The organism is Luteibacter sp. NPDC031894 (assembly GCF_050273135.1).
Classification (GTDB): Bacteria; Pseudomonadota; Gammaproteobacteria; order Xanthomonadales; family Rhodanobacteraceae; genus Luteibacter.
In genome coordinates this window covers 162,572-217,772 of the sequence record NZ_JBNNMV010000003.1, presented here as the reverse complement: position 1 = coordinate 217,772, position 55,201 = coordinate 162,572, and the positions used below count along the sequence as shown (strand labels likewise).

Here is a 55,201-nt window from a genome sequence, read left to right as displayed (position 1 = left end):
GCATCGTAGTGCTCCATGCCGATGCCCTGCCCCTGCGCAGCGGCGCCGCGCTGGTGGCGAAGGACCCGTACGTCGCGTACGCGAAGATCGCCGCCCTGTTCGAGAAACACGCGGCCGCGCCGCACGGCATCCACATGAGCGCCGTCGTCTCGCCCTCTGCCCGCGTGCACCCGACCGCCAGCGTCGGCCCGTGCTGCGTCGTCGAGGACGACGCCGTGATCGAGGAAGGCGCGATCCTCGGCCCGCATTGCACGATCGGCCCGGGCTGCGTCGTCGGCGCGGGCAGCCGGCTGGTCGCCCGCGTGACCCTGGTGATCCGCGTCACCCTGGGCAAGCGTGTCCTGGTCCATCCGGGCGCCGTGATCGGTGCCGACGGCTTCGGCATCGCGTTCGACCGGGACCACTGGGTGAAGCTGCCGCAGCTGGGTGGCGTGCGTGTCGGCGACGACTGCGAGATCGGCGCCAACACCACGATCGACCGTGGGGCGCTGGAAGACACGGTGCTGGAAGAGGACGTACGTCTCGACAACCAGATCCAGATCGCCCACAACGTGCACATCGGCGCGCACACCGCCATGGCGGGCTGCTCCGCCGTCGCCGGCAGCGCGAAGATCGGCCGGTATTGCCTCATCGGGGGCAACGCCGGGATCCTTGGCCACCTCGAATTGGCCGACCGGGTTACCATCACGGCGAAGAGCCTCGTGACCGCTTCGATCAAGGAACCCGGCGAGTATTCGTCCGGTTCTCCGCTGCAGGAAAACCGCCTGTGGCGGCGCAACGCGGCCCGCATGAAACATCTCGACGAGTACGCGCGCCGCCTGGCGGCGCTGGAAAAGGACAAAGGGCAATGACCGAAATGAAAGCTGCCGTGACGCTCCCGGTGGACGTGGAGCAGATCCAGCGGCTCCTGCCGCACCGCTACCCGTTCCTGCTGGTGGACAGGGTGATATCGATCGAGCCCGGCAAGACCATCACCGCCATCAAGAACGTCACCATCAACGAGCCGTTCTTCCAGGGCCACTTCCCGGGTCATCCGGTGATGCCGGGCGTGCTGATCGTCGAGGCCATGGCCCAGACCGCCGGCCTGCTCACCCAGATCACCAGCCAGGTGGACGGCCAGTCCGGCAGCCCGCTCTTCTATCTCGTGAAGGTGGACAACGCCCGCTTCTCGGCGGTAGTCGCACCCGGCGACCAGCTCGTGATGGAGGTGTCCCTCAAGCGCCTGATCCGCGGCATGGGCCTGTTCGAGGCGAAAGCCAGCGTGGACGGCAAGGTCGTGGCCTGCTGCGAACTGATGTGCGCCGCGAGGAGCGACAAATGATCCACGCCACCGCGCAGGTCGATCCGTCCGCGCGCGTCGCGGACAACGTCAGCATCGGTGCCTATAGCGTGATCGGTGCCGACGTGGTGATCGGCGAGGGGACGACCATCGGCCCGCACGTGGTGATCGATGGTCCGACCACCATCGGCCGCGACAATCGCATCTCGCAATTCGCCTCCATTGGCGGCCCGCCGCAGGACAAGAAGTGGCAGGGCGAGCGCACCGAGGTCGTCATCGGCGACCGCAACCTCATCCGCGAGTTCGTCACGATCAACCGCGGCACGGGCGACGGCGGCGGTGTCACCCGCATCGGCAACGACAACTGGCTGCTGGCCTACGTGCACATCGCGCATGACTGCCAGGTGGGCAACAACGTCGTGTTCTCGAATTACTCGGCGCTCGCCGGGCACGCGGAAATCGGCGACTGGACCATCCTGTCTGGTTATTCGGGCGTGCACCAGTTCTGCAAGGTGGGTGCCCACGCCTTTATCGGCATGGGCTGCCTCGTCGGTTCCGACGTGCCGCCCTTCGTCATGATGGCGAACGAGACGCGCGGCCGTCCGCGCGGCATCAACAGTGAAGGCCTGAAGCGCCGCGGCTTCGACACGGGGCGTATCGCCGCCATCAAGCGCGCGTACCGCACCCTGTACATGGCCGGCCTGCCGTTGGCCGAGGCACGCGAGCAGCTGGTATCGCAGGCCGAAACCAGCGAAGACGTGCGCCAGATGCTCGACTTCCTCGACCGCAGCGAGCGCTCGCTCGCGAGGTAACGATGCAGCAGACCCGGCCCTCCTCCGATGCGCCACTGATCGCCTTGATCGCGGGCGAGGACTCCGGCGACCAGCTCGGCGCCGACCTCATCGTGGCCCTGCGCCATCGCTTCCCCGCGGCCCGCTTCGTGGGTATCGGCGGCCGGCGCATGCTCGCGCAGGGCTTCGAGTCCTGGTACGACATCCGCGAACTGTCGGTCATGGGCTTCTCGGAAGTGGTCAAGCACCTGCCGCGCCTGCTCCGTTTGCGCCGCGGGCTGCTGGAGAAACTGGTCGCCAGCCGGCCCGCGCTGACCGTCGGCATCGATGCGCCGGACTTCAACCTCGCGGTGGAACGCAAGCTCAGGGAGGCCGGGCTCCGTACGGCGCACTACGTCAGCCCCTCGGTCTGGGCATGGCGCGAAAAACGCGCGGAGAAGATCGGCCGCTCCGCCGAACGCATCCTCTGCCTTTTCCCCATGGAGCCCCCGATCTACGCGAAACACGGCGTCGACGCGCGCTTCGTGGGCCACCCGCTGGCGGACCGTTTCCCCATGGTGTCCGGACGCGAGGGGCCGCGCGACGCGCTCGGCCTGCCGCATGACGCGCCCGTGTTGGCGGTGCTGCCCGGCAGCCGGCCCAGCGAGATCGAGCGGATCGGAGCGATCTTCATCGATGCCGCGAAGCGCGTCTCCGCCGCGATGCCCAGCCTGCGTATCGTCGTCCCTGCGGCGAACGAACGGGTGCACGCGCGGCTCACGGCCCTGCTCAAGGACTTCCCGGGCGCTCCACCCCTGTTGGTGGACGGCCACGCGCACGAAGCCATGCTCGCGGCCGACGCGGTCCTGCTCGCTTCCGGCACCGCCACACTGGAGGCCATGCTCGCGAAGCGCCCGATGGTGGTCGGTTATCGCGTCTCGCCCACGAGCTACCGGATCGCCAAAGCCCTGCGCATGCTGAAGACCGATGTCTACAGCCTGCCGAACATCCTCGCGCGCGCCTGCGGCCTCGGTCGGGAACGCCTGGTTCCGGAATTCATGCAGGACGAATGCACGCCCGACAACCTCGCCCGGGCGACGCTCGACCTGCTCGCCGACAGCGAGCGGCGCGGCGCCGTCGTGGCGGCGTTCGAATACCTGCACCAGGAACTGCGCGGCGGCCTCGAGGGCCGCGCGGCGGACCACGCGGCCGACGCGCTGGCCGATCTCATCCAACCGTTGCCCCGCTAGGGCCGCGACAGTACCCTCCCAGGCATGCCGCGTCGTCGTAACGTCACTTCCCAGCTCGCCCGCGACCTGATCATCGCCGGCGTGGACGAGGCCGGACGCGGGCCATTGGCCGGCCCCGTGGTGGTCGCGGCGGTGATCCTCGACCCATCCCGCCCTATCCGCGGACTGGACGACTCGAAACAGCTCGCCGAGGCGACGCGCGAGAAGCTGTACACGCGGATCGTCGAGCGGGCGCTCGCTCATTGCGTGATCTTCGTCGAGCGCGACGAGATCGACCGGATCAACATCTTCCAGGCGACGATGATCGGCATGACCCGGGCCCTCATGGGCTTGTCGCTTGCCCCGCACATCGCGCTGGTCGACGGCAACCGCCTGCCGCGCACCCTGCCCTGCGAAGGCCGCGCCGTGATTGGCGGCGACGGGTCGGAGCCCGCCATCAGCGCGGCCTCCATCCTCGCGAAGGTCAGCCGCGACCGGCACATGACGGCCCTCGACGCGCTCCACCCGGGCTATGGCTTCGCCCGGCACAAGGGCTATGCGGTGCCCGAGCACCTGGATGCCCTCGACCGCCTCGGGCCGTGCGAGGTCCACCGGCGCAGCTTCGCCCCGGTGCGTCGCTGGTTCGAGCCGGAGGCCGAGGTGGCGCCGATGGACGACCTGTTTGCGGGGGCCCTTGAGCCGGACCTGGGCGAACTGCCGGCCGAAGCCGCGGCCTGACCTGGCCATTCGGCCTAGCCTAAAGTCCGTCCGGAACCTGCCGATACGAAGGCTAACGCCCTCCTTCGCGGAAGGGTGTCGCCCTTTCCCTATCGCTCAGGTAACGCCCCATGAAGAAGCTCGCCATCGCCATCGCGCTGTTCGCCGCCGCCCCGCTGTCCGCACAGGCTGCCTGCGCCGCCAAGGACTTCACCATCGACGGCTTCGCCGTGAAGCTGCAGCAGGGTTCGGGCCAGCCCCGTTTCAGCATGAAGGGCAACCTGGTCAACAAGTGCGGGGAAGCCGCGGCCGCGCAGATCCGCATCGACGCGAAGGATGCCTCGGGCAAGGTCATCGCGAGCAAGCAGGGCTGGCCCGCGGGTACGTCGAACATCGAGCCGGGCAAGAGCGTCGACTTCGACCTCGGTCGCCTCTTCCGCTACTCCGCCGACATGCAGGACTACACCGTGGTCGTGTCCGACGTGAAGGCCTGGTAAGAGCATCACCTGTTCCGAAGCCGCGCGCCTGCCGATGCAGGCGCGCCCGGTTTACCGGGAGGACCTTCCATCCCGGCTCAGAGATAGAGCCAGTCGACCTTCTCGCCCGCGGCGAACGGCATGGCTCGACCGGGCAACCAGACCAGGGCATGCGCCGAAGCCAGGTTGCTGAGCATGTGCGACTCCTGGCGCGGCAGCAGCTCGAGTGTCGGGGTGCCTCCCGTCATGTCGAGGCGCATGCGCACCAACCTGTCGCGGTGCGGGTCGGCGTCCACCGGCGCGGCAAGCACGCCGCTACGCCACGCGGGTTGCTCGCTCGTCTCGCCCTCGAGTCGCGCAAGCACGGCCCGCGCATGGACCGCCAGGCAGACGAGTACCGCCCCGGGATTGCCGGGCAGCCCTAGGAGTACCTTGTCGTCGCGCATGCCGAACCACAGCGGCTTGCCCGGCTTCTGCGCCACTTTCCAGAAAATCTCGCGCACCCCGAGCCGATCGGCCACCACGGGCACGTAATCCCGATCGCCAACGGAGATGCCACCGCTCGTGACAACGAGGTCCGCGCTGTCTAGCGCGGCGCTCATTGCTTCTTCCAACGCCGTCTCATCGTCGCGCACGTAGGCGACGACGGGTTCGCCGTAGCCGTTCTCGACGAACCATGCCCGCAGCAGCGGCCCGTTCGCATCGTAGACCTGGCCCGGCGCCAACGGCTCGCCCACGCGCCGCACTTCGTCGCCGGTGACGAGGACGGCCACACGCGGTCGCCGATAGACCTCGACCGAATCGATACCGGCCATGGCGAAAGACGCGATGAGTCCGGAGGTGATGCGCTGTCCCGGTGCCGCGAGAGTGGTACCTTCCCGCAATTCCTCGCCTTCGCGGCGTATCGCCTCCCCTTCCCTGACGGCTTCGCGCAGGGCGATGCCGTCGCCCGTGCGCTCGACGATCTCCTGCCGCGCCACCGCGTCGGCGCCGGAAGGCACCATCCCGCCGGTGAGGATGCGCACGGCCTGGCCCGGCCCCACTGTCACCGACGCAGGCGTCCCTGCGGCAGCCGTGCCGATCAGTGTCCTGGCCGCCTGGCCATCCGCGGCCCGCACGGCGTAACCGTCCATGGCGCTTTGCGTGAAGCGCGGCAGTGAAATCCTTGCCTGGGGTGCTTCGGTCAGCACCGCGCCGAGTGCGAGTTCCAGCGGGACCCGGTGCGTAGGCAACGCGCGGACGTTGGAACGGTAGCGTTCGAGCGCGGCAACGATGGGTAGCAGCGCCATCAGGACGGCTCCCCGTAGCCGCCGGGATGCCTGCCGCCGCCGCGGCCCGTTTCGAGCAGATGGATCAGCCCCGGAAGCGTCGCGGCCAGCGATTCGCTGGCGCCACCGCGGCTACCGGGGAAGGTGAGCACGAGCGTGTCGCGGATGTAGCCCGCCACGCCCCGGGAAAGCATGGCGAACGGCATACGTTGTTGACCGAAGGCGCGCGCGGTTTCCATGATGCCGGGGATCTCGACCTCGAGCAGGGGACGAACGGTGTCGACCGTGATGTCGCGCGGGCCGAGACCCGTGCCGCCCACGGTGATGACGAGCGAAACGCCCCCCTCCACCAGCGACCGCAGCAGGTTGCCCAGCACAGTCGCGTCGTCCGCGATGACGGCGTATTCCACCGGGTCGAAGTTCGCTTCGATCAGGGCATCGCGTACATACGCGCCCGCGGTGTCCGTCTTGGCACCACTGGCCACCGTATCCGAGAGCACGACGACCGCCGCGCTGCGTGATTGTGCGAGTGCGCGCCGGTAGTGCGACTTGCCGCCCGTCTTCCGCTCGAGCCGGCAATCCTGGATATGCAGTTCATCGGGCTCCGCGTACGGCTTGAGCATGTCGTAAATCGTGAGCGCCGCCATGCTCGCCGCCGTCAGCGCCTCCATCTCCACGCCGGTGGGGCCGATGGTCTGCACTTCGGCGAGGATGCGCACGGACGTCTCGCCCAGCTCGTAACTCACCTCGGCACGGTGGATCGGCAGCGGATGGCACAGAGGGATCAATTCGTCCGTGCGCTTCGCCGCGAGGATGCCCGCGACCCGCGCGGTTTTCAGCGGATCGCCCTTCTCCGTCTCACCGCTGCGCAGGAGATCGATACAGGCGGCCGGTGCGTGGAGCGTGGCGGTGGCGCGGGCAGCGCGCAGGGAGTCCGGCTTCTGGCTGACGTCTTTCATCCGTGGCTCGTGTGCGAGTGGTGTCGATGCGTCGGCTGGACATCGCCTTCCAGATCGTCGCGGATGCAGCAACCTTCCACGAAGGCGCTGCTCCCGTCCGTGTAGAACTCTTCCTTCCAGATCGGCGCGCCATGTTTCACGGCATCGACGGCGTAGCGGCATGCATCGAAGGCCTCCGCGCGATGCGGTGCACGAACCACGCAGACGATGGCGATGTCGCCGATCGCGAGGTCGCCAAGACGATGCACGATACGTACATACGGTACGCCGTAACGCTCGCGCGTTGCGTGCTCCACCTCGCGAATCACCTTCGCCGCCAGCGGTTCGTGCGCCGTGTACGCCAGATGGCGAACCGACCGCCCCTCGTGGTGATCGCGTACGGTGCCGACGAACAGCGCGAGGCCGCCACATTCCGGATGGGCGTCGAGTTCCAGCAGCGGCTCGACCGCGACAGGGTCGTGGGAGAGGACGTCGTGCGCCATGTCAGCCTCCCGCCACCGGTGGGAGCAGACCGAGGCGCCCGTCCGGCGGCAGGCTGTCGGCGCGGCGGACGATGGTATCGCCCGACACGCAGGCGCAGCGTTCCAGCGAACTGGCCAGTTCCGGGCGATGGCGTGCCAGCAAGGCGAGCGCATCGCCGACGGTGGCGACATCGTCGCCGGCATCGACGCGACATTCCTTCGCGCCGGCCAGGCGCTCGAGATTGGCGAATAGTTCGAACACGATCGGTTTCATGGACATCCTGGCGAAGGGCGGCGACTCATCCGCCCATGGCGTGCATGGTCAACGGGCGATCCACCGGTCCGGGACGCGATGCGTATCCGGCGTCCTTCAGCCATACCGCCTTCGCGACCTGCGCGGCGAGCACCGCGTCGTCGACACCTTCCCGCATGCGCGCGCCCAAGGGAACACCTATCGGGGAGAACAGGCAGGTGAAGAGTTCCCCGGTGGCGGTGATGCGCAAACGGTCGCAGGTGGAACAGAAAGGATTGGACACGGTGGAAATGACGCCGAGGGAATAGTGGCCGTCGACGAGGTAAGGGGTGGCGGGGTCGTGGCCACGCGGCACGGAATCCACCGTGTGCGCCGCGCGGACGGCTGCGAGGATCTCGGCCTCGGAGACTACCGCGTCGCGCTTCCAGTGCCCCGGCGCGTCCAGCGGCATGTATTCGATGTAACGGAGGGGAATGCCTCGGGCCATGGCCCACTCGAGCAGCGGAACGATATCTTTTTCGTTGTCCCCGCGGATCACCACGGCATTGAGCTTCACCTTCGCCCCGGCGTCGACGAGGGCGTCGATGCCATCCAGCACCGGGGCGATCTCGCGCCGGGTCAGTCGCCGGAACGTGTCGGGATCGATCGCGTCCAGGCTGACATTGAAATCGTCGACGCCGGCGGCGACCAGCTCGTGCGCCTTCGGCGCGATGCGCGACGCGTTCGTGGTCATCGACAGGCGCGACAGGCCGCGCTCGCGAAGTGCGCCGATCTCGCGCACGCAGTCGACCAGGTCGCGGCGCAGCAGCGGCTCGCCGCCAGTAAGGCGGATCTGGTCGATGCCGTGGTCGACGAACAACCCGGCCAGGCGCACGATCTCGTCCCGCCCGAGCAGGCTCGCCCGAGGGAGCCAATAGGGATGCTCCGGCATGCAATAGGTACAGCGAAAGTTGCAGCGGTCGGTGAGCGATATCCGCAGCTTGCGCTTGGTACGTCCGTGGCGGTCGATGAGGGTTGGCATGGTCGCTTCAGCAAAGCACACGAGGCGTGAGACGGGTGTTGTGGACCCGCCACGCCCCTACTCCCGCAATCGTGCCAGACTTCGCCCATGAGTGCCTTGGATCCCTCCGTCGCTCCCGCGTGGCCGGCATGGCCGGACTACGCCCTGGTGGAAGACCTGCTGCCGTCCCTGCGGGCGTTTGCCCATGCGGGGCGGGTGGCGCTGGCGACGCTCGCGCGCGTCGATGGCCCGTCGCCCCGGCCCCTCGGCAGCGAGATGGCCATCGCGGCGGATGGACGTGTCGCGGGGTATGTGTCCGGCGGCTGCGTCGAAGCCGCCGTCGCCCATGAAGCGGCGGGCGTGCTGGCGGAAGGACGTCCACGGCTGCTCGATTACGGCGTGGGCAGCGACGTCGTCGACATCCAGCTCACCTGTGGCGGGCGGATCGGGATCTTCGTGCGGGAACTGCACGAACCCTCCGCATATGTCCAAGCGCTGGGCCTTGCCCGTCGCGAGCGGCGGACCGTCACCACCCTCTTCGATGCAGCGAGCGGTCGATGGCGCCTCGAGGATGGCGTGCAGGCGGCCACGGCCGCCGAGTATGCCGTCACGCACCGGCCCCCTGTGCGGCTCGTCGCGGTGGGCGGTGATCCTGTCACGCTGGCCGTTGCGCGACTGGCGCCGATGCTGGGTGTGGAAGTCATGCTGCTACGTCCGCATGGGCCGGCGCTGCCCCCGCCCGATGTGACTCTGGCCGGCTACGACCCCCGTGCGCTTCCGGTCGCGCTGGCCGACCTGGCGCTCGACGACCGTACGGCCGTCTATTCGTTAAGCCACGATGCGGAGGTGGACCACGCGGTCGCTTCGCGCGCACTGCGCTCCGAGGCTTTCGCCGTGGGCGTGCTGGGCAGCCGGAACAAGATCGATGCCCGGCTAGAGCGCCTGCGCGACGAGGGCATTGCCGACGCGTCCTTTACTCGCCTCCACCTGCCTGCGGGCCTGCCCATCGGCGCGCAGACGCCGCACGGCATCGCTTTGTCGATCCTCGCGCAGGTCTGCCAACGCGATCGCGCGCGCCAGGCATGACCATGCCGCACGACGCGGTAATCCTCGCCGCGGGCGGTAGCCGTCGCCTGGGCCGGCCCAAGCAACTGTTGACCCGCGGCGGCGAAACGCTCGTGGCGCGGGTCGCCCGGCTGGTGCTCTCGACCCGACCCGGGGAAGCGATCGTCGTCGTGGGCGCGCATGCCAATGAAGTAGCCACCGTGCTCGGCGCCATCGACGTGCAAGTGATCGTCAACGAGCTTTGGCAAACGGGCATGGCGTCCAGCCTGCGCCTGGCCGCCGACGCGCTCGCCGGACGGGGTCGTCCCACGCTCGTGACCGTCGTCGACCAGCCGGCGCTCGAAGCGCGGCACTTCGACGCGCTGATCGCGGCACACGATGACGGGCAGGATACGGTCACTGCTTATCACGAAGCCGCGGGAGTTCCGGCCATCCTCCGTGCGTCGACCCTGTCGCGGGCGATGGAACTGGAAGGCGACGTGGGATTCCGCCGCCTGTGGAGCGGCACGACACCGCGCAGCGTGCGTGCCGATGAACTTGCCGACGACCTGGACAACGAGTCCGACCTGCGCCGTGCCGTGGCGGCCGGGTGGCTGGATGATCCTGGCGAATAGCAACTCAGCGCTTCGCCTGCGGCTTGTGCGCATCGATGATCGGTGCGAGCGACACGAACCAGATATTGTCGGTGCCGTTGTCCCAGCTTTGCATGCGGGCCAGGTCTTCGCTGGCCCGCACCGCTGTCCGCGGATACGCGATGCGAACGGCGCGCGGACTGCTGAAATAAAGCGTGCGATGGTCCGAGCCGAGGTGGGACCCCCACGGGCTGCGTACATTGATCGTCGGGCCGAGATCCTCGGGCTTGCTCCATCCGTCGCCCTCGCGGAAGGCGATGTAGAGGCGATCGGGGTCGTCCTTGCCGCTGAAATTGGCGTCGAACACGATGAACGATTCATCCGGTGCGATCGCCGGGTCCAGCTTGTGCGCGCCGGCGTCGCCCAGTAGCACCGGCACGGGTGACTGGTACCGGCCGTCGCGGTACTGCGAACGGAACAGGCGGAAATCGTCGTCGTCACCGGGACGCTGGAAATAGACGCTACCGTCGGCAGCGACGCTGGGTGCAAACGTGCGCGTGCTGCGATTGACGCTTTCCGGCAGGAGCACGGGTGTTCCCCATCCGTCTCCCTTGCGGTCCACGCGCCACAGGTGCCCCCCGAAGCCCGGCATCACCTTGCCGTTGGCCATCACCGCGTCGATCGGCTTGCCGCCTTCGGTGTCCGGCCGGTTGGACGTGAAGACAAGGAAGGAACCGTCCGGCGACATCGCGGGATCGTGGTCCAGCCACTGTCCCGAGAAGGGAGCGATCGTCGGTTTCGTCCACTCGCCATGCACCTTGTGGGAAACCAGGATCGCCGCGTTGGGCCAGTTGATCCGGTCGAAGAAAACCGTCTTCCCATCGGGAGAGAACGCCGCGGAGTCTTCGTTCGCGGGGCCGGAAACCACGCCGGGCGCGAAGACTTGCGGCGCGGATGGCTCCGTCGTGGCAGCCATGGCGGGAATGGCGAAGCAGGAAACGAGTGCGGCGATCCAGCTCAGGCGCTTGGCGCGGGTCATCGGATGGATCCTTCTCGGTTGCCCGCGGGACGGTCCCGCGCGTCGCGCATTCTTGCGCCGGCATCGATATACCCGCCACGTGCCTGAAGTCACCGCCCGGCGAGGCGGCTGCAAGATAATCCGGTCCGGCACGGTCATACTCCATGTCAGCCGCCCGGGAGCCCGCATGGCCACCACCCGCCTCGTCTATCGCCACCGTTGGCCCGTGCGCCTGATGCACTGGATCAACGTCGTGTGCCTCTTCGTTCTGCTCGGCAGCGGCCTGCAGATCTTCAACGCGCATCCGGCGCTGTACTGGGGCAATCGATCCGATCCAGGCAAGGCGGTGCTTGCGCTGCAGGGCGGTGTCGACGCCAAGGGCAATCCTCGCGGCAGTACCCGCATCGGCAAGCACGTGTTCGACACCACCGGCGTGCTCGGCGCCTCCAAGGTGAACGGCGAGTGGCGGAACCGCGGCTTCCCCTCCTGGGCCACGATTCCCGGTCCGGGCTGGCTGGCGATGGGCCGGCGCTGGCACTTCTTCTTTGCGTGGCTGTTCGTCGCCAATGGGCTCGCCTACGTCGGCTGGTCGCTCTTCAGCCGGCACCTCGCGAGGGACCTCGTCCCCACCCGCCGCGACTGGCGCGGCATCGGGCGATCGATCGTCGATCACCTGCGTTTCCGACATCCGCGGGGCGCTGAGGCGGCACGCTACAACGTGCTGCAGCGGCTCGCCTACCTCGTCGCCATCTTCGTGTTCGGCGGCGGCATCGTCCTCATGGGGATCGCCATGTCGCCGCGCATGGACGCCGTCCTCCACGGGCTGGTCGACGTCGTCGGCGGCAGGCAGTCAGCACGGACGATCCACTTCATCATCGCCACCGCCTTCGTCGCGTTCGTGCTGGTCCACGTTTTCGAAGTGCTGGTGACCGGCCCCCTCAACCAATTGCGCGGCATGGTCACGGGCTGGTACCGGATACGCCACGAGGACAAGGAGACCGCTTCCCATGAGTGACCGCCGCGGTTTCCTGCGCAATTCGCTGCTCGCCCTGGGCGGTGCGGTGCTGACGGGGTGCGATCGCATTTCCGAGAGCGACACGGGTACGAAAGTGCTCGAATCGGCCGAAGCGGTGACTCGCCGCGTCCAGCGCTTCCTTTCGCCGTCGCGCGCCCTGGCGAAGGAATACACCGAAGCGGACATCTCGGCCGTGTTCAAGCCGAACGGCACCACGATGCCCGACACGCCGCTCTACCAAGCCCTGCTGCGCGGCGGCTTTGCCGATTACCGGCTGGAGGTGGACGGACTCGTCGAGCGGCCCGCGCGACTCTCCCTGGACGAGCTTAAAGCGCTGGGCGCGCGTACGCAGATCACCCGGCACGATTGCGTCGAAGGCTGGAGCGCCATCGGCAAGTGGACGGGAACACCGCTGGCTGCCCTGCTCGACCACGTCCGGCCGCGGAACGACGCCCGTTACGTCGTCTTCCACTGCTTCGACAACGACGAGGACGACACCGCGTACTACGAGAGCATCGACATCGACGAGGCGCGGCACCCGCAGACCCTCCTCGCCCATGCCCTCAACGACGCGCCGCTGCCGGTCGCCAACGGGGCGCCGCTACGGCTGCGTGTGGAGCGGCAGCTTGGTTACAAGCACGCCAAGTACCTCCGCCGCATCGAACTGGTAGCGAGCTTCGCCGACATCGGCGAGGGCAACGGCGGGTACTGGGAAGACAACGGTTATGAGTGGTATGCCGGTATCTGACCCCATTTTTCCGCAGCGCGTCACGCGGACCCTGAAAAAAAGGCTCCGAAAATGCGAAAAATCTTCGTGGACCCTATTTTCAGCGGACGAAAGCAACGCTAGAGTGAGTCGCCCGCTGGGCATCGGCCGGTAAGGCCGCCTCATTCGATCAAAGTGACAAGGATAACCATGGCCAAGACCACCAAATCGGCGGCGAAGAAGGCTGCCAAGGCTCCCGCCAAGGCTACGAAGGCGCCTGCCGCCCTCAAGCCCATCAAGGATCCGCTGTCGAAGTCCTCGCTCGTCTCGCACATCGTCGAGCAGAGCGGCGTGGACAGCAAGAGCGTGAAGGCCGTGCTGGCTTCGCTCGAAGGCGCGATCTCCGCGTCGGTTCACAAGAAGGGCGCCGGCACGTTCACGCTGCCCGGCCTGCTCAAGATCACCTCGGTCGCTGTTGCAGCGAAGCCGAAGCGCAAGGGCAAGGATCCGTTCACGGGTGAAGAGCGCTGGTTCGCTGCCAAGCCTGCGTCGGTCAAGGTCAAGGTCCGTCCGCTGAAGAAGCTGAAGGACGCCGCCGCCTGATCTTTCGCGGTGGACCATCCACCGCGATCCAGGAGGTAAGCGAAAACCCCCGCCCATCGGCGGGGGTTTTTTATGCCGGAAGTCATGCTTGACTACAGTTGTCGTCAGGCGCACTCTGCCTACAGTTGTAGTCAGGAGTGGCGGCATGAGCAAGAAGACGATCGGCGACCAGGAGCTCGCGCTCCTGCAGTACATCGAGGAAGCGCCGAAGAGTTCGGTTGCTGACGTTTGTGCGGGTTATGGCGAGCCACGAGGGCTGGCCCGGTCCACCGTGCTGACGATGATGGAACGCCTGCGCGCGAAGGGGTACCTCACCCGCCGCAAGATGGACAACAGCTTTCGTTACAGCGCCACCAACGGCGCGGCCGAGGTCATGACCGGTGCCGTGGCGCGCTTCGTCGAAAAGACCCTGCAAGGCTCGGTGTCGCCCTTCGTGGCCTGGATGTCGGAACGCGGCCAGGTCAGCGACGCGGAGCTGGCGGAGCTCGAGGCGCTGGTCGGAACGCTGCAATCGCGGCGCAAGGGGCGCTGACATGGACGCCTTCCTCGATACCCTCCTCTCCCGCCTCGCCTATGCATCCATCCAGGCGATCCTGCTGGCCGTCGTGGTGTATGTGGTGTGCCGCTTCGTTCCCGTGCTGTCGGCCTCCGCACGCAGCGCGTTGTGGTGGCTGCTGGGTGCGCAACTTGTGCTCGGTCTCGCCTGTCCGTCACCGGTCGCGCTTCCGCTGTTGCCTGCGCCGGCGGCTCCCGCGCCTGTTGTCACTGGAAGCTTCATTGTTGCCGCCACCGAGGCGCCCATTGCGGCGGAACCAGATGCCTCGATATCGTGGACCGCCGTCCTGCTCGCGCTGTGGGTGGCTGCGATCCTTGTCCAGGTGGGCATCGCCGTCGTACGCGGTTACCGCCTCGCTGGTGTCGTCCGTCGCGCCATGCACCACGACGACGTTCGCGTCGATACGCTCTGCGCCCGGCGTGCACGGGAGCTCGGCTTGAGTCGTTCGCCGCGGCTGGCCGTATCGGCGGAGGTGGATTCGCCGCAGGTCATCGGCCTCTGGCGGCCCACGATCCTGCTACCCCTCGAGGACCGTCTCGACGACGAGGAACTCGACATGGCACTCATGCACGAGTTGGCCCACGTGCGTCGCGGCGACCTCCTGCTGGGATGGGTGCCGGTAGTGGCGCGCACCCTCTTCTTCTTCCACCCCGTCGTCCACTTCGCGATGCGCGAGTATGCACTCTGTCGCGAAGCGGCCTGCGATGCCCTGGTGGTGTCGCGTGGCCGCCAGGCGCCGCGGACATATGGACGTCTGTTGCTACGCCTCGGCGTGGCGCCGCACCCGCACCATGCGTTGCCCGGCGCGTCGCCCACCTTCCGCACCCTGAAAAGGAGAATCGACATGCTCGGCCAAGCCACCGACGCGCCGCCGCGCGTGCTCACCCTCTGCCTCCTCGCCGTCGTCGCGGCCATCGGCGTCACCCCCTGGCGCGTGGTCGCCGCGAGCGACAGCCAGGACAAGCCGGTAGCGGCGGCACAAGCCACGGCGCCAGCGGCTTATACGGTGCCGGAACCGGCGCCCGCACCCGCGGCGGCGTCGGCGGCGAAGCCCGCGGCACCCGCCCGACCCGCGGTCCTGGCGGCGACTCCGCGCCTGTCGCCGGCACCCATGCCACCCACGCCGCGACTCTCGCCGCTACCCATGCCGGCCAAACCCCCGATGCCGCCGACACCGGCGACCCCACCGGCGTATTCCGTACCGGAACTCGGCGGCCTCGGCCGTGACCCCTCCGACCAGACCTTCATCTTCTTCAGCGACTCCATGACCCGCGTCGTCAACGGCAGCGATGACGACATCCGCCGGGCGCGCGGGGAGCGCACGGGCGCGGGCGACTACGCGTGGTACCGCGACGGCAAACGGGCCTGGGTGCTGAAGGACCCGTCGTACGTCAAGCGCATCCGCGAAGCTTACGCTCGCGGCTACGTGCCCGTGGAGAAGGTGCGGGAAAGTGATGAGAAGCAGGCCGAAATCGACCAACGCCAAGCCGTGCTGAACGACCAGATGGCGAGGCTATCGATGAAGCAGGCGCAACTGGTATCCCGGCAATCCAACCCGGACGGATCACGCGATCCCGCGGCATACGCCGCCGGGCATGAAGCGATCGGCAGGGAACAGGCGGAACTCGCAAAGCAAATCGCGGAGCTCGAAAAGCAACGCGCGGTCATCGGCCAGGCGCGTGCGGCCGAGGCGCGTCGGCAGGCGGAAGCCGCACGCAAGGAAAACGAGGAAGTGCAGGCGATCATGGCCGAAGCCGTTCGCAACCACGCGGTGGAAGCCGCGCACTGAACATCGAGCGGTAGGCGGTGCTTACACCCCGGCGGGAACCCCGGTATCTTGGAGGGCTTCGTACTCAAGCGCTTCAACCTACCGGGAGGCATCATGCGACTCGAATCAGGAACCGTGGTCGAAGCGAAGGCCCTGCTCTTCGACATGGACGGCACACTGGTGGATTCGCGGATCGTCGTGGAGAAGATCTGGAAGCGTTGGTGCGAGGAAAACGGCATTGACTGGCATGACGTGCTGCCGCGACTCCACGGCGTGCGCATGCTCGACTCGGTGAAGATGTTCGTGAAGCCGGGCATGGACGTCGACGTGGAATACGAGCGCCTCTACCGCGAAGAGCTGGAGGATGTCGACGGCATCGTTCCCGTTCCCGGCGCGCCCCGACTCCTCGCGGATCTCCCGCCCACGGCCTGGACCATCGTGACATCGGCCGACACGCCACTGGCGGAAGCGCGCCTTCGGGCGGCCGGCATCGTTCCGCCTCCGCGCATGGTCACCGGCGAGATCGTGGTCAACGGCAAGCCCGATCCCGAGGGTTACCTCCTGGGCGCCGAGCGCATGCGCGTGGCGCCCGAAGAGTGCGTCGTCTTCGAGGACGCGAGGGCCGGTATCGACGCGGGACTGGCGGCCGGCGCACGCGTGATCGCGATTGCTGGCGACCATCCGGACGAGGTGCCGGTAAACGTCGAGTGGATCACGGACCTGACAACGCTGCGCTTCGATGGCATGCGCGACGGCAAGGTTCGCCTGCTCGCGCTCTGACCTGTCGCCTCGCGTCAGTAGACGTCGCGACGGTAACGACCGCTCGACGCGAGATCGTTCACCGTCGCATCGCCCAGCACCTCGCGCAATGCCGCGTCGACACCGGGCGCCATGCCGGCCAGGCTTCCGCACACGTAGACGCTGGCGCCTTCCGCCACGACACCGCGGACCTCGGCGGCCGCCATGCGTAGCTTCTCCTGCACGTAGCGCGGGCCCCGCCCTTCGCGCGACCACACAAGGTCCAATCGCTCGATGCCGCCCTCGGCAGTCCACTGCTCGAGTTCGTCCACGTGCAGCCGGTCCACCGCGGCATGTCGCTCGCCGAAGAGCAACCAGTTGCGGACGTGCCCGCGCGCGATCCGCGCCTTGAGCAGTGCACGCAGGCCGGCGATCCCGGTCCCGTTGCCGATCAGCAACAGTGGCCTGTCGTCTGGCGGCGCATGGAAGCCCGCATTGCGCCGCACGCGCACATCGATCGGGTCGCCGATCCGCGCGTGTTCGGTGAGCCATCCGGAGCCCATGCCCAGCCTGCCGTCGGCATCGCGCATCTGCCTCACGACGAGATGCAAGGCGCCGTCGGACGGGAGCGACGCTATCGAATATTCGCGGTGCGGCAGCACCGTGGCATCCGTGCGCGCGTGTCGCGGCCCCACCTCGGCGATGTCGCCTGCCTCCCACGCGAGGTGTGCCGCGTCGTCGGGAGCAAGCGCGAGGTGGTAGCACGGACGACCTGCGCTGCCGGCATTCAACAGGCGCCTTTCGACGATCCGCCACGATTGGTAGGCGGGTCGTGTCCAGTCGGCCATGCCGACGTTGCCGGCGAGATGCGTCACGTGGTGCTGCCAGTGGCGCAGGCTCGCCGCGTCGCCATTGTCCACGTCCACGCGGTCGAAGAGCGGTGTCGCCCCACTCGCGCGTAGCCAGGCGTCGAGCTCGCGCCCGAAGGCGCAGAAGTCGTCGTAGTCGCGGTCGCCGAGCGCGAGCACGCCATAGCCGAGGCCTTGCAGTGCCACCGGCGCACGCATCGCCAACGTGCGAAAACCGGTGGCGGCGTCGGGTGCATCGCCCTCCCCCGTCGTGCTGGCGACGAACAGGGCGCGCGAAGCGCGTGCGAGCGCCTCCGGCGACAACTGGTCGATGGCGCGCACGTCGGCTTCGAGGCCGCCTGCGCGCAACGCGCCCGCCGTGCGATCCGCGAGTTCCGTCGCGAACCCGGTCTGCGAGGCATGGATCACGAGGATGCCACCGGCGTCCTGCCCGCCTCCTCGGACGCCGCGGCGCGCGAACGCGACGGTGAAGACGACCCAGGCGAGGACGAGGCCACCGGCAACGCCGATGCGTAGCGCTTCGACGGCAATCACGGCGCGGACGGTCCTTCGGGGATGCGCGCGGCGATCGGTCTGGCCGCTCGACGCGCCAACGCGGCGAAGGCCGGCGACATGCGTTCCTCGAAGCTCCCGTCGACGCCGTGCAGGATGAACAGCACGGCGAGTCCACGGCGCTTCGCGTACGCCATGCCATCGTCCGGTCCCAACACGGTCATCGTGGTGCCGAGCGGGTCGGCGTGCATGCAATCGTCCGCAACCACACTCACCGAGGCCACGCGATGGGCGACCGGATAGCCGGTGCGGGGATCGATATGATGCGAGACGAACCTGCCGTCACGCACGAAGTAGTGCCTGTAGTCGCCCGAGGTGGCGACGGCCTTCTCCTCGAGGGAAAGGACCAGGCTCACTTCATCGGGGTTGTCGACCGCGCCTGCCGCCGCGCCGGGCCGCTCGATGCCGACGTGCCATGGGGAACCGTCCGGCTTGTGGCCATGAGCACGAAGCTCGCCACCGACCTCCACGAGGTAGGCTCGCACGCCGGCGCGATCGAGGAAGCGGGCGACCTGGTCGACGCCAAAGCCCTTCGCTACGGCCGACAAGTCGACGTACACGCCACCGGGCTGGTACGCGCGACGATTCGTTTCGTCGAGGCGGATCTTCTGCCAGCCGACGCGCTTTCGTGCCTCCGCGATCGCGCCTTCATCGGGCCGCGAGGGCGCGTCCGTCGCGGCCTGCTGTTTCGGGCCGAAGCCCCATAGATTGACCAAGGGGCCCACGGTCGGGTCGTAGGCGCCGCCGGAGTCCTTTGCGAGCGACAGCGCGTAGCGCAGCACGGTGAAGAACTCCGGCGGCAGCGTCTGCCACGTACCGGCGGGCGCCCGATTGAAGCGGCTGAGATCGGAATCGTGCTCGTAGGTACTCATCTGCGCGACGACTCGGTCGACTTCCGCCTGGATGCCGCGGACGATCGCGCGATCGTCCGCACCATCCGGCAGCACGGCATTGACCGACCAGGTCGTACCCATCGTTTCGCCTTCGAACCGACGAACGTCCTTGGCGGAGGCGACGCCCGCGAGCAAGAAAAACAACGAGGCCAGCATGGCGCGTCGAACTTGCCCGCTGCCGCGGGATCGTCGGAGCGGCTCCCACAATGGATCGAAGAAGTACGGCACGGACTGGCTTACTGCGGCAGTACTTCCAGCGTCGCCGTGTAGGCGAGCCGGCGGCGCTTCGCTTCCTTCGCGGCGGTGTGCCCGTCCTCGGTGGACGCGTTCACCCAGTACATGCCGGCCGCCGGCCAGGTGAAGCTGAACTTCCCGTCCTTGTCCGTGGTGGTGTCCATCTCATCCTGCGCGTTGCGGTAGCGCGTGGCGCCGTTGATCGCCACGACCTTGAGGTCCGGCGCCGGCTTGCCGTCGAGCAGCAGCTGGAAGGTAGCCTTCTCACCGGCCATGAGGTCGTTGGGCTGGGTGACGGGAACGAGTTCCAGGCCTTTGCCAGTGGGCTTCAGGGCGCCGTCGCTCGGCGAGCCCTGGGTGACGAAGGTTTCCACGCGCGAAGCCATTTCGCTCACTTCCACGTTCTTCGCACCGGCAGGGATGGCTCCCTTGAATTCCGCCGGAGAGCCGCGCCAGCGCTTCTTCTGGCCGTCCACCTCATAACTGGCGAACATGCCCTGGTTGACGAGGGCGAGACGATACGTGCCCTTCTGCGGCACCGCGAGGTCGAATGTGCTGCGGTACTTCCCCGTCGACGCGTTCTCCGGTTTCGCCGTGGAACCGTCGGGCGCGGTGATGACCAGTTGGTCGAGCTTCGCCGGGAAATGGTCGGGGTAGTACAGATCATTGGATACGGCGGCATCGACGGTGACCCAGGCCTCGTCGCCGGAGATCACGGTCGCCGACGGCAGCATCCACATCTTGTGCGCCTGCGCGGCGACGGGCAGCAAGAAGGCGGCGCAAAGGGCCGCGCGGACGAAAACAGGCTTCATCGGGAGGACTCCGTTCATGGGTTGAGGTCGAGGTCGATCTGGCCGAGTTCTTCGCTGCCCTTCGCGGACAGGTGCACCGGTGCCTTCGCCGGCCAGTCGAACGGAATGCGCTGTGCTTCGCGGCCACCGACTTCGCGCGCGGCCTCCACGACCAATTCGTAATGGCCCGGCGCAAGCGTGCCCAGCGGCGGCTTGCCGTCGATGAAGCGCAGGCGATGCTGTCCCGCGGGGCGCGTGGCGCCGGACACGCCGTCGATCGGCATCGTCTGCTCGCGGCCACTGCGACGCCACCACTGGCGCATGTCTTTCAACCACTTCGTGCCTTCGCCGTCGGCCTTCTTCATCTCGTACCAGACAGCGAGGTTGGCGGCGACGCCATGGTCCTCGCGCTCGATCCACATCGCCACGTACGGACGATGGTATTCCGCGACCTTCAGTGCAGGAATGTTCACGGTGATGGTCATGTCGGCCGCGAATGCCGGGGCGATACACGAAAGGCAGAGGGCGAGGGGGAGGGTCCGGCGCATGGAGCGTTCCTTCAGTGGATGAAGATGAGGGCGATGACGGCCGGCAGCACGAAGCCCAGCGCGACCATGGGCCAGGTCATGCCGCGCTGGGCGGCATGCATCTTGAGCAGGACCAGGCCGGTGACGGTGAAGACGAGGCAAGCCAGCGCGAACACGTCGATGAACCAGCCCCATGCGGTTCCGGTGTTACGCCCCTTGTGCAGGTCGTTGAAGTACGCCAGCCAGCCGCGCTCCGTAACCTCGTACTGCACCTCGCCGGTCTCGCGATCGACGCTGACCCAGCCGTCCCCGCCCGGCCGCGGCAGCGAGACGTAGACCTCATCGTCGCTCCAGTCGCCGCCGCGGCCGTCGATGCGGGCACCCGTATGGTCGAGGATGTACGCGGCGACCGAAGCGGGCACGGGAGCGGACTTCGTCGATGGATCGGCAAGCTGGCGCAACAACGGCGCAGGCAAGGTGGCGACGTGCCGGGACACGTGCGGGGAGGCTTCGATCGCCGCCGCGTGGTTGAGCGTAAAGCCGGTGATCGAAAAGAGAAGCAACACCACGAGCGATACGGCAGAGCTGATCCAGTGCCAGCGATGCAGGTGTTTGAGCCAGAACGCGCGGCGTTGCCGGTCGACGGTGTCGCGCATGTAATGGAAAGCCCCTGGTGTCGGTAGGTTCTTGCGGACAGGCATGGTAAACCACAATGCGAATCGTTCGCAATTGAGTTTGCCGGCACGAGAGGGAAAGCGGCCTGAAAGCCTGCCACGACAGGATGCGCGGGTCCGTTTCCGGAGCGTATCCTTGTCCCTCATGCGCATCCTCCTGGCTGAAGACGATTCCTCCATCGGCGCCGCCGTACGCGCCTCGCTCGAACAGGGCGGCCACGCCGTGGACCACGTGACCGACGGCGCCAGCGCCGACCACGCCCTCCGTGACCACGACTACGACCTGCTCGTGCTCGACCTCGGCCTGCCCTTGCTCGATGGCAGCGACGTGCTGTCGCGCGCGCGCAAGCGAGGCGCCAGCCTTCCGGCGCTGGTGATCACCGCGCGCGAAGGCCTCAAGGAGCGCGTTCGCGTGCTCGACCTCGGCGCCGACGATTACCTGGTAAAGCCGTTCGCGCTCGCTGAGTTCGATGCCCGGGTACGTGCCCTGCTCCGCCGGCGCACGAGCCAGGGTGCCCCGGAGTTCCGCATCGGCAGGTTGCGCCTCGACATCCCGGGGCACCGCGCCTGGATCGGCGAGTCCGCGCTCGACCTCACCGCGCGCGAGTTCGGGCTGGTGGAGGCACTGGCCACGCGCGCGGACAAGGTCACCAGTCGCGCGCAACTCGTCGAGGCACTGTGCAACTGGGACGAGGATCTGACCGACAACGGCCTGGACATCGCCCTGCACCGTTTGCGCAAGAAGCTGCAGGGCTCCGGGACGAGCGTGCGCACCATTCGCGGGCTGGGTTACCTCCTCGAAGAAACCGCGGATGCCTGAACGCCGCCCCGCGGCGTCACGACGCCCGCCGCGTCCCAGTCTCCGCCGGCGGCTGCTCACCTTCCTGCTGGTGCCGGTGCTCGGCGTACTCATCCTCGACGCCGTCATCGGCTATTTCGTGGCGCTGGCTTACTCCAACCGCGTCCATGACGCCACACTCACGGACTCGGCGCTCACGCTGACCGAGATGATCGGCAGCGACGCCTTGCAGGGCGAGCTGAGCGAGCAGGCGCGCTTCCTCCTCGAATACGATCCGAACGGTCGCAATTACTACACGGTGACGAGCAATCACCACGGGCGGGTGATCGGTAACGCGAACCTCGAAGGGCCCGACGTGCCCGTCGATGCCCCGCCCAGGCTCTACGACACCGAGCTGGGCCATCGTCCGTTGCGCGCGGCGACCATGCGTGTGCCGAACCGCCACGATCCGAACGACGTGCTTACCATCACCGTGGCCGAGAACCTGCGCGACCGCCACGCACGCGCTCGCGAAATCCTGCTGCTGACCTTGCCGCAGCAGGCGCTGCTGATCGTGGCCGTGCTCTTCCTCGTCTGGCTGGGCGTCAGCCACGGCCTGGGCGTGCTGGAACCGCTGACGTCGCGCCTGGCCCGGCGCGAGCACGACCTCGGGCCCATCGGCGAAGAAGACGTACCGGTGGAGATCCTCCCCCTCACCCGCACCATCGACGACCTGTTCGCACGCATGCGCAACATGCTCGGCCTGCAGGAGCGCTTCATCGCGGACGCGGCACACGAGCTACGCACGCCGCTGGCCGGCATTCGCCTGCATGTCGAACGCCTCGGCGATACGACCGACCCCGCCCACCGGGCGGACGCGCTGGCCCACGTGCAGCGACTGGCCGCGCGCGCCGCCCGTACCTCGGCGCAATTGCTCGCGCTCACCCGCACCCAGTCACCCGACCTGCCCGACCGCGACGGCATGGCCGTCATCGACCTCGCCACCGTGGTACCGGAAGCCGTCGCGATGCGCGTGCACCAGGCGCTGGCCGCGGGCGTCGACCTCGGTTACGAAGGCGTGGAAGCCCCGTGCTTCATTCGCGGCGACGCGCTGCAGGTGCAGGAAGCGATCGACAACCTGGTGGACAACGCCTTCCATTACGCGGGGCGTGGCCACGCGGTGACGGTGTCGCTGGCCTGCGACGAGAGCGATGTGCTCCTGGTCGTGGAGGACGACGGGCCGGGTGTGGACGACGCCTTCCTGGGTCAGCTTGGCGAGCGGTTCTTCCGCGTCCCGGGCGTGGACGAGGACGGCACCGGCCTCGGCCTCGCCATCGTCGAAAGCATCGCCGAGCGGCACGGTGCGCAGGTTGCCTTCCTGCATGCCGCATCCGGCGGGCTCCGTGTGGAACTGCATTTTCCTGCGAGCGCCCCTCCCCCGCCGGTCTAGGAAAGGCGGCTGAAACGGGTCGTGCGCACCATGTCCTCCTCATGAAGGCGATGACGAGGGTCGATGTGGGCAGGTCGCCGGCATTCCGGTTCGAGGGCGGACGGGAAGGCGTGCTGCTGGTGCACGGCCTCGGCCGTGGCGCCGACGAGATGCGCCAGCTGGGCAAGGGACTGAACCGGGCCGGCTTCACCGTCGTGGGCATCGAACTCGCCGGGCATGGTGGGACCGAGGACGAGCTCCTCGCGAGCGGCTGGCGCGACTGGTATGCCAGCGTCGAGGCGGCAGCCGACGAACTGCGCGGTCAGGTCGACCGCGTCTTCGTCGCCGGTTCGTCGATGGGCGCGCTGCTCGCCCTGCGGCTCGCCGCCGTGCAGCCGGCGTGGGTGGCCGGTGTCGGCGTGTTCGGCGTGACCTTCCGCTATGACGGCTGGTCGGCCGGCTGGGCGGCTCGCATCTCGTTCATGCTGCCGCTGTTCAAGCGGCTGGGGATCGGGCGGCACCGCCGCCTCCTGCAAGGGCCGCCACAGGGATTCCGGGAGGATCGCCTGCGCGACCAGTTCGGCCGGACGGCACTTCCGGGAGCCGTCGGGGTGGCGGACCGCTCCGGCGATTCATGGCATGCACTGGCGGAAACGGTGGAGCTTGCGCGCGACGTGCGCCGGCGGCTGCCGGCCGTCACCGCGCCTTGTTTCATCGCCCACGCGCTGGACGACGAGATCGCCAGCACCGGCAACGCGGACCTCGTGGCGCGGCATGTTCGCGGTCCCGTGGAGATGCTGCTCCTGGCGGACAGCTACCACATGATCACGGTCGACCGCGAACGCCGCATGCTGATCGAACGCAGTGCCGACTTCTTCGACCGCATCGCGCGCGAGGCCCGGGCGTCGCGCGTCGCTGCGTGACGCAGGCACGCGGCAACGGGTTGGTAGTCAGGCCTTGCCTTGCTCGACCAGGGTCAGCGCCACCTTGTCGCGCAGGTACACCGGCAAGGCCAGTTCCGGTGCCACGGCTTCGCCGTCGCGGAACCGCCGCGCGGCGACCTCCGCGACATGCCGGGCCTGCGGATAGCGGGCGCCGTCCGCCGACCTTACCGGCGCATGGATGCGCTCACGCAACGCCGCTTCGTACGTGGCCCAACCCGTGCCTACGACATGCCATGCGAGCGCCTCCGGCAGCACCAGTGCCGCCGCGGTGTCCACGCGCTCGCGATCGATGAGGGTCACGCCGCCGTCCGCTTCGCGCCGCCAGGCGGCGACGTAGATTTCGCCCATCCGCGCGTCGATGACGGAGAGGATCGCGCCGTCGTCCTCCGGTGCCTCCAGGGCCAGTGCCTGCAGCGACGACACAGTGACGACTGGAACATCGAGGGCCATCGCCATGCCTTGCGCCAGCGACACACCCAGGCGTACGCCAGTGAACGCGCCAGGGCCACGGCCGACGGCGATGCCATCGAGCGCCTGGCGGTTCAGGCCCGCCTCGGCCAAGAGTTCGTCGGCCATCGGCAGCACCAGTTCGGCATGCCGGCGAGGCGCCACTTCGCTGCGCTCGATCACCTCGTCGCCATGGACGAGCGCAACCGAGCAGGCTTCCGTTGAGGTTTCGATGGCGAGGAAGTTCATGGCGTATCCGGCGGAGTGGGCGGCGTGGTCTGCGCGTACCAGTCGATGCGGCGGGTGAGGTACATCAGCAGCGCGATCACGGCCACGAGCACCACCGAGCCGATCAGCAGCGCGTACTGTTCGGCACCGATCAGGCCATACAGTATGGCGTAAACCAGGGCGAGGACGCCGCCCAGCGCCAGGCCGGCAGCCCGGGCCCGCAACGCCGCCATCGCATAGCCGCCGACGATCAGCACCACGGTGGACGCCGCCACCGTATACGCGGGACCGAAGCCGATCTGTTCGGACAGCGCCAGCAGCAGCACGTAGAAGCTCGTCATCGCCGCGCCGACCAGCAGGTACTGCACGGGATGCAGGCGCAATCCCTTCAGGACCTCGAACAGGAAGAACGCGACGAAGGTCAACGCGATGAACAGCAACCCGTATTTGCCGGCCCGGTCGTTCTGTTGGTAGACGCTACCCGGCTGGTAGAGCTTAACGCCGAAGGCGGACGCAGCGAGTCGCCCGGACACATCTGAATTGCCGGCATCCCAGTGCTGCCCGTAATCGCGATTGAGGTCGAGCACCTGCCACGACGCATCGAAGCCGCGCGCGTCGATGCTGCGCTTGCCCGGCAGCAGCGCACCGGTGAAGCTCGGGTCGGGCCACGGTGCGCGAATCCGGACCGTGTTGGTGCGGGCCAACGGCAACACGGAGAAGGTCTCGGTGCCGGCGATGCGCAGCGTCACGGCGAAGTCGATCGGCGTCCGTCGCTCCGGGTCCAGCTCCACCGGCGTGGCGAGGACGGTATACGGACCCATGCGCGCCGCCGAGGAGGAAAGCCTCGCCGTGCGTCCGTCGACGGTCAGTGCCGTGATGGCCTGCAGGCCGCGGGTGTCGGCGATAAGCAGGCGCAGCTCCGCCTTGGCGGGATACCACGTGGCACCGGTGTCGGCGGCGAAGTGGCGCAGGTCGTCTGGAAGGATGCGCCCGCGCAGCGTCACTTCGCCGGTGTAGACGGGCACCTCATACATGCCCACGTGGCGACGCTCGACGGTCAGGTCGGCGACGGTGTTCAGTTCGTCGGCGAGCACGATTTCGGTGCCGTCGCGCACGCTCGCGACCTTGCCGTCGCTGTCGCGGACCTCATGGCGGGTGGGTACGCCGAGGACGAACCCGCCGATGGTCTGGGCCCCGCCCCAGCCCTCCGCGACGCGCGCCGAGGCGGCATCCCGCATCGCCTGCCGTTCGCGAACGAGGCCGTCGGTCTGCGACAGCGGTATGAGCATGATGAGCGCGAGCATGCCGATGCCGAGCACTTTCGCGGTGATGGATTGCATCCAGCGGAACATGGCATTCCCCGTTTCTCTCCTGTGGTACCTGCATCCTCCTGGGCGGAACGGCGATGCACGTGGTCCGATTCTGGCTCCACGCGGGCAAGCGCTGGCGAAAAGCGGCGTCGTAGGCCCCGTTGCGGAGTGAGAGTGTTCTCATGACGCGCGGCCCCGTTCCGTGGAGGATGGGACGACCACTCCACCGAGGACTGCATGATGCTTCCCGTCCAGCTAGCGATGCCCCTGGCCATGATGGTCGGTGCGGCCATCGCCGCCACGACCGCTCCGCCTCGCCACGAACCGACACGAGGCGAGACGCCGCAGGACCGCGCCGATCATGCGCGCGTCGGCCTCCTCGACCATAGCCACCATGACGCGCACGTGCGCATGCACGAACGGCGCTGGCAGCACCGCCCGCGGCCGGGCCATCCCTAGGAGAAGAAGCGCACCACGTCCGCCAGCTCCCGCGTGCGCGGCATCGGCGGCAGGCTGGCCAGGAAAAGCCGGCCGTAGCCTTTCGTGCTGAGGCGCGGGTCGCACAGCACCAACACGCCGCGATCGTGCACGTCGCGGATCAACCGTCCTGCGCCTTGCTTCAAGGCAATCACCGCGGTCGGCACCTGCCATCCCATGAACGGGTTGATGCCGGCCTCTTCGAGCGCTTCCAGGCGGGCCTGCAATACCGGGTCGTCCGGCATCGCGAAGGGCAGCTTGTCGATCACGACGACGCTCAACGCCTCGCCCGAAACATCCACGCCTTCCCAGAAGCTGGCGGCCCCCAGCAGGACGCCCCGGCCGCTGGCACGGAAATCTTCGAGCAGGCGATGGCGTGGCGCGGAGCCCTGCACGAACAGCGGCCAGGGCACGCGGCCCTCCAGCAGTTCGGCTGCGCGGCGCAGCGCCCGATGCGACGTGAACAGGAGGAAGGCGCGGCCATCCGACGCGTCCAGTACCGGGCGGATCGCCTCGACGACGCGGTCCGTGTAGTCGCGCGCGGCTGGGTCAGGCAGGTCCTTCGGCAGGTAGGCGAGCGCCTGGCGCTGGTAATCGAAGGGGCTTTCCACGTGCAGCGTATGCGGATCCTCGAGCCCGAGTTGGCGCGAGAAATGCCCGAAGTCGCCGGCGATCGATAACGTCGCGGAGGTATGGATCCACGCCGCGTCCGTGGCCATCCGCATCGCCCGCAACGGCGAGGCGAGGTCCAGCGGCGTCGCATGCAGCGCGAAACCGCGCGGCCACGTTTCATACCAGCGCACGTCGCTCGCCGAATGCTCCTCGGCGATGCGGTCGAGCCGGAGGCTCAGCATCTGCGCGCGCTCGAAGACGTTGGCGAGTCCGCGCGAGCGCTCGCCAAGGGCGGCGAGCAGGTCGGCCATCGCCGCCATCACGTCGCGCAGCTCGCCCAGCAGGTCACGCACGCCCGCCTCGCGGTCGAGGGCACCGAAGGGGCCACGCGCGGGCAACGGGTCCATCGCGAGGCGCAGGCGCTTCACCAGCTCCTGGATCGCCTCGACCGGCTCGAGGAGCTGGCTCATGGCGCCGGTGACGCCTTGTGCCTCCGCCAGGGCATCCTGGCCGAGGTCGAGGATCTGCCGCGAGCTGACGCTCTGCGAAAAGAACTGGCCGGCGAGCTCGGGGATCTGGTGCGCCTCGTCGAGGATGAAGGCATCCGCGCCGGGAAGGATCTCGCCGAAACCTTCCTGCTTGAGCGCGAGGTCGGCCATCAGCAAGTGGTGGTTGACCACGACGAGGTCGGCTTCCATGGCCTCGCGGCGCGCCTTCACCACGTGGCAGTCCTCGAAGAACGGACACTCCGAGCCGAGGCAGTTCTCCGGCGTCGACGTCACCCGCGGCCAGACCGGCGAGTCCTCGGGAATATCCGCCATCTCCATGCGATCGCCGCGGCGCGTGCGCGCGGACCAGGCGCGGATGGCGGAGAGCTGCGACACCAGCTGGCGGTCGGGGTTGCCCTCGCGCACGGCGTGGTCCAGGCGATACAGGCAGAGGTAATTGGCCCTGCCCTTGAGCAGGCTCAGCCGTGCCCGGCTACCCAGCACGGCATGCACGCGCGGCAGGTCGCGGAAGAACAGCTGGTCCTGCAAGGCCTTCGTTCCCGTGGAGACGATGACCTTGCGCCCCGACAGGAGGGCGGGTACCAGGTACGCAAAGGTCTTGCCGGTGCCGGTACCGGCCTCCGCGACCAGCAGGTCGCGTTCGGCGATGGCGGAGGCCACGGCCGAGGCCATGCGCTGCTGGGCCTCGCGGGGTGCGAAACCCGGTACTTCACGGGCGAAAGGGCCTTCCGCGCCGAGGATCGCGGACGCTTCGAGTTCAGTCATCCGCCAAGTATCGCCTACAATGTCGGTCTTTACGCCCTGAGCCCACGCATGGACAAGAGTTTCGAGCCCAGCCAGATCGAGTCGAAGTGGTATGCCCACTGGGAGTCCAACGGCTATTTCAAGCCGTCCGGCAAGGGCACGCCCTACACGATCATGCTGCCGCCGCCCAACGTGACGGGCACGCTGCACATGGGCCATGCGTTCCAGCACACCATCATGGACACGCTGGTCCGTTACCACCGCATGCGCGGCTACGACACGCTGTGGCAGCTGGGCACGGACCACGCCGGCATCGCGACGGAGATGGTCGTCACCCGCCAGCTCAATGCCGAGGGCAAGCAACGCTCCGACTTCGACCGTGACGCCTTCATCGCCCGCGTGTGGGAATGGAAGAAGGAGTCCGGCGGCACCATCGGCCGGCAGATGCGCCGCATGGGCGTGTCGGGCGACTGGAGCCGCGAGGTCTTCACCATGGACGAGGGCCCCTCGAAGGCCGTCGTCGAGACGTTCGTGCGCCTGCACGAGGAAGGCCTGATCTATCGCGGACAGAAGCTGGTCAACTGGGACCCGGTGCTGAAGACCGCCATCTCCGACCTGGAAGTGGTCAGCGAAGAGGAAGACGGTTCGCTGTGGTCGATCCGCTACCCGCTTGCCGACGGCTCGGGCGAACTCGTCGTCGCCACCACCCGTCCTGAAACGATGCTGGGCGACGTGGCCGTCGCCGTGCATCCGGAAGACGAGCGCTATGCGCACCTGGTCGGGCGGATGCTGACGCTGCCGTTGTCGAACCGCGAGATCCCGATCATCGCCGACGACTACGTCGAGAAAGACTTCGGCACCGGCTGCGTGAAGATCACGCCTGCGCACGATTTCAACGACTACGCCATCGGACAGCGCCACGACCTGCCGATGATCAACATCCTCACGGACGACGCGAAGATCAACGACGCGGCGCCGGAGAAGTACCGCGGCCTCGATCGCTATGTCGCCCGCAAGGCGGTGCTCGCCGACCTCGAGGCCGAAGGCCTGCTGGTCGAGACGAAGAAGCACAAGCTGCAGGTGCCGCGTGGCGACCGCACCGGCCAGGTCATCGAGCCCTACCTCACCTGGCAGTGGTTCGTGCGGATGGACACGCTGGCCGCGCGCGGCATGGAACTGGTCGAGCAAGGCCACGTGAAGTTCGTGCCGGAGAACTGGATCAACACCTATCGCCACTGGCTGGGGAACATCCAGGACTGGTGCATCAGCCGCCAGCTGACCTGGGGCCATCAGATTCCGGCCTGGTACACCGACGCCGGCACCGCGATCGTGGCGCACGACGAGGCCGAGGCGCGAGCCAAGGCCGCCGCGCAGGGCTACAACGGTCCGCTGCGACGCGACGCCGACGTGCTCGAAACCTGGTTCTCGTCGTCGTTGTGGAGCCACTCGACGCTGGGCTGGCCGGACCCGCAGGCGCAGGCCGAGCGCGGCTTCGACCGCTACCTGCCGACCAACGTGCTGGTCACCGGCTTCGACATCATTTTCTTCTGGGTCGCCCGGATGATCATGATGACCGACCATTTCACCGGCGAAGTGCCGTTCAAGGACGTCTACGTCACGGGCCTCATCCGCGACAAGGACGGCCAGAAGATGTCCAAGTCGAAAGGCAACGTGCTCGATCCGCTCGACCTCATCGACGGCATCGGCCTCGACGAGCTGCTGGCGAAGCGCACGCGCGGCCTGATGCAGCCGAAGATGGCGGAGAAGATCGAGAAGGCCACGCGCAAGGAGTTCGCCGAGGGCATTCCCGCCTTCGGCGCCGACGCGCTGCGCTTCACCTTCGCGTCGCTCGCCACGCACGGTCGCGACATCAAGTTCGACCTCGAGCGTTGCGGCGGTTACAAAGCCTTCGTCAACAAGCTGTGGAACGCGTCGCGCTTCGTGCTGATGAACCTCGGCGAAGGCGAGCTCGCGCCGACGAAGCCGTCGACGGAAGCCGAGCGCTGGATCCTCACCCGGCTGGGCCAGACCCTCGCCACGGTGAAGGAACAGCTTGCGCTGTACCGCTTCGACCTCGCTTCGCAGGCGCTCTACGAATTCACCTGGAACGAGTTCTGCGACTGGTTCCTCGAATTGTCGAAGCCGGCGCTGAATGGGGACGACGGCGTCGCGGCCGCGTCCACGCGCTACACGCTGGTGCACGTGCTCGAAGCGCTCCTGCGCGCGCTGCACCCGATGATCCCGTTCGTCACGGAGGAAATCTGGCAGCACGTGCGTCCGCTGCTCGGCATCGAAGGCGACACGATCATGCTTCGCCCTTATCCCGAAGCCACGGATGTCGCGACCGACGACGCCGCCACGGCGGAAATCGAGTGGGTCAAGGACGTGCTCACGGGCGTGCGCCGCATCCGCGCGGAAATGAACATCTCGCCCGGCAAGGTCATTCCGCTGCTGTTCGCGGACGGCGATGCCGCCGATCGCGCGCGCGCGGCCAAGTTCGCCGCGCAGATCGCGTTCCTCGGCCGCGTGGAGTCGCCGACGTGGGTCGACGGCGAGGAGCCCGCCGCGGCCGTCGCCGTGGTGGGCGCCATGCGCGTGCTGATCCCGCTCGAGGGCCTCATCGACGTGGGCGCCGAGAAGGCGCGCCTCGCGAAGGAAATCGCGCGCGTCGAGGGCGAGGTTCGCAAGTGCGAAGCCAAGCTGGGCAACGCGAACTTCGTCGCCAACGCGCCGGCCGAGGTGGTGGAACAGGAACGCCAGCGCATCGCCGACTGGACGCGCCAGGCCGACGCGATGCGCGAGCAGGCTCGCAAGCTGGGCGGCTGACGATTCCTGTAGGAGCCGCTATAGCGGCTCCTACAGGAATAGCGCTGAGGACCACCTCGGCGCGATTACATATCGTGCTTTTTGACCTCGAAGCCTGCCTGCTTGTATTGCGTCCAGCGGGCGCGTGAGCCTTCGCGTTCGGCGGGATCGGCCGCGACCACTTCCAGCACGCGGTCGAACTGGCCGGGTGCGCAGGTGTCGCGCAGGTTGATCACCATGGGCCGGTCGGGGGTGTCGACACCCGGCGGCACGATCAGCACGGCCGTGTTCGCGTCCTCGTCGTCACCCGCCAGCTGGTGCGGGATGAACGCGTCCGGCTCGAACGACCACAGGTAATCGTCGATCGCCTCGGCCTGCTCGAAATCCCGCGTGAGGATCAGCGTCGGCTGCTCGGCACCGAACGCGCGCTTGGCGAGTTCGCAGACCAGCAGCAGCGGATCCTCGCGGAAGCGCGGCTTGTCGATCAGGTAGAAATCGGCGCGCGGCATCGGAGCGGAATCAACCGGCGGAGGCGACGCGATCGAGCAGCCACTGCGTCAACAGCGGCACCGGACGACCGGTGGCAAGACCCTTGCGGCCCTCGTCCCACGCGGTGCCCGCGATATCGAGGTGCGCCCAGCGGCGGCCTTCCGTGAAACGCGCGAGGAAGCAGCCCGCGGTGATCGCGCCCGCGTACTTGCCGCCGATGTTGGCGACGTCCGCGAAGCCGGAATCGAGCTGGCTCTGGTAGTCGTCCCACAGCGGCAGGCGCCACGCGCGGTCGAGAGTGGCTTCGCCGGCGGCGAGCAGCTCGGCGGACAGGGATTCGTCCTTGGTCATCAGGCCGCTGGCGTGCTTGCCGAGGGCCACGACGCACGCCCCGGTAAGGGTCGCGGCATCGATGATGGTGTGCGGGTCGAAGCGCTTGCCGGTATAGGTCAGCGCATCGCAAAGGATCAGGCGGCCCTCGGCGTCGGTGTTCAGCACCTCGATGGTGATGCCCGATAGGCTGGTGAGCACGTCGCCGGGGCGATACGCCGCGCCGTCCGGCATGTTCTCGACGGCAGGCACCACGCAGACGAGGTTGACCGGCAGGCGGAGCTTCACGGCCGCCACGAAGGCACCGAGCACGCCGGCCGCGCCGCACATGTCGAACTTCATCTCCTCCATGCCCGGGCCGGGCTTGAGGCTGACGCCGCCGGTATCGAAGGTGATGCCCTTGCCGACGAAGGCATATGGGCGCTCGCCGTCCTTGCCGCCGTTCCACTGCAGCACCACCAGGCGCGGCGCGTTGGCCGAACCGCGGGCGACCGCGAGCAGCGAGCCGAAGCCTTCGCGCTCCATGTCGGCGCGGTCGAGCGACTCGAAGGTCACGCCCTCATGGGCGTCGGCGAAGGCGCGGGCCTGGTCGGCGATGTAATCGGGATTGCAGATGTTCGGCGGCAGGTTGCCCAGTTCACGGGCGTAGCGCACGCCCTCGGCGATGGCGCGTGCCTGGTCCAGCCCGGCTTCACCATCGGCGGGGCCGACGAGGGCGAGCGATGCCAGTTCCGGCTGCGCCTTGTCGCGCGGCTTCACGGTGGCCGTGTAGCGGTAGGACACATGGTCGGTGGCCAGGGCGGCGACGCGGAGGCGCCAGGCGGCATCCCGACCGGGCACGTCGACTTCCGGCAGCCAGCTCACCGCCTCGGTGACCGGCAGGCGGCCGATGGCGCGGGCGGCCTCCGTGGTGACGCGCTGGTAGCGCGCGGCGTCGAAGGTCTTTTGCGCGCCCAGCCCCACGATGAGCACGCGGGCGGCGGCCACGCCGGCCGGATGCAGCAAGGTCACGACATTGCCGACCTTCCCGGTGATGTCCCCGGCCTCGACCAGCCGCTTGATGGCGCCGTCCGCCGCGGTGTCGATCCGCGCCGCGGCGCTGGTCAGGACACCGTTCTCGTAAACGCCGACCACGGCCACGGGGGTGGCGGTCGTTTCGGGAGCATGGGAACCGAGGCTGAACTGAACCGTCATAGCTAACTGTCCTGCGAAAGCCCGCCGGGGCCCGGACAGGCTAGACTTATGGTTTGCCGGCAGGGACTGACGCGGCACGAACCGCCAATTCTATCAAATGCTCAGCATCCTCGACCGTTATTTCCTGCGCGAGCTGGCCTACGGGATCCTCGCGACGGCCATCGTGCTGCTGGTGATCTTCGCCGGCGGCGCGTTCGCGACCGTCCTGCAGAAGGTGGCCAACGGCAGCATCCAGCCGAGCGTGATGTTCGAGGTGCTGGGGCTGCAGATGGTGGACCTGCTCTCCACCCTCCTGCCCATGTCGGCCTTCCTCGGCACCCTGATCGCCCTGGGCCGCATGTACCGCGAAAGCGAGATGCACGTCCTGGCCTCCTCCGGCATGGGCCCCCGGGGCATGCTCCGACCGGTCACCCTGCTCGCCGTGGGCGCCACGATCGTGGTGGGCATGGTCTCCCTATGGCTGGGCCCCCTCTCGGCCCGCACCGCCGACCAGGTCATCGCCGCCGCCAACAAGTCAGTGATCGCCGCAGGCCTCGATGCCGGCCGCTTCACCGAACTGCCCGGCAAGGGCGGCATCATCTTCGTCGACACCCTCAGCCGCGACGGCACGGTGCTGGGCAAGACCTTCCTCGCCACCGACCGCACCGACAGCGACGGCAAGCCGCAGGTCCGCGTGGTCAACGCGAAGAACGGCCGGATGTACCAGGAAAGCGACGGCCAGAGCCGCTTCCTCGCCCTGTTCGACGGCTGGCAGTTCGAGATTCCGCTGGGCAGCGACAACTGGCGGCGGATGAAATACGAGCGCAACGACATCTCCCTCTCGAACATCACGGATGACGACGAGGACACGGACCCGGCGCACGAATCCTCCACCGGCGACCTGTTCAAGGCGGGCACCAAGGAAAGCCTCGGCGAGTTGGTCTCCCGCTTCGCCGCTCCGGTCAGCACGCTCGTGCTGATGATGATGGTCCTGCCGATGTCCCGGCAGGCGCCGCGCGACGCCCGCTATGGACGCCTGCTCATCGCCGTGCTGGCGTACTTCGTCTATGTGGTCTGGCAGCTGATCGCGCGCGCGCAGATCCTGAAGGGCAACTTGCATACCTCCGCTCCGATCTGGCTGCTGCACATCATCGTGTTTGGCGTGGCGGCCTGGTACTTCTGGCGACAGAACGCCCCGCGCCGCGTGAAGGGAGCCCATTGATGGCCACGCTGACCGTCAAGCGCGCCGACCGGCTGATCGGCGCCAGCGTCCTGGGCACCCTGCTCCTCGTGTGGCTGGTGCTCACCGGTTTCGACGCGCTCACACAGTTCGTGCGCCAGCTCGGCAATATCGGCAAGAACGGCTTCACGCTGTACGACGCCATCGCGTACATCATGCTCACGGTGCCGCGCCGCCTGTACCAGATGTTCAGCAACGCGGCGCTCATCGGCGGCCTGCTCGGCCTCGGTGGCCTCGCCGCCACCGGCGAACTCACGGCGTTGCGAGCGGCCGGTATGTCGAAGCTGCGCATCGCCGCGTCAGCGGCGGGCGTGGTGGCGGTGCTCACCCTCGCGGTGGTCGTCATGGGCGAAACGGTGGCGCCTTACGGCGACCAGCACGCGCAGGCCATCCAGGTGCGCATGCGTTCCAGCAACCTGGGCTCCACGAGCAGCGGCCTCTGGGCGCGCGACGGCGGCAAGATCATCAACGCGAAATCCGCCATCGCGACGCAGGACGGCGACCGCGCCACCGTGAAGCTGGTGGACGTGCGCGTCTACGACTTCACGCCGGACGGCCAGGTCAAGACCTTCTCGCACGGCGACAGCGCGATCCACGACGGCAACCACTGGGTCATGGCGAATGTTCGCACCACGACACTGGACGCCGCCGGCACGCATTCCTCGCATGAACACACCCAGACCTGGGCGTCGCGCCTCAACCCGCACGTACTCGAGCAGTCGGTGATCCATCCCGAATACCTCTCGATGAGCGACCTCCGTCGCAACATGCGCTACCTCGAGGCGAATGGGCAGAACCCAGGCGCCTACGCCGTCGCCTTCTGGGGCCGCGCGCTGTTCGCCGTGAACACACTGGTGCTGGTGCTCTGCGCCATGCCCTTCGCCTTCGGCTCGCTGCGCTCCGGCGGCCTCGGCAAGCGCCTCTTCATCGGCATCATCCTCGCCATCGGCTGGTACTTCCTGCAGGGCGCGATGGTGAACTTCGGCACGGTGTACGGCATGCCGCCCTTGTTGGCGAACCTGTTGCCGACGTCGTTGCTGGTGGTGGGGGCTTTGGCGTATTTCAGGCGGTTTGGGTAGGGCTGGCAATCAGCACGCCGGCACCGCGCAGACACTCTCCAGCACCGCATCCAGATCATTCCCCGTCATCGGCTTGCGCAACAGCGCGTCCATGCCGGCCTCGCGGATCGCCGCCAGTTCATCGCCCGCCGAGCGTGCCGTGACGGCGACGATCGGGATATCGCCCGCCGACTCCAGCCGCCGGACCATTCGCGCGATCTGGAAGCCGTCGACCACGGGAAGGTCGAGGTCGAGCAGGATCGCATCGAACGACCCGCGCGCGAGTTCCGTCATCGCGGCAAGGCCCTCGCCCACCGCGGTGACCACGTGGCCACGCTCGCGCAATAACCCGGCGATCACGTCACTGACGACCGGATCGTCCTCGACCAGGAGCAACCGCTTGCCTGCTATGGCGGATGCTGTCAATGCGCTGAGTTCGCTGCATTCACCGCAATGGCATGGCGCGAGCGGCAAGGTCACGACGAAGGCCGTGCCCCGGCCTAGTTCGCTGCGCACGCGGATGGTTCCGCCCATCAACGTGCAGAGTTCGTGGCAGATGGCTAGGCCGAGTCCGGAACCCTGCGCGCGCTGCGGCGATCCGCCCTGTTCGAAGCGCGAGAAAACACGCGCGCAAAGTTCCGCCGACATGCCCGGGCCGGTATCGGTGACGGTCATGACGAGGGAAGCGCCCTCGCAGCCTATGTGCAGGGAGATGCCACCGCTCTCCGTGAACTTGACCGCGTTGTTCACGAGGTTCTGCAGGATCTGGCGGAGCCGGATCGCATCGCCACGAACCGACGCTGGCACGTTCACGTCGAATGCCGAAGTCAGGTTCAGACCTTTTTCCGAGGCGGTCCCCGCGGCCAGCGCGATCACCTCGGCGGCGGCCGAGCGAAGGGAAACGCATTCGGACTCGAGCACGAGCCGACGAGCTTCGATGCGGGTGATATCGAGCGCGTCGTTCACCAGGCGCAGCAAGGTCGTGCCGGAGCGGCGCACGGCTTCGATATAGGCGCGCTGCGTATCGTCCAGCGACGTGCTCGCCATCAGCTCCGCCATGCCGAGCACGCCGGTCATCGGCGTGCGGATCTCATGGCCGAGCGTCGCCATGAATTCGGTCTTCGCCGCATTGGCTTCCTCGGCGAGTCGTCGCTGCTGTTCGGCCAGCTTCAGTCGCACGGACTGTCTTACTCGTCGGCGTGTACTCACTACCAGGGCGACGCCGATGGCAACCAGGAGCAACGCATAGGTGAGCCATGCCCACCAGCGTAGCCACGGTGGCGCAGCGACGACGACCGTCAAAGGGCGCGCCAGCGTCCCGCTGACTTCGTCGCGCCCCGCACCCGAGACCGACAGCCGGTACACGCCCGCTGCGAGCGGCCCGAAATTGCGCTGGCCATCCTTGCCCGTGCGCAATTTCGTGGTCTCGCCGTCGTGTTCCAGCGAAAAGACCAGGTGGTTCCGATCCGGATTGACGTACGAGAGGGCTCGCGCACGCACGGCCAGTTCCCGGTCATTCCACGCGAGGCGCAGGCTGTCTCCCTCGATGGGCAGGGGCCAGCGAACACCGCCGCGCGACACCGTGGCGCCGAGCACGACGATGGAGGGCTTGCGCGTGTGGTCGCGCTGCCTGTCGGGACGGAACCCCACGAGGCCGCCCAGCGTGGCGCCATACATGGTGCCGTCGTCAAGCAAGACGGTGCTGGCGTTGGTGAATTCGCCACTCGCGAGGCCGTCGGCCAATCCGAAAGGACGGAACTTGTCCGTGCCGGGGTCGAAGCGCCACACGCCGGTCTCCCCGTAAAGCCAGAGACGTCCGGCGACGTCACGCCGCACGTTGAGGATGTCCGCCGAAGGAAAGCCGTGCACGCCCTTCACGCAGCGATCGCGCTGCGCGATGCGCCCGTCCCAGCGGTAATGCTCCAGGCCGTCCGGGCGGACGATCCAGAAGCCGTCCTCGTCCGGCTCGAACGCGTTGACCCGGCCCGGGGCGACGCCGGCTATGAAACGCATGTCGCCCGACGCGCGGTCGAGTCGCGCCAGACCGGCGAGGCTGGCTTGCCACAGTTCGTCGCCGACGACTTCGATCTGTCGCGTGTCGGTCACGCCGCGGCGCGCCGCGGCGAAGGGGATCGCTTTGGCGCGCGTCAGGTGGGCATCCAGCGCGAACAATCCCTGTCCGTGCGCGGCGACATAGACGGTGCCGTCCGGTGCCGGCGCCAACATGGTGACCGGATGGTCGATGGCCCCGCGCAGGAGCGGGCGCGTCTGGCCATCGCCGCCGATCGAGAGGCCTCTCACCGTGCCGATCAGCAAGCCCTTCGGCACTTCCAGCAACGACTGCACGCGCATGGTCTCGATGTCGAACCCCTCCGAGGTCCTGCCGGTCGCCGGGTCGAAGCCGCGTATCCATCCATGCAACCCACCCACCCAGAGTTTCGTGCTGCCCTGCGCGGCGACGGCGGTGACGGTTCGCCCCGGGAAGCTGAAAGGATCCGTGGCGACATGGGCGAAGCGGGTGAAGTCTTCCCAGGCGGGGCCGAGGTAGCCGAGGCCACCGTCGCTGAGGGCGAACCAGAGACCGTGCTCTCGGTCTTCGAGCATGCCGCGGACCGTGCGTCCGGGCAGCCCGCCCTGCGCCGTCCATGCGCCACGCACGGCATGCAACCGGCCGTAGCGGTCGAGCATGGAAAGGCCGTCGGAGCCCGCCACCCACAACGTGCCGTGGCTGTCCGACAACGACGCGTAGATCGGCGCCCCCGCGAGACGCCGGTCGCGATGCAGGAGCCCATCCGGCGCGAGGCGGAAGAGTCCGCGCTCCGTCGCGAAGCGCAGTTCCGCGGCATGGCCGTCGATCCGGAGGACGCGCGGGTGGCTGCCATCCTCGAACGGCACGGGCGCGATCGCCCCGGTGGCGTCGACGACATCGACACCGGCGTCGGTGCCGATCCACACACGGCCGTCGTCGGACGCGTGCAGCGCGCGGATGGAGGATGAGGACGGACCATCCGGGCCGGGCGCGATATCGCGCATGCCGCTGCCGTCCGCCCGCATATGCACGAGCCCGCCGCCGGTGCCCACCCAGATGGAACCGTCGCGGGCTTGAGCGATGGCACGCACATTGTCGTCCACCAGGCCGTCGCGCCACTGCGCGAAGGCACCGGTGGCGGCGTCGTAACGTCCGAGGCCGAAGTCGGCGCCGCCAATCCAGACGCGGTCGTCCGCATCCACGAGCAAGGCGGACACGCCGCCGGCGGGTAGCGCATGCGCACGATCGGAGCCGATCCCCGGGGTCACGAACTGGACGCCGTCGAAGCGCGAAAGCCCGACGGAGGTGGCGACCCATATGAAACCCCGGCTGTCCTGGGCCACCGCGTGGACCTGGCTGCTGGGAAGCCCTTCGGAGAGGCCGTAGCTTCGGAACTGCGGCGTCGGGACCGGCGGCATCGTCGCGGCGGGGACGGGAAGCGGCATGACCGAGCCGATCATGAACGCGAGGATCCATCTCGTGATGAGCGTGTAATGCATACGCGGGTTCCTGGTGCGCTCCCGATCATGCCATGCACTCCCGGAGGGCAACACGTCGAGATTCGATGGATCTCGTAGGCCTCCGCCGACACGGTGCGTTCCGCACAGGGCATGTCCTCTAGAATGCGGCCATGTCCTCTCGGCTTCGTTTCCTCCTGGCGGCTGTCGGGCTCCTCGCCCTGGTGTGGCTGCTGCTGGCCGCCCTCGACCGTGCGCTGGCCCTGGCCCAGCGTTTCATGGGCCTGCCGACCGGCATGCGCTGGCTGCTCGGCACCATCTTGCTGCTCGTGGCGATGGCCGGCGTGGCCGTCGGCGCATGGTGGCTGCGACCGCGCAAGGCACGCGCCCCCGTCGCCGCCCCGGATCGAGCCTCCCTCGAAGCGCGCATCGAAAAGCTCCGGGAGGCGGCGACTGATGTTGAGGAACTTCGCAAAGAACTCGGCGAATTGGACCGTCGCCGGGACAGCGCACGTACCTACCTGGCCGTGTTCGGTGAAATATCCACCGGCAAATCGACCCTCATCGCGGCGCTGGTGCCCGGCGCCACGCCTGAGCGCGATCCCCGCGCCGGCACAACGCGCGACGTCGTCACCTACGACACATCGGCCTGGGGCGACCCCTGGACCGTCGCCGACGTGCCGGGCTCCTCCGAAGCCGACGGCGAAACGCGCGAGCGCCTCGCCCGCGAAGAAGCGTTGCGCGCGCATGCGGTGATCTATGTGTGCGCGGGCGATCTCACCCGAACGCAAGGCGCAGAACTGCGCTGGCTGGGCGACTTCGGCAAGCCCCTGGTGCTCGCCGTCAACAAGGCCGACCAGTGGCTTCCCGACGAACTCGAACGGATCCTCACCCGCGTCCGCGAGCAGGCCGGCGGCATACCGGATGCCGTGCTCGCGATAAGCGCGGGGGGAGAGGAGCGTTTCACCCGCCAGCTGCCCGATGGAAGCACGGAAGACGTCACGCGTCGCCGCGCCGCCAACGTACAGCCACTGATGGAGGCGCTGCGGCGCTTGCTGGCGCCGGGCACCGCCGCGCTGGAGGCGCAACGGGAAAATGCCGTGCTGGCAGGTCTGCACGAACGGACGGGCGAGCGCGAACACGCCTACCGCAGCGAGGAGGCGGAGCGCATCGTCCGCCGCTACGCGCGCCGCGCGATTGTCGGCGCCATGGCGGCGGTCGCGCCCGGCACCGACCTGGTGATCCAGGGGGCGCTGGCCACGGGCATGGTGCGCGCGCTGGCCGGACTCTACGATGTCCGCGTGACCGATGTGGAAATCGACACCCTCCTGCGCCAGGCTCGCATGACCTTGCGGACCGGTACGTCGGTGGTGCTCGCCGTGGCGGGCAACGCACTGAAGGCCTTCCCTGGCCTGGGCACCCTTGGCGGCGGTGTCTTGCACGCCTTTGCCTATGCGTTGATCTTCGACAGCTTCGGCCGAGCGCTCGCGGCCACCCTCGCCGAGCGGCGGACGCTGGACCAGGCGGACGCCGGCGAACGCATGCGCGAACTCCTCGGTGACGCGGGCGCGTCCAGGCTGCGCCGCCTCGCCGAATTGACCGGCGAAGCGCTTCGGGATCGTTGAGCGAACGATGCGTTCGCCGCCGGCGGGCTGACAACGCGGGGCGGTCGGGCCACACTGTTGGTCATCGGCCGCCTTGCGGCTCCTCAGCGACAGGCCACACGCATGCGTCTCGCCCGTTTCCTGTTTCCCTCGATGTTGGCGCTCTCGCCCGCACTGGCGGCTGCCGAGCCGGTCACCTACCGGATGGACCCCGTCCACAGCCAGGTCGTGTTCAACGTGGACCACAACGGTTTCTCGCGGTCGTTCGGCCGCCTGCGGATCAGCGAAGGGACGGTGGTCTTCGACCGCGACGACTGGTCAAAGTCGTCGGTGCAGGCGACGATCGACCTCGCTTCCGTCGACATGGGCAACGCCGAGTGGGACAAGGCGGTGCGCGGTCCGAACCTGCTCGACAGCGACCGCGCCGGCACCGCGCGCTTCGTGAGCGAGTCGGTGGAGAAACGCGGTGAGGACCAGGGCATCGTGCACGGCAAGCTCACCTTGCGTGGGGCCACCCTTCCCCTCGACATTCCGTTCCAGGTGAACCGTGTCGGCAAGACCATCTATGGCCTGCACACCGTTGCGGGCTTCTCTGCACAGATTTCGCTGGACCGCACGGCCTACGGGATGACGTCGAACCGCGGATCGATCGGTACCGACGTGGCGGTCTGGCTCGAGATCGAGGCTATCCGCGAGGGCGAAGCCGGCCACGACAACGACAAGGAACCCACCGATGCCCCTGCGCAGTAAACCGACCCACTGGAGCACCGTCGCCAAGACGTTCCATTGGACGATGGCGCTGCTGATCCTCGGCAATGGCGCGTTCGCCTTATGGATGGACGGCCTGAAGCCATCGCTGCACAAGATCAACATGTTCGCGCTGCACAAATCGATCGGCTTGACGGTGCTGGCGCTTTTCTTCCTCCGCGTGTTGTGGCGTGCGATCGACCGCCGTCCACCGGACGAACCGGCGCCCGGCTGGCAGCGGCTCGCGGCGCACACCGTGCACGGGCTCCTCTATCTCCTGATCGTCTGCATCCCGCTCACCGGCTGGGCCTTCAACTCCGCGCATGGCTTCCCGCTGCAGTATTTCAAGATGTTCAACCTGCCGGCCCTGGTGCAGAAGAACGAGGAGCTCTCGCAGATCCTCGGCACGGTGCATGTGTATCTGTTCTGGTTCCTGCTCCTCGTCCTCGTCGCCCACGTCGGCGGCGCCATCAAGCATCATGTCGTCGACGGCGACGACACCCTCCGCCGCATGCTGCCATTCGGCCGCGCGAAGCGGAACATCCCCACCCCTCCCGGAGAAACCCCATGAGTCCGACGATCCGCCGCCTGTCCGTCCTCGGCCTTGCGCTTGCGCTGCCCTTTGCTGCTTCCGCGGCGGATTACAAGGTTGGCCCTGGCAGCACGCTCGGCTTCAGCGGCAAGTTCCAGGGCCAGCAGTTCGACGGGTCCTTCGGAAAGTTCGATGCGGCCATCAGTTACGACCCCGCCAATCTCGCCAGTGCGAAGTTCGACGTGACCGTGGACATGTCCACGGCGAAGACGGGTGACGGCGACCGCGACGGCGCCCTCCCCAGCGCCGATTTCTTCGATGTGAAGAAGTTCGCGACGGCGCACTACGTGACGACGGGCTTCAGCAAGGATGCCAGGGGCAACGTCGTCGCCAACGGCAACCTCACACTGCATGGCGTGACGAAGCCGGTGGCACTCAAGGTGGCGTTCTCCCCGAATGCGGGCGGTGCGCGCCTTTCGGTCACCGGCACGCTCAAACGCCTCGACTTCGGCGTGGGCAGCGGCGAGTACAAGGACACGTCGACGATCGCCGACGAGGTGCTGGTCAACGGTTCGTTGAACCTGCTGCCGAAGTAAACGGCGCGTGGCGCAGTGGCGCGAACACCTTCGTGGCATCGCCGCGCGCTTCCGGCGCGGCGATAGTGGTTCTCCTGCGCGTGCCTCCGACGCGCGCGGCGGTCCGGTAGCCGCCAGCCTGCGCGACCTGCTGGCGGACCCGTCGATTCCCAGCGACGTGCGCGAGGCGATGGCCGCGGACTTCCAGCGCGTCGAGCGCATGCTCGACCGGTTGGAAAACGAGGAACTGCACGTCGCGGTCTTCGGTCGCGTGTCGGCGGGCAAGTCCGCGCTAGGTAACGCCCTGCTCGGCCGCGACGCCTTCGCCGTCGGGGTGCTCCATGGCACCACCACGGAGGCGGACGCGGCACGGTTGGACGAGGCCGCCAACGCGGGTCTGGTGCTCATCGACACCCCGGGGATCAACGAGCTCGGCGGCGAGGCACGGGAGAAGCTCGCCTTCGAGGTGGCGGAGGTCAGCGACCTCGTCGTTTTTGTCGCCGATGGCGACCTCACGCGTGAGGAGCGAGATGCATTGCGCACGCTCGCCACCACACGCCGTCCGCTGCTGCTGGTACTCAACAAGGCCGACCGTTACGGCGACGACGAGCGGGAGGGCCTGCTGGCGAGACTGCGCGAGCACGCGACCGGGCTTGTGGCGGCGGAAGACGTCATTGCCGTGGCGGCGCGGCCCGCCGCCGCCGACGTCGTCGAGGTGGATGCCATGGGACACGAGCACCGGACCAGCCGATCGCGCCCCGCCGACGTCGGCGCGCTGAAGGCGCGTCTCCTCGCCATCGCGGAGCGTGAAGGGAAGACGCTGTCGGCGATCAACGCCGGGCTGTTCGCTGGGCGACTCACCGACCAGGTGAGTGAGCGCATCGCGGCGACGCGGCGGGACGTCGCCAGCGGCGTCATCCGCCAGTACTGCATCGCCAAGGCCGTGGGCGTGGCGCTCAACCCGGTCCCGGTCGCCGACCTGCTCCTGGCCGGCGGCCTCGACGCCGCGATGGTCATCCAGCTCGGCCGCGTGTACGGACTACCGCTCACGCGCGGCGAGTCGGGCCGCCTCGTCGCCGTCATCACGACGCAGCTGGCGGCTTTGATGGGCGCGGTATGGGGCGTGCAGTTGGTGGCCTCCGCGTTGAAAGGATTGAGTGGCGGCCTCTCCGTGGTGGTCACCGCCGCGGCGCAGGGCGCTCTGGGCTGGTACGCCACCGTGTTGATCGGCCGCGCGGCGGAGCATTACCTGGTATCCGGCAAGTCCTGGGGCGAGCACGGCGCCAAGCGCGCCGTGGCCGGCATCGTGGCGACCCTCGACCGGGATTCGATCCTCCGCGAGGCGCGGGAGGAGATCCTGCGGCGACTGCGCAAGTAGATCGCTAGCAGAGTCGGCGATTCATGTGGCGAAAGCGCTGGCGGCGGCCGCGTCGAACGGCCAGTCCAGCTCCGCCCCGTCGCTACGCCGCAGCACCGGCACGCGCGTGCCGTAGCGCGCCTCCAGCGCCTCGTCGTCATCGATCCAGACCGAGTCGAACTCCGGGAACCGCGCCTCGGCCAGCAAGGCCAGGGCCTGGTCGCAGAGGTGGCAGTCGTCGCGCTGGAAGAGGATGAATACGGACATGCGGGGATGTATGGGGTCGGGCGGCATGGGAGCGTAGAATAACCGGTCATCCCCTACGGCCACCCTTCCCCAAAGCCATGGCAGTCAGCGTCTTCGACCTCTTCAAGATCGGCATCGGTCCGTCCTCGTCGCACACGGTGGGGCCGATGCGCGCCGGGGCGCGCTTCGCCGAACACTGGCTGGAAGAGAAAGGCGTGCTGGAGCGCGTGGCCCGCGTGCGCTGCGAACTCTTCGGCTCCCTGGCGATGACCGGCCGTGGCCACGGCACCGACAAGGCCGTCCTGCTCGGCTTCGAGGGCGAATGGCCCGACCGCGTGGACCCGGACACCATTCCGGCGACGCTCGAGCGCATCCGCTCCAACAAGCGCATCCGCATCCTCGGGCGCCACGAGATCCCCTTCGACGAAAAGGGCGACCTCGTCTTCAACAAGCGGCAGAAGCTCCCGTTCCACACGAATGGCATGCGCTTCTCGGCCTACGACGCCGAGGGCAACGAACTGGCCACGCGCGACTATTACTCGGTGGGCGGCGGCTTCGTCGTCAATCCCGACGAGGCCGCGGAAGACCGCATCGTCGCGGACACGAGCGAACAGCCTTACCCGTTCTCCACCGGCGACCAGCTGATGTCGCTGTGCAAGGAGCACGGCATCACCATCGCGCAGCTGATGATGCGCAACGAAGGCATCTGGCGGCCCGAGGCGGAAACGCGTGCCGGCCTGCTGCGTATCTGGAAGGCCATGCAGGATTGCGTCGCCCGCGGCCTGCGTTCGCCGGGCGTGCTGCCCGGCGGCCTGAAGGTCAACCGCCGCGCTCCCGCCATGGCGGCCGAACTGCGCGCGCAGCCCGAGGCGGCGCTGCGCGATCCGCTCACCATCCTCGATTGGGTGAACCTCTACGCGCTGGCCGTCAACGAGGAGAACGCGGCCGGCGGCAGCGTCGTCACCGCACCGACCAACGGCGCGGCAGGCATCGTCCCGGCGGTGCTGCACTACTACCGGCATTTCTGCCCGGGTGCGTCGGAAGACGGCGTGGTCGAATTCCTCCTCACCGCCGGTGCCATCGGCATCCTCTACAAGGAAAACGCCTCCATCTCCGGCGCCGAAGTCGGCTGCCAGGGCGAAGTCGGCGTGGCCTGCTCGATGGCCGCCGGCGGTCTTACCGCCGCGCTGGGCGGCACCGTCACCCAGGTGGAGAACGCGGCAGAGATCGGCATGGAGCACAACCTCGGCCTCACCTGCGACCCCATCGGCGGCCTCGTGCAGATTCCCTGCATCGAACGCAATGCCATGGGCGCAGTGAAGGCGATCAACGCGAGCCGCATGGCGCTCAAGAGCGATGGCAAGCACCACGTTTCGCTGGACAAGGTGATCGCCACCATGCGTGACACCGGCCGCGACATGAAGGACAAGTACAAGGAAACCTCGCGCGGCGGCCTGGCTGTCAACGTCATCGAGTGTTGATCGATCCCCGTTACCTCGCCGGGCACAGTCTCGGCAGGCGGTCCACGGTCTCCACGCGGACCGGCTCGTCCTCGCCCCACCAGTTCGCGACGGCCGAATAGCAGATACGCAATTTTCCGCGTCGGGTGTCGAAGCGCTGCTTGCTGGTGTACGCGAAGCACGACACCGAGGCGAGGTGGCCCATCTCGCGCATGGCTATGGCGCAGCGCCGCACGGCTTCCACGGGATCCTCGCCGGGGTAGAGCGTGAAGTAGAAACCCTTGGCGGTACGGTCGTATGACTCGGAATCGATCAGCCGGCCCTTGTCGTTCCACTGCTCTTCCGCTGCGGCAATGCCGCATACCGAAAGGGCAAGGAACGACATGCCAATGGCGACCCACTTCGAACGCATTCGAACCCCTTCATCCCTACCGCGTCGATCAGTGTATATCGACGCGACGACAGTTGGGGACGATAGGCACTGGCTGACATGACGGGCCGGGGCTGTCATTATCCGGCCCTTGTGCCGCCCTGGGCCGGGGTACCGCCTCGTCCCGTTCGACCGGAGTCACCATGTCTCATAGCGCTATCCGCCGCGACGTCGGCGCCTTTGCCCTCATGCTTACCGGCCTGGGCTCGATCATCGGCTCAGGCTGGTTGTTCGGCGCCTGGCATGCCGCCCAGCTCGCCGGCCCGGGCGCCGTCTACGCCTGGATCATCGGTGCCGTCATCATCCTCTTCATCGCCCTCACCTACGCGGAACTGGGTGCGATGTTTCCGGAATCCGGCGGCATGGTCCGCTACGGGCATTACTCGCACGGTTCGCTGGTAGGTTTCATCGCCGGCTGGGCCAACTGGATCGCCATCGTTTCGGTGATCCCGGTGGAAGCCGAAGCATCGGTCCAGTACATGGCCTCGTGGCCGTGGGAATGGGCTGCGTGGACGAAGGACCTGTACGTCGTCACCAACGGCCACGGCGAACTCACGCCGCCGGGTCTCGCGATCGCCGTCGTGCTGGTGCTGGTCTACTTCTTCCTCAACTTCTGGAGCGTGAAGCTGTTCGCCAAGAGCAACACGGCGATCACGGTCTTCAAGCTCGTCGTGCCGGCGGCTACCGGCATCGCGCTCATCGCCACCAGCTACAACCCGGGCAACTTCGACATCGGCGCGCACGGCGGCACGCACGCGATCGACATCTCGTCGATCCTCACCGCGGTGGCCATCTCCGGCATCGTCTTCAGCTTCAACGGCTTCCAGAGTCCTGTGAACCTCGCCGGCGAAGCGCGTAACCCGGGACGCAACGTCCCGCTGGCAGTGATCGGGTCGATCCTGCTGGCCACCGTGGTCTACGTACTGCTGCAGATCGCCTTCATCGGTGCCGTGCCACCCGACCAGCTGGGCAAGGGCTGGGCCGGCCTCGAATACGCTTCACCCTTCGCGCAGCTCGCCACCGCGCTGATGATCAACTGGATGGCGATCCTCCTCTACGCCGACGCCTTCGTCAGCCCGAGCGGCACCGGCGCGACGTATACCGCCACCACCGCGCGCATGATCTACGCGATGGAGCGCAACGGCCACCTGCCCAAGATCTTCGGCCACATCCATCCGCGCTTCGGTATCCCGCGCCCGGCGATGTGGCTGAACCTCGTCGTCAGCTTCATCTTCCTGTTCTTCTTCCGCGGCTGGGGCACGCTGGCAGCGGTGATCTCGGTCTCGACGATCATCTCCTACCTGACCGGTCCGGTTAGCGTCATGACGTTGCGTCGCACCGCGCCGGAACTGAAGCGTCCGTTGCGCATTCCCGGTCTCCCCATCCTCGCCGCGCTCGCCTTCATCTTCGCGACCGAACTCCTGTACTGGGCGAAGTGGCCGCTCACCGGCGAGATCATCCTGCTGATGGTCGTGGCGCTGCCCCTGTACTTCTACTACACGGCCAAGACCGGCTGGGACGAATTCGGCAAGCACCTGAAGGGTGCGTGGTGGCTGATCGTCTACCTGCCCGTCATCGCATTCGTCTCCTGGGCCGGTAGCGAGACCTTCGGCGGGCACGACTACATCCCGTACGGCTACGACCTCGCGCTGGTCGCCGTGATCGGCGCCGTCTTCTACTTCTGGGGCATCGCCACGGGCTGGCGCACGCCGATGGTGGAGGCCGCCCGCTTCCATCACGACGAGCTGGAGCCCGGCGAGCCGGACCTGCCGCCCAGCGCGGAAGAGGCCGAGAAGGTCACCGGTCACCGGTAAAAGCAAAACCGCCCCAAACGGGGCGGTTTTTTTTTGCGCCAGCACGATGGCATAGCGAGCTCGGTGGTGTAGCCACCGAGCCATGCGCCGCGCCGCTACAGCGGCTCCTATAGGGCCAAGACGTCGCCCAGCAGCGCCTGCGCCGTGATTTCGGGGCCCGCGCCGGGCCCCTGGATCACCAGCGGTGTCGCGTGATAGCGCGTGGTGGTCAGCGCGAACTGGTTGTCGGTGCCGCTCAGCCTCGCGGCGGGGTGGTCCGGCGGAACTTCCACGAGCCCGACACGCGCTCGCCCACGCTGGTTGAGGCGGGCGAGGTAGCGCAACACCTTGCCGTTGGCCTTTGCTTCCGCCTGGCGCTGGCGCAGCGGTTCGTCGAGTTCGTCGAGGCGATCGAGGAACGCCGCCGTGTCCACGTCGCGCAGCGCAGCCGGCACCAGGCTCTCCACTTCCACCTCGTCGCTGCCCAGCGCGAAACCCCCGTTGCGCGCGATGATCAGGAGCTTGCGCGCCACGTCTTCGCCGGAGAGGTCGGAGCGCGGATCGGGCTCCGTGAAGCCCAGGCGACGCGCGTCGCGCAACAGGCTCGAGAACGGACGGCTGCCGTCGTACTGGTTGAACAGCCAGGACAACGAGCCCGAGAAAACGCCTTCGAGGGTGAGCAAGCTGTCGCCGCATTGGCGCAGCCGGCGAAGGGTGGAGAGCACGGGCAGTCCCGCGCCCACCGTCGCCGCGTCGCCGTAGATGGCACCGCCGCCCGTCGCCTTGCGCAGTGCGCGCCACCCCGAGAGCTCTCCACCGGCGAGCGCCTTGTTCGCCGTGACGACGTGGTATCCCGCCTCGAGCCATTCGGGATGGCGGCTCGCCTCGACGGCGCAAGCGGTCGCATCGATCACCACCTTCCTCGTGGCACCGCTCTCGTCGAGGGCGGCAAGGAGCGGCGCGTCGTCCCGGTCGCCGCTGCCGCGTGCCAGGCGCTCCACGATGTCGCCGGGCGACAGGCCCTGCGCCAACAGGTGCTGACGCTTCGAATTCGCCGCCCCGACCAGGCGCAGCGACTGAGCTGCGGGCGTCGCGAGCAGGGTGAGCAGCGCCCTCCCCACGACACCGGTACCGAGCAGCACGACGGCGGTACGCGGCACCGCTTCCGCGAGCGGCGCGATGACCACCGCGCTCATGCGCCGACCTTGCGTTTGGAAACCGCGGACGCCACGGTGGCCGCGCGCGCCAAGCCGGCTTCGATATCCTCGATGAGGTCGTCACCGTCCTCGATGCCGACCGAAAGGCGCAGGAGGTTATCGGCGATCCCGGCGACACGGCGCGCCTCGGGAGCCATGGCCGCGTGGGTCATCGTCGCCGGATGGGCAACGAGGCTCTCCACGCCACCCAGCGATTCCGCCAGCGAGAAGTAGCGCAGCCCGTCCACGAAAGCCTCGATGGCGTCGGTACCGCCGGCGATCTCGAAACTGAGCATGGCGCCGAAACCGTACTGCTGACGCTGTGCCAGCGCATGCCCGGCGTGTGAGGCCAGCCCGGGATAGAACACCTGGTCCACCGCGTCATGCCCGTCGAGCAGCGTGGCGATGCGGCGTGCGTTCTCCTCGTGCGCGCGCAGGCGCACCGCCAGGGTGCGAACGCCGCGCAGCGTGAGGTAGCTGTCGAAGGGCGAGCCCGTGACGCCGTTGCAGTTGCCCCACCACTTCAGCTGTTCCGCGACGGCCGCGTCGGCAGCGATCACCGCGCCCCCGACGACATCGCTATGGCCGTTGATGTATTTCGTCGTGGAATGCACCACGATGTCCGCACCGAGCTTCAGCGGCTGCTGCAGCGCGGGCGAAAGGAAGGTGTTGTCGACGACGGTGAGTGCACCGGCGGCACGGGCCGCCTGGGCGACATGACGCACATCGGTGATACGCAGCAGCGGGTTCGACGGTGTCTCGACCCACACGAGCGCCGGCTTGGCGGCGAGGCCGTCGGCCAGCGCGGAGGGGTCGGTGAAGTCGACGAAGCGGACCTGGAAGCGCCCCTTCCTCGCCCACGCGTCGAGCAGGCGCCAGGTGCCGCCGTAGCAATCGTGGGCCGCCAGGACGAGCGCGCCGGCGGGCACGAGTTCCAACGCCAGCGCCACCGCCGACATGCCCGTGCCGGTGACCACGGCACCGGCGCCCTCTTCGAGCTCCGTGAGCGCCTCTGCGAGCAGGTCGCGCGTCGGGTTGCCGCTGCGCGAGTAATCATAGGCGCGCTTGCGCCCGAAGCCCTCGAATGTGTAATTGGTCGACAGGTGCAGCGGCGGGACTACCGCGCCGTGCTGCGTGTCGCATTCGATGCCGGCGCGCACGGCGCGGGTACAGGGACGGGAATCGGTCATGGTCAGCGGTCTCCGCAACAGTCGTTGAGTGCCTGACGCAGCACAGGAGCGAGCTGCACGGTTTCTTTCAGGAAGGCGTCGTGGCCGTAAGGCGAATCCAGCACCTCCAGGGTGGCGGTGCCAGCGAGGCGGCGTTGCAACTCGCAGAGGTCGGCCAGTGGCACGAGGCGGTCGGACGGGAACCCCACCAGGGTCGTCGGCGCGGCGATCCGCTCCGGCTCGATGTCGTGCAGGTCGATCGACTCGGACAGGGCGAGGAAACGCTGCGGATCGAAGCGTTCAACGAAACGGCGACCCGCATGCTCGAGGTAATCTTCCACGGGGAAATGGAAGCGGCCGTCGCGCAGTTCCGGGCCGGCGGCGAAGCGGCGCGAGAACTCCTCGCTCCCGCGGTAGGTGGTCATGGCCAACTGACGGGCGAGGGCCAGGGCCTCCCCGGTACGGCCCGTCGAGAGGCCCAGCCTGACGATGCCGCGCTGCACGGAGCGCTGTGCCGTGGCCAACGGATGCGGCCGGTGGGCCCCGGCGAGCAACACCAGCGCCCCGACCTTGCTCGCATACGCGGCGGCGAAAGCGAGGGCGACCATGGCGCCATAGGACGAGCCGACGAAGGCCTGCACGCGACCGATGCCCAGTTCATCCACAAGGGCGCTGAGCGCCGCCGCCTGGTCCTCGCTGGACACCGAGGAAACGCCGTCGATGTCCTCCGGTACCAGCCAGTCCATGGAGAGAACGCGGCAGGTGGCGAGGTCGATTGCGGCACCCTCGGCCACGAGGTCCTCCCACCAGCCCGCCGCACGCTCGCGGCCGGCGCAGACGTCACGGTCGGCGGAGATGCCGCCCTGCACGATCACCGTCGGCGCATCGGGTGCACCGCACCAGAGGTACCGGACTTCCACCTCGACGGTGTCGCTGCCGTACTTGGGCGTGAAGGCGACACGGCGGGTGCCGCGCTGCTCGGTGAGGTCGGATGCGCGGCGGACCGCGAGGGGGGCGGCCGCTTGGGGGGAGGAGATCACGGTGGCGGGCTCTGCTGGCATGTCCGGGTTCCTGCTGCGGGATCGAGCCCCTGCGGATACCGTGTCGGATTGCCGGCGCCACGGGTGCGCGAACGCACGCCCCGGAACGGACATTCCCATCTATCGGCTGGCGCGAAAGCACGCCCCGCAGGAGTTGGCACCGTCGCGGAAATCCGCAGGTTGCCCCGGCTTCAAAGGGCCTGTCCCTCAGCCGGTCTCGATGAGTGCAACCGACGATACGTGTGGATCGGCGGCGTGTCAACAGACGTTTAGACGTCCAGATGTCTATTCCGACCAAGTGGGAGCCGCCATGGCGGCGAGGAGACGATGAGGCGGCGAGATGGGAGCCTCTCGCCGCTATAGCGGCTCCTACACGAGCGGGACGGGCGGTCGGGGGCTGATCGGCCGGTCGGGGCGGGCGGCAGCGCCGCCCTAACTCCTGTTAGAATAGTGAGTTAGCCAGCATCAGCGACTCGAGACCCATGTCCGCACACCTCTCCGAAACCCGCCGCAGGCGCAGCTTCGCCATCGTCAGCCATCCCGACGCCGGCAAGACCACCCTGACCGAAAAGCTCCTCCTGTTCGGCGGCGCGATCCAGATGGCCGGCTCCGTGAAGAGCCGCAAGGCCGCGCGGCATGCCACGTCGGACTGGATGGCGCTGGAGAAGGAGCGCGGCATCTCGGTCACGTCTTCGGTCATGCAGTTCCCGTACAACGAGGCCATCGTCAACCTGCTTGACACCCCCGGGCACGCGGACTTCTCCGAGGACACCTACCGCGTGCTGACCGCGGTGGACTCGGCGCTCATGGTCATCGACTGTGCGAAGGGCGTCGAGGAACGCACGATCAAGCTGATGGAAGTCTGCCGCCTGCGCGACACGCCGATCATGACCTTCATCAACAAGCTCGACCGCGAGGGCCGTTCGCCGATCGACCTGCTCGACGAAGTGGAGTCCGTGCTCGGCATCGCCTGCGCGCCGGTCACCTGGCCCATCGGCATGGGTTCGCGGCTCAAGGGCGTCTACCACGTGCTGCTCGACGAAGTGCACGTGTTCGAGCCAGGCAAGAACTTCACCCGCCAGGATTCCACGATCTTCAAGGGACTGGACCACCCGGACCTGGCGGCGAAGATCGGTCAGGCCGCTCTCGACGAACTTCGCGAGGAGCTGGAACTCGTGCTCGGCGCGTCCAACCCGTTCGACGTCGAGGCTTACCTGGCAGGCAAGCAGACGCCGGTCTTCTTCGGCTCGGCGGTGAACAACTTCGGCGTGCAGCTGCTGCTCGACTTCTTCGTGGAGCATGCGCCCTCCCCGCGCTCGCGCGACACACTCAGCCGCGAGGTCAAGCCGGAGGAAGAAAAGCTCACGGGCTTCGTCTTCAAGATCCAGGCGAACATGGACCCGGCCCATCGCGACCGCGTCGCCTTCATGCGTGTCTGCTCCGGCACGTACACCGCCGGCATGAAGATGCAGCAGACGCGCACGGGCAAGGAAGTCCGCATCGCCAACGCCCTCACCTTCATGGCGTCCGACCGCGAGATCGTGGAGCGCGCCTATCCGGGCGACGTGATCGGCTTGCACAACCACGGCACCATCACCATCGGCGACACCTTCACCGAAGGCGAACCGTTGTCGTTCACCGGCATCCCTAACTTCGCGCCGGAGCTCTTCCGCCGTGCGCGCCTGCGCGACCCGATGAAGATGAAGGCGCTGCAGAAGGGCCTCGCGCAGCTGTCCGAAGAAGGCGCCACGCAGTTCTTCCGCCCGCTGATGTCCAACGACCTCATCCTTGGCGCGGTGGGCGTCCTGCAGTTCGACGTGGTGGCGTACCGCCTCAAGGACGAATACAACGTGGACGCCAGCTTTGAACAGGTCGGCGTCGCGACCGCGCGCTGGATCCACTGCGACGATGCGAAGAAGCTCGAGGAGTTCCGCGAGAAGAACGCAGCGCATCTCGCGATCGACGCTGCGGGCGAGCTGGTCTACCTCGCACCCACGCGAGTGAATCTGCAACTCGCCCAGGAGCGCTGGCCGACGGTGCGTTTCTCGGCGACGCGCGAGCACGCGGCGTCCGTCGAAGTCTGAGGCAGCTAGTTCACCGTAGGAAGCACGCCAGCGCGCTTCCTACAACGTCAGATCGGTGACGGGTTGAGGAAGCGATGGATCGCCTGCACCACCACCGAGCCCTCGCCGACGCCTGACGCCACGCGCTTGATCGACCCCGAGCGCACGTCGCCCACCGCGAACACGCCGCGCAAGGTGGTGGCGAAAGGCGAAGGCGTCGCATAGCCGTCGGCATCGCGCCCCGTCAGGACGAAGCCCTTCCTGTCGAGGTCGAGGCAGCCGTCCAGCCAGGCCGTGTTGGGCTCGGCACCGATCATCACGAAAAGGCTGCCTGCCTTGATCCGCGTCGCGGTCCCGTCGACGCACTTCCAGCCGACCTCTCGCAGGTAGGCATCGCCGTCCAGGTGATCGACCTGGCAACGCGGATGCAGTGTGATGCGCGGCGACTGCGCGATGCGCTGTACGAGGTAATCGGACATCGTCGATGCGAGGCCTTCGCCGCGCACGAGGATGTGCACGTGCGCCGCCGTACGCGCGAGGAAAACGGCCGCCTGGCCGGCACTGTTGCCGCCGCCGACCACCACCACTTCTTCGCCGGCGCAGAGGGTGGCTTCCATGGCCGTTGCCGCGTAATGGATGCCTTGGCCCTCGAAGCGTTCGTAATCGACGAGGTCGAGCTTGCGATAGCGCGCGCCGGTGGCGACAACCACCGCGCGTGCGCGAACCGAGGTGCCGTCATCGAGCAGCAGGCGATACGGGTGCTTCGTGCAATCCATGCCCTGCGCCGATCGCGCGATGGCCATGTGCGCACCGAACTTCATGGCCTGCACCTGCGCCCGCCCGGCCAGCGCCTGCCCAGAGATCCCCGTGGGAAAGCCGAGGTAATTCTCGATCTTGGAGCTCGTGCCGGCCTGCCCGCCCGGCGCGAGCGCTTCCAGCACCAGCGTGTCCAGCCCTTCCGACGCCGCGTACACGGCCGCGGCCAGGCCCGCGGGCCCGGCGCCGACCACGGCGACATCGTGCACATGCTCGCTGTCGAGGACGATGGTGATGCCCAGTTCGTCGGCCAGCTGGACCGTGCTGGGGCAGCGCAACACGCGCCGGTCCGGCATGACCACGACGGGGCACTCCGACGGACGCAGCCCGAGGCAGTCGAGGAGGTGCATGGCGTCCTCGTCGACGTCGGTATCCAGCAGCCGGTACGGATAGCCATTGCGGATGAGGAAGCTACGCAGGCGCACGGTATCGGCGGCATGCGCGGAGCCGGCCAGGATGACGCCGCCCTGTCCGCTCTGGATCAGGCCCACGCGACGCAGGATGAAGGCGCGCATGATGATTTCGCCGATGTCCGGCTCGCCGGACACCAGTTTGCGGAAGGCGACCGGGTCGACACGGACGAGCCGGCTGTCCGAACCGGTGCGGCCGTTCACCATGGCCTGCCTTTCGCTGAACAGGTCCACCTCACCGGTGAACTGGCTCGGCCCGTGCACGACGAAGACGTTCGGCTGGCCTTCCTTGTCCTGGTCGTAGATCTCGATGCAGCCTTCGATCACGAAGAAATAGTCGATCCGGCGATCGCCCCGGCGGAACAACACGGTGCCGGCGGGAACGACTTCCTCGACGCCGTACTTCACGAGGCGCCCCGCCATTTCCTCATTGAGAATCGGGAAGGTCTGCTCGCGCCGGTTCTGCGGGCTGGAGGGGTCGTTGTCGGGAGGGATGGCCATCGGGTCGATCCAGGGCAGGCAGGGAGTCCGGCGTCGCGACGGTAGCGGACCGCGCCGTCGCGATCTTGTATCGGAACACCATCATGCCTGCGTAGACTGCGTCTGCAAGCCCACCGATGAGGCCTCCATGTCCGCTGAACCCACCGTTGCGACGTCTCCGTCCCTGCCCCTGCGCCTGCTTCGTTCGCCCCTGGGTCGGATCGTCGCCTT

The 55,201-nt window shown here is 67.9% G+C and carries 53 protein-coding genes and 1 riboswitch (2 of these 54 cut by a window edge); of the genes, 30 read left to right on the top strand and 23 right to left on the bottom strand.

Annotation, left to right across the window (positions count from 1 at the left end; translation table 11 throughout):
- The 6 genes from lpxD to ACQKIE_RS10895 all read left to right on the top strand — a co-directional run.
- Positions 1 to 851 carry the 3' portion of a UDP-3-O-(3-hydroxymyristoyl)glucosamine N-acyltransferase gene (gene lpxD / locus ACQKIE_RS10920; protein ID WP_427458895.1) on the top strand. The gene continues 178 nt to the left of window position 1, outside the view, so 851 of the gene's 1,029 nt are visible here — the last part of the coding sequence; the start codon falls outside the window, past its left edge; the stop codon is at positions 849 to 851.
- A 5-nt stretch (positions 852 to 856) separates the two neighbouring features.
- Positions 857 to 1,321 (top strand): 3-hydroxyacyl-ACP dehydratase FabZ, encoded by a 465-nt coding sequence (fabZ, locus tag ACQKIE_RS10915; RefSeq protein ID WP_427459353.1) that lies wholly within the window; start codon positions 857 to 859, stop codon positions 1,319 to 1,321.
- Positions 1,318 to 2,091, top strand: coding sequence for an acyl-ACP--UDP-N-acetylglucosamine O-acyltransferase (gene lpxA, locus ACQKIE_RS10910; protein WP_427458893.1), 774 nt, complete (start codon positions 1,318 to 1,320; stop codon positions 2,089 to 2,091). Before fabZ ends, lpxA begins: the two co-directional genes overlap by 4 nt.
- Positions 2,092 to 2,093: 2 nt before the next feature.
- Positions 2,094 to 3,299 carry a lipid-A-disaccharide synthase gene (gene lpxB / locus ACQKIE_RS10905; protein WP_427458891.1) on the top strand — a complete coding sequence of 402 codons (1,206 nt, stop codon included), beginning with the start codon at positions 2,094 to 2,096 and terminating at the stop codon, positions 3,297 to 3,299.
- Positions 3,300 to 3,323: 24 nt separating this feature from the next.
- Positions 3,324 to 4,016, top strand: coding sequence for a ribonuclease HII (gene rnhB / locus ACQKIE_RS10900; protein ID WP_427458889.1), 693 nt, complete (start codon positions 3,324 to 3,326; stop codon positions 4,014 to 4,016).
- Positions 4,017 to 4,126: 110 nt separating this feature from the next.
- A complete protein-coding gene (locus ACQKIE_RS10895; RefSeq protein WP_427458887.1) occupies positions 4,127 to 4,492 on the top strand; it encodes a hypothetical protein in 366 nt (121 codons plus the stop codon).
- A 77-nt stretch (positions 4,493 to 4,569) separates the two neighbouring features.
- Here the strand turns inward: ACQKIE_RS10895 and ACQKIE_RS10890 are convergent, their stop codons facing one another.
- The 5 genes from ACQKIE_RS10890 to moaA are packed head-to-tail and all read right to left on the bottom strand — an operon-like array spanning position 4,570 to position 8,433.
- Complete coding sequence (locus ACQKIE_RS10890) at positions 4,570 to 5,760, bottom strand: molybdopterin molybdotransferase MoeA (protein ID WP_427458885.1); 1,191 nt, start codon at positions 5,758 to 5,760, stop codon at positions 4,570 to 4,572.
- Entirely contained in the window at positions 5,760 to 6,698 is a 939-nt protein-coding gene (moaCB, locus tag ACQKIE_RS10885; protein WP_427458883.1) for a bifunctional molybdenum cofactor biosynthesis protein MoaC/MoaB, read from the bottom strand. The genes ACQKIE_RS10890 and moaCB overlap by 1 nt, the downstream gene beginning before the upstream one ends.
- Complete coding sequence (locus ACQKIE_RS10880) at positions 6,695 to 7,180, bottom strand: molybdenum cofactor biosynthesis protein MoaE (protein ID WP_427458881.1); 486 nt, start codon at positions 7,178 to 7,180, stop codon at positions 6,695 to 6,697. The genes moaCB and ACQKIE_RS10880 overlap by 4 nt, the downstream gene beginning before the upstream one ends.
- A 1-nt stretch (position 7,181) precedes the next feature.
- Positions 7,182 to 7,433 carry a MoaD/ThiS family protein gene (locus ACQKIE_RS10875; RefSeq protein WP_427458879.1) on the bottom strand — a complete coding sequence of 84 codons (252 nt, stop codon included), beginning with the start codon at positions 7,431 to 7,433 and terminating at the stop codon, positions 7,182 to 7,184.
- Between the two features lie 25 nt (positions 7,434 to 7,458).
- On the bottom strand, positions 7,459 to 8,433 hold the full coding sequence (gene moaA / locus ACQKIE_RS10870) for a GTP 3',8-cyclase MoaA (protein ID WP_427458877.1): 975 nt from the start codon (positions 8,431 to 8,433) through the stop codon (positions 7,459 to 7,461).
- 87 nt (positions 8,434 to 8,520) lie between these two features.
- Between moaA and ACQKIE_RS10865 the strand changes: the two genes are divergently transcribed.
- Both ACQKIE_RS10865 and ACQKIE_RS10860 read left to right on the top strand, forming a co-directional pair.
- Entirely contained in the window at positions 8,521 to 9,498 is a 978-nt protein-coding gene (locus tag ACQKIE_RS10865; RefSeq protein ID WP_427458875.1) for an XdhC family protein, read from the top strand.
- The gene (locus ACQKIE_RS10860; RefSeq protein ID WP_427458873.1) at positions 9,495 to 10,091 is read left to right on the top strand and encodes a nucleotidyltransferase family protein; all 597 of its coding nucleotides are present in this window, start codon (positions 9,495 to 9,497) and stop codon (positions 10,089 to 10,091) included. The genes ACQKIE_RS10865 and ACQKIE_RS10860 overlap by 4 nt, the downstream gene beginning before the upstream one ends.
- A gap of 4 nt (positions 10,092 to 10,095) precedes the next feature.
- Here the strand turns inward: ACQKIE_RS10860 and ACQKIE_RS10855 are convergent, their stop codons facing one another.
- Positions 10,096 to 11,088 carry a TolB family protein gene (locus ACQKIE_RS10855; protein ID WP_427458871.1) on the bottom strand — a complete coding sequence of 331 codons (993 nt, stop codon included), beginning with the start codon at positions 11,086 to 11,088 and terminating at the stop codon, positions 10,096 to 10,098.
- Between the two features lie 166 nt (positions 11,089 to 11,254).
- Between ACQKIE_RS10855 and ACQKIE_RS10850 the strand changes: the two genes are divergently transcribed.
- The 6 genes from ACQKIE_RS10850 to ACQKIE_RS10825 all read left to right on the top strand — a co-directional run bounded on the left by ACQKIE_RS10850 (position 11,255) and on the right by ACQKIE_RS10825 (position 16,495).
- A complete protein-coding gene (locus ACQKIE_RS10850) occupies positions 11,255 to 12,082 on the top strand; it encodes a cytochrome b/b6 domain-containing protein (protein ID WP_427458869.1) in 828 nt (275 codons plus the stop codon).
- Complete coding sequence (locus ACQKIE_RS10845; protein WP_427458867.1) at positions 12,075 to 12,830, top strand: molybdopterin-binding protein; 756 nt, start codon at positions 12,075 to 12,077, stop codon at positions 12,828 to 12,830. The genes ACQKIE_RS10850 and ACQKIE_RS10845 overlap by 8 nt, the downstream gene beginning before the upstream one ends.
- A gap of 168 nt (positions 12,831 to 12,998) precedes the next feature.
- Positions 12,999 to 13,391: an HU family DNA-binding protein gene (locus ACQKIE_RS10840; RefSeq protein ID WP_413625629.1), complete on the top strand. Its 393-nt coding sequence runs from the start codon at positions 12,999 to 13,001 to the stop codon at positions 13,389 to 13,391.
- A gap of 145 nt (positions 13,392 to 13,536) precedes the next feature.
- The gene (locus ACQKIE_RS10835; RefSeq protein ID WP_427458864.1) at positions 13,537 to 13,923 is read left to right on the top strand and encodes a BlaI/MecI/CopY family transcriptional regulator; all 387 of its coding nucleotides are present in this window, start codon (positions 13,537 to 13,539) and stop codon (positions 13,921 to 13,923) included.
- Between the two features lies 1 nt (position 13,924).
- The gene (locus tag ACQKIE_RS10830) at positions 13,925 to 15,736 is read left to right on the top strand and encodes a M56 family metallopeptidase (RefSeq protein ID WP_427458862.1); all 1,812 of its coding nucleotides are present in this window, start codon (positions 13,925 to 13,927) and stop codon (positions 15,734 to 15,736) included.
- 93 nt (positions 15,737 to 15,829) lie between these two features.
- The gene (locus ACQKIE_RS10825) at positions 15,830 to 16,495 is read left to right on the top strand and encodes an HAD-IA family hydrolase (protein ID WP_427458860.1); all 666 of its coding nucleotides are present in this window, start codon (positions 15,830 to 15,832) and stop codon (positions 16,493 to 16,495) included.
- Between the two features lie 14 nt (positions 16,496 to 16,509).
- On the opposite strand, the gene ACQKIE_RS10820 is transcribed toward ACQKIE_RS10825, so the two are convergent.
- From ACQKIE_RS10820 to ACQKIE_RS10800, 5 genes are all read right to left on the bottom strand, one after another.
- Positions 16,510 to 17,856 carry a sulfite reductase subunit alpha gene (locus tag ACQKIE_RS10820; RefSeq protein WP_427458858.1) on the bottom strand — a complete coding sequence of 449 codons (1,347 nt, stop codon included), beginning with the start codon at positions 17,854 to 17,856 and terminating at the stop codon, positions 16,510 to 16,512.
- Positions 17,853 to 18,848 (bottom strand): FAD:protein FMN transferase, encoded by a 996-nt coding sequence (locus ACQKIE_RS10815; RefSeq protein ID WP_427458856.1) that lies wholly within the window; start codon positions 18,846 to 18,848, stop codon positions 17,853 to 17,855. The genes ACQKIE_RS10820 and ACQKIE_RS10815 overlap by 4 nt, the downstream gene beginning before the upstream one ends.
- A 155-nt stretch (positions 18,849 to 19,003) precedes the next feature.
- Complete coding sequence (locus ACQKIE_RS10810) at positions 19,004 to 19,813, bottom strand: DUF4198 domain-containing protein (RefSeq protein WP_427458854.1); 810 nt, start codon at positions 19,811 to 19,813, stop codon at positions 19,004 to 19,006.
- A gap of 14 nt (positions 19,814 to 19,827) precedes the next feature.
- On the bottom strand, positions 19,828 to 20,340 hold the full coding sequence (locus tag ACQKIE_RS10805) for a DUF2271 domain-containing protein (protein WP_427458852.1): 513 nt from the start codon (positions 20,338 to 20,340) through the stop codon (positions 19,828 to 19,830).
- An 11-nt stretch (positions 20,341 to 20,351) separates the two neighbouring features.
- Positions 20,352 to 20,975 (bottom strand): PepSY-associated TM helix domain-containing protein, encoded by a 624-nt coding sequence (locus ACQKIE_RS10800; RefSeq protein WP_427458850.1) that lies wholly within the window; start codon positions 20,973 to 20,975, stop codon positions 20,352 to 20,354.
- 163 nt (positions 20,976 to 21,138) lie between these two features.
- On the opposite strand from ACQKIE_RS10800, the gene ACQKIE_RS10795 reads away from it, so the two are divergent.
- The 3 genes from ACQKIE_RS10795 to ACQKIE_RS10785 are packed head-to-tail and all read left to right on the top strand — an operon-like array spanning position 21,139 to position 24,123.
- Entirely contained in the window at positions 21,139 to 21,813 is a 675-nt protein-coding gene (locus ACQKIE_RS10795) for a response regulator (RefSeq protein WP_427459351.1), read from the top strand.
- Positions 21,806 to 23,221 carry a sensor histidine kinase N-terminal domain-containing protein gene (locus ACQKIE_RS10790; RefSeq protein ID WP_427458848.1) on the top strand — a complete coding sequence of 472 codons (1,416 nt, stop codon included), beginning with the start codon at positions 21,806 to 21,808 and terminating at the stop codon, positions 23,219 to 23,221. The genes ACQKIE_RS10795 and ACQKIE_RS10790 overlap by 8 nt, the downstream gene beginning before the upstream one ends.
- A gap of 50 nt (positions 23,222 to 23,271) precedes the next feature.
- Positions 23,272 to 24,123 carry an alpha/beta hydrolase gene (locus ACQKIE_RS10785; RefSeq protein ID WP_427458846.1) on the top strand — a complete coding sequence of 284 codons (852 nt, stop codon included), beginning with the start codon at positions 23,272 to 23,274 and terminating at the stop codon, positions 24,121 to 24,123.
- 27 nt (positions 24,124 to 24,150) lie between these two features.
- On the opposite strand, the gene tsaB is transcribed toward ACQKIE_RS10785, so the two are convergent.
- Positions 24,151 to 24,840, bottom strand: a complete 690-nt coding sequence (gene tsaB, locus ACQKIE_RS10780; protein ID WP_427458844.1) for a tRNA (adenosine(37)-N6)-threonylcarbamoyltransferase complex dimerization subunit type 1 TsaB — start codon at positions 24,838 to 24,840, stop codon at positions 24,151 to 24,153.
- Complete coding sequence (gene creD, locus ACQKIE_RS10775; RefSeq protein ID WP_427458842.1) at positions 24,837 to 26,171, bottom strand: cell envelope integrity protein CreD; 1,335 nt, start codon at positions 26,169 to 26,171, stop codon at positions 24,837 to 24,839. Before creD ends, tsaB begins: the two co-directional genes overlap by 4 nt.
- 195 nt (positions 26,172 to 26,366) lie before the next feature.
- Between creD and ACQKIE_RS10770 the strand changes: the two genes are divergently transcribed.
- Positions 26,367 to 26,588 carry a hypothetical protein gene (locus ACQKIE_RS10770; RefSeq protein ID WP_427458840.1) on the top strand — a complete coding sequence of 74 codons (222 nt, stop codon included), beginning with the start codon at positions 26,367 to 26,369 and terminating at the stop codon, positions 26,586 to 26,588.
- On the opposite strand, the gene ACQKIE_RS10765 is transcribed toward ACQKIE_RS10770, so the two are convergent.
- Positions 26,585 to 28,492: an ATP-dependent DNA helicase gene (locus ACQKIE_RS10765; protein ID WP_427458838.1), complete on the bottom strand. Its 1,908-nt coding sequence runs from the start codon at positions 28,490 to 28,492 to the stop codon at positions 26,585 to 26,587. The two genes, ACQKIE_RS10770 and ACQKIE_RS10765, sit on opposite strands and share 4 nt — an antisense overlap.
- Positions 28,493 to 28,540: 48 nt before the next feature.
- Here ACQKIE_RS10765 and ACQKIE_RS10760 point away from each other — a divergent pair, with 48 nt between their 5' ends.
- Positions 28,541 to 31,297 (top strand): valine--tRNA ligase, encoded by a 2,757-nt coding sequence (locus tag ACQKIE_RS10760; protein ID WP_427458836.1) that lies wholly within the window; start codon positions 28,541 to 28,543, stop codon positions 31,295 to 31,297.
- Positions 31,298 to 31,362: 65 nt separating this feature from the next.
- Here the strand turns inward: ACQKIE_RS10760 and ACQKIE_RS10755 are convergent, their stop codons facing one another.
- A complete protein-coding gene (locus ACQKIE_RS10755; RefSeq protein WP_427458834.1) occupies positions 31,363 to 31,785 on the bottom strand; it encodes a DNA polymerase III subunit chi in 423 nt (140 codons plus the stop codon).
- 10 nt (positions 31,786 to 31,795) lie between these two features.
- The gene (locus tag ACQKIE_RS10750) at positions 31,796 to 33,289 is read right to left on the bottom strand and encodes a leucyl aminopeptidase (protein WP_427458832.1); all 1,494 of its coding nucleotides are present in this window, start codon (positions 33,287 to 33,289) and stop codon (positions 31,796 to 31,798) included.
- A 97-nt stretch (positions 33,290 to 33,386) separates the two neighbouring features.
- On the opposite strand from ACQKIE_RS10750, the gene lptF reads away from it, so the two are divergent.
- Both lptF and lptG read left to right on the top strand, forming a co-directional pair.
- Positions 33,387 to 34,490: an LPS export ABC transporter permease LptF gene (lptF, locus tag ACQKIE_RS10745; protein WP_427458830.1), complete on the top strand. Its 1,104-nt coding sequence runs from the start codon at positions 33,387 to 33,389 to the stop codon at positions 34,488 to 34,490.
- Positions 34,490 to 35,587 (top strand): LPS export ABC transporter permease LptG, encoded by a 1,098-nt coding sequence (gene lptG / locus ACQKIE_RS10740; RefSeq protein WP_427458828.1) that lies wholly within the window; start codon positions 34,490 to 34,492, stop codon positions 35,585 to 35,587. Before lptF ends, lptG begins: the two co-directional genes overlap by 1 nt.
- 9 nt (positions 35,588 to 35,596) lie before the next feature.
- Here the strand turns inward: lptG and ACQKIE_RS10735 are convergent, their stop codons facing one another.
- On the bottom strand, positions 35,597 to 39,094 hold the full coding sequence (locus ACQKIE_RS10735; RefSeq protein ID WP_427458826.1) for an ATP-binding protein: 3,498 nt from the start codon (positions 39,092 to 39,094) through the stop codon (positions 35,597 to 35,599).
- Between the two features lie 131 nt (positions 39,095 to 39,225).
- Here ACQKIE_RS10735 and ACQKIE_RS10730 point away from each other — a divergent pair, with 131 nt between their 5' ends.
- The 5 genes from ACQKIE_RS10730 (at position 39,226) to ACQKIE_RS10710 (ending at position 43,888) form a co-directional block, all read left to right on the top strand.
- Complete coding sequence (locus tag ACQKIE_RS10730) at positions 39,226 to 40,677, top strand: GTPase (protein WP_427458824.1); 1,452 nt, start codon at positions 39,226 to 39,228, stop codon at positions 40,675 to 40,677.
- Positions 40,678 to 40,779: 102 nt separating this feature from the next.
- A complete protein-coding gene (locus ACQKIE_RS10725) occupies positions 40,780 to 41,406 on the top strand; it encodes a YceI family protein (protein ID WP_427458822.1) in 627 nt (208 codons plus the stop codon).
- Positions 41,390 to 41,974 (top strand): cytochrome b, encoded by a 585-nt coding sequence (locus ACQKIE_RS10720; protein ID WP_427458820.1) that lies wholly within the window; start codon positions 41,390 to 41,392, stop codon positions 41,972 to 41,974. The genes ACQKIE_RS10725 and ACQKIE_RS10720 overlap by 17 nt, the downstream gene beginning before the upstream one ends.
- The gene (locus tag ACQKIE_RS10715; RefSeq protein WP_427458818.1) at positions 41,971 to 42,531 is read left to right on the top strand and encodes a YceI family protein; all 561 of its coding nucleotides are present in this window, start codon (positions 41,971 to 41,973) and stop codon (positions 42,529 to 42,531) included. The genes ACQKIE_RS10720 and ACQKIE_RS10715 overlap by 4 nt, the downstream gene beginning before the upstream one ends.
- 7 nt (positions 42,532 to 42,538) lie before the next feature.
- Entirely contained in the window at positions 42,539 to 43,888 is a 1,350-nt protein-coding gene (locus tag ACQKIE_RS10710; protein ID WP_427458816.1) for a DUF697 domain-containing protein, read from the top strand.
- A gap of 21 nt (positions 43,889 to 43,909) precedes the next feature.
- On the opposite strand, the gene ACQKIE_RS10705 is transcribed toward ACQKIE_RS10710, so the two are convergent.
- Positions 43,910 to 44,134: a glutaredoxin family protein gene (locus ACQKIE_RS10705; protein ID WP_427458814.1), complete on the bottom strand. Its 225-nt coding sequence runs from the start codon at positions 44,132 to 44,134 to the stop codon at positions 43,910 to 43,912.
- A gap of 77 nt (positions 44,135 to 44,211) precedes the next feature.
- On the opposite strand from ACQKIE_RS10705, the gene ACQKIE_RS10700 reads away from it, so the two are divergent.
- Positions 44,212 to 45,594: an L-serine ammonia-lyase gene (locus tag ACQKIE_RS10700; protein ID WP_427458812.1), complete on the top strand. Its 1,383-nt coding sequence runs from the start codon at positions 44,212 to 44,214 to the stop codon at positions 45,592 to 45,594.
- Between the two features lie 10 nt (positions 45,595 to 45,604).
- On the opposite strand, the gene ACQKIE_RS10695 is transcribed toward ACQKIE_RS10700, so the two are convergent.
- On the bottom strand, positions 45,605 to 45,985 hold the full coding sequence (locus ACQKIE_RS10695) for a hypothetical protein (RefSeq protein ID WP_427458810.1): 381 nt from the start codon (positions 45,983 to 45,985) through the stop codon (positions 45,605 to 45,607).
- Between the two features lie 161 nt (positions 45,986 to 46,146).
- Here ACQKIE_RS10695 and ACQKIE_RS10690 point away from each other — a divergent pair, with 161 nt between their 5' ends.
- Entirely contained in the window at positions 46,147 to 47,817 is a 1,671-nt protein-coding gene (locus tag ACQKIE_RS10690; RefSeq protein WP_427458808.1) for an APC family permease, read from the top strand.
- Positions 47,818 to 47,924: 107 nt separating this feature from the next.
- Here ACQKIE_RS10690 and ACQKIE_RS10685 read toward each other — a convergent pair whose 3' ends face one another.
- Genes ACQKIE_RS10685 through metX form a run of 3 tightly spaced genes read right to left on the bottom strand, consistent with a single transcriptional unit; the run spans position 47,925 to position 51,222 of the window.
- On the bottom strand, positions 47,925 to 48,992 hold the full coding sequence (locus tag ACQKIE_RS10685) for a homoserine dehydrogenase (RefSeq protein WP_427458806.1): 1,068 nt from the start codon (positions 48,990 to 48,992) through the stop codon (positions 47,925 to 47,927).
- Positions 48,989 to 50,182 carry a cystathionine gamma-synthase gene (gene metB / locus ACQKIE_RS10680; RefSeq protein WP_427458804.1) on the bottom strand — a complete coding sequence of 398 codons (1,194 nt, stop codon included), beginning with the start codon at positions 50,180 to 50,182 and terminating at the stop codon, positions 48,989 to 48,991. Before metB ends, ACQKIE_RS10685 begins: the two co-directional genes overlap by 4 nt.
- 2 nt (positions 50,183 to 50,184) lie before the next feature.
- On the bottom strand, positions 50,185 to 51,222 hold the full coding sequence (gene metX / locus ACQKIE_RS10675) for a homoserine O-succinyltransferase MetX (RefSeq protein ID WP_427458802.1): 1,038 nt from the start codon (positions 51,220 to 51,222) through the stop codon (positions 50,185 to 50,187).
- A gap of 92 nt (positions 51,223 to 51,314) precedes the next feature.
- Positions 51,315 to 51,428, bottom strand: a riboswitch (SAM riboswitch).
- Positions 51,429 to 51,683: 255 nt separating this feature from the next.
- Between metX and ACQKIE_RS10670 the strand changes: the two genes are divergently transcribed.
- Positions 51,684 to 53,285, top strand: coding sequence for a peptide chain release factor 3 (locus ACQKIE_RS10670; RefSeq protein WP_427458800.1), 1,602 nt, complete (start codon positions 51,684 to 51,686; stop codon positions 53,283 to 53,285).
- Between the two features lie 47 nt (positions 53,286 to 53,332).
- Here ACQKIE_RS10670 and ACQKIE_RS10665 read toward each other — a convergent pair whose 3' ends face one another.
- The gene (locus ACQKIE_RS10665) at positions 53,333 to 54,991 is read right to left on the bottom strand and encodes an FAD-dependent oxidoreductase (protein WP_427458798.1); all 1,659 of its coding nucleotides are present in this window, start codon (positions 54,989 to 54,991) and stop codon (positions 53,333 to 53,335) included.
- A gap of 127 nt (positions 54,992 to 55,118) precedes the next feature.
- Between ACQKIE_RS10665 and ACQKIE_RS10660 the strand changes: the two genes are divergently transcribed.
- Positions 55,119 to 55,201, top strand: the start of a protein-coding gene (locus tag ACQKIE_RS10660; RefSeq protein WP_427458796.1) for a CPBP family intramembrane glutamic endopeptidase. Its footprint extends 823 nt past the window's final position; only the first 83 of its 906 coding nucleotides appear in the window; the start codon lies at positions 55,119 to 55,121; the stop codon falls past the right edge of the window.

Coding starts and splice junctions, on each gene's coding strand:
- fabZ (WP_427459353.1), top strand. CDS start 857: ATGAAAGCTGCCGTGACGCTCCCGGTGGACGTGGAGCAGATCCAGCGG.
- lpxA (WP_427458893.1), top strand. CDS start 1,318: ATGATCCACGCCACCGCGCAGGTCGATCCGTCCGCGCGCGTCGCGGAC.
- lpxB (WP_427458891.1), top strand. CDS start 2,094: ATGCAGCAGACCCGGCCCTCCTCCGATGCGCCACTGATCGCCTTGATC.
- rnhB (WP_427458889.1), top strand. CDS start 3,324: ATGCCGCGTCGTCGTAACGTCACTTCCCAGCTCGCCCGCGACCTGATC.
- ACQKIE_RS10895 (WP_427458887.1), top strand. CDS start 4,127: ATGAAGAAGCTCGCCATCGCCATCGCGCTGTTCGCCGCCGCCCCGCTG.
- ACQKIE_RS10890 (WP_427458885.1), bottom strand. CDS start 5,760: ATGGCGCTGCTACCCATCGTTGCCGCGCTCGAACGCTACCGTTCCAAC.
- moaCB (WP_427458883.1), bottom strand. CDS start 6,698: ATGAAAGACGTCAGCCAGAAGCCGGACTCCCTGCGCGCTGCCCGCGCC.
- ACQKIE_RS10880 (WP_427458881.1), bottom strand. CDS start 7,180: ATGGCGCACGACGTCCTCTCCCACGACCCTGTCGCGGTCGAGCCGCTG.
- ACQKIE_RS10875 (WP_427458879.1), bottom strand. CDS start 7,433: ATGAAACCGATCGTGTTCGAACTATTCGCCAATCTCGAGCGCCTGGCC.
- moaA (WP_427458877.1), bottom strand. CDS start 8,433: ATGCCAACCCTCATCGACCGCCACGGACGTACCAAGCGCAAGCTGCGG.
- ACQKIE_RS10865 (WP_427458875.1), top strand. CDS start 8,521: ATGAGTGCCTTGGATCCCTCCGTCGCTCCCGCGTGGCCGGCATGGCCG.
- ACQKIE_RS10860 (WP_427458873.1), top strand. CDS start 9,495: ATGACCATGCCGCACGACGCGGTAATCCTCGCCGCGGGCGGTAGCCGT.
- ACQKIE_RS10855 (WP_427458871.1), bottom strand. CDS start 11,088: ATGACCCGCGCCAAGCGCCTGAGCTGGATCGCCGCACTCGTTTCCTGC.
- ACQKIE_RS10850 (WP_427458869.1), top strand. CDS start 11,255: ATGGCCACCACCCGCCTCGTCTATCGCCACCGTTGGCCCGTGCGCCTG.
- ACQKIE_RS10845 (WP_427458867.1), top strand. CDS start 12,075: ATGAGTGACCGCCGCGGTTTCCTGCGCAATTCGCTGCTCGCCCTGGGC.
- ACQKIE_RS10840 (WP_413625629.1), top strand. CDS start 12,999: ATGGCCAAGACCACCAAATCGGCGGCGAAGAAGGCTGCCAAGGCTCCC.
- ACQKIE_RS10835 (WP_427458864.1), top strand. CDS start 13,537: ATGAGCAAGAAGACGATCGGCGACCAGGAGCTCGCGCTCCTGCAGTAC.
- ACQKIE_RS10830 (WP_427458862.1), top strand. CDS start 13,925: ATGGACGCCTTCCTCGATACCCTCCTCTCCCGCCTCGCCTATGCATCC.
- ACQKIE_RS10825 (WP_427458860.1), top strand. CDS start 15,830: ATGCGACTCGAATCAGGAACCGTGGTCGAAGCGAAGGCCCTGCTCTTC.
- ACQKIE_RS10815 (WP_427458856.1), bottom strand. CDS start 18,848: ATGGGTACGACCTGGTCGGTCAATGCCGTGCTGCCGGATGGTGCGGAC.
- ACQKIE_RS10810 (WP_427458854.1), bottom strand. CDS start 19,813: ATGAAGCCTGTTTTCGTCCGCGCGGCCCTTTGCGCCGCCTTCTTGCTG.
- ACQKIE_RS10805 (WP_427458852.1), bottom strand. CDS start 20,340: ATGCGCCGGACCCTCCCCCTCGCCCTCTGCCTTTCGTGTATCGCCCCG.
- ACQKIE_RS10800 (WP_427458850.1), bottom strand. CDS start 20,975: ATGCGCGACACCGTCGACCGGCAACGCCGCGCGTTCTGGCTCAAACAC.
- ACQKIE_RS10795 (WP_427459351.1), top strand. CDS start 21,139: ATGCGCATCCTCCTGGCTGAAGACGATTCCTCCATCGGCGCCGCCGTA.
- ACQKIE_RS10790 (WP_427458848.1), top strand. CDS start 21,806: ATGCCTGAACGCCGCCCCGCGGCGTCACGACGCCCGCCGCGTCCCAGT.
- ACQKIE_RS10785 (WP_427458846.1), top strand. CDS start 23,272: ATGACGAGGGTCGATGTGGGCAGGTCGCCGGCATTCCGGTTCGAGGGC.
- tsaB (WP_427458844.1), bottom strand. CDS start 24,840: ATGAACTTCCTCGCCATCGAAACCTCAACGGAAGCCTGCTCGGTTGCG.
- creD (WP_427458842.1), bottom strand. CDS start 26,171: ATGTTCCGCTGGATGCAATCCATCACCGCGAAAGTGCTCGGCATCGGC.
- ACQKIE_RS10770 (WP_427458840.1), top strand. CDS start 26,367: ATGATGCTTCCCGTCCAGCTAGCGATGCCCCTGGCCATGATGGTCGGT.
- ACQKIE_RS10765 (WP_427458838.1), bottom strand. CDS start 28,492: ATGACTGAACTCGAAGCGTCCGCGATCCTCGGCGCGGAAGGCCCTTTC.
- ACQKIE_RS10760 (WP_427458836.1), top strand. CDS start 28,541: ATGGACAAGAGTTTCGAGCCCAGCCAGATCGAGTCGAAGTGGTATGCC.
- ACQKIE_RS10755 (WP_427458834.1), bottom strand. CDS start 31,785: ATGCCGCGCGCCGATTTCTACCTGATCGACAAGCCGCGCTTCCGCGAG.
- ACQKIE_RS10750 (WP_427458832.1), bottom strand. CDS start 33,289: ATGACGGTTCAGTTCAGCCTCGGTTCCCATGCTCCCGAAACGACCGCC.
- lptF (WP_427458830.1), top strand. CDS start 33,387: ATGCTCAGCATCCTCGACCGTTATTTCCTGCGCGAGCTGGCCTACGGG.
- lptG (WP_427458828.1), top strand. CDS start 34,490: ATGGCCACGCTGACCGTCAAGCGCGCCGACCGGCTGATCGGCGCCAGC.
- ACQKIE_RS10735 (WP_427458826.1), bottom strand. CDS start 39,094: ATGCATTACACGCTCATCACGAGATGGATCCTCGCGTTCATGATCGGC.
- ACQKIE_RS10730 (WP_427458824.1), top strand. CDS start 39,226: ATGTCCTCTCGGCTTCGTTTCCTCCTGGCGGCTGTCGGGCTCCTCGCC.
- ACQKIE_RS10725 (WP_427458822.1), top strand. CDS start 40,780: ATGCGTCTCGCCCGTTTCCTGTTTCCCTCGATGTTGGCGCTCTCGCCC.
- ACQKIE_RS10720 (WP_427458820.1), top strand. CDS start 41,390: ATGCCCCTGCGCAGTAAACCGACCCACTGGAGCACCGTCGCCAAGACG.
- ACQKIE_RS10715 (WP_427458818.1), top strand. CDS start 41,971: ATGAGTCCGACGATCCGCCGCCTGTCCGTCCTCGGCCTTGCGCTTGCG.
- ACQKIE_RS10705 (WP_427458814.1), bottom strand. CDS start 44,134: ATGTCCGTATTCATCCTCTTCCAGCGCGACGACTGCCACCTCTGCGAC.
- ACQKIE_RS10700 (WP_427458812.1), top strand. CDS start 44,212: ATGGCAGTCAGCGTCTTCGACCTCTTCAAGATCGGCATCGGTCCGTCC.
- ACQKIE_RS10695 (WP_427458810.1), bottom strand. CDS start 45,985: ATGCGTTCGAAGTGGGTCGCCATTGGCATGTCGTTCCTTGCCCTTTCG.
- ACQKIE_RS10690 (WP_427458808.1), top strand. CDS start 46,147: ATGTCTCATAGCGCTATCCGCCGCGACGTCGGCGCCTTTGCCCTCATG.
- ACQKIE_RS10685 (WP_427458806.1), bottom strand. CDS start 48,992: ATGAGCGCGGTGGTCATCGCGCCGCTCGCGGAAGCGGTGCCGCGTACC.
- metB (WP_427458804.1), bottom strand. CDS start 50,182: ATGACCGATTCCCGTCCCTGTACCCGCGCCGTGCGCGCCGGCATCGAA.
- metX (WP_427458802.1), bottom strand. CDS start 51,222: ATGCCAGCAGAGCCCGCCACCGTGATCTCCTCCCCCCAAGCGGCCGCC.
- ACQKIE_RS10670 (WP_427458800.1), top strand. CDS start 51,684: ATGTCCGCACACCTCTCCGAAACCCGCCGCAGGCGCAGCTTCGCCATC.
- ACQKIE_RS10665 (WP_427458798.1), bottom strand. CDS start 54,991: ATGGCCATCCCTCCCGACAACGACCCCTCCAGCCCGCAGAACCGGCGC.